This window comes from Geodermatophilus aquaeductus, from assembly GCF_900182545.1.
Lineage (GTDB): Bacteria > Actinomycetota > Actinomycetes > Mycobacteriales > Geodermatophilaceae > Geodermatophilus > Geodermatophilus aquaeductus.
In genome coordinates this window covers 56,907-112,950 of sequence record NZ_FXTJ01000003.1, presented here as the reverse complement: position 1 = coordinate 112,950, position 56,044 = coordinate 56,907, and the positions used below count along the sequence as shown (strand labels likewise).

The 56,044-nt window shown below is 75.7% G+C and carries 60 protein-coding genes (2 of these 60 only partly in view); 46 read left to right on the top strand and 14 right to left on the bottom strand.

The features are described 5' to 3' along the window. The 7 genes in view from aroC to nusB are tightly spaced (at most 16 nt apart) and all read left to right on the top strand, a layout consistent with a single transcriptional unit that may run on beyond the window. Positions 1-679, top strand: the 3' portion of a protein-coding gene (gene aroC / locus FN207_RS09420) for a chorismate synthase (RefSeq protein WP_142458264.1). It extends 500 nt beyond the left edge of the window; only the last 679 of its 1,179 coding nucleotides appear in the window; its start codon lies beyond the left edge, outside the window; the stop codon is at positions 677-679. Continuing rightward, positions 676-1,209: a shikimate kinase gene (locus FN207_RS09415; RefSeq protein ID WP_142458263.1), complete on the top strand. Its 534-nt coding sequence runs from the start codon at positions 676-678 to the stop codon at positions 1,207-1,209. Before aroC ends, FN207_RS09415 begins: the two co-directional genes overlap by 4 nt. Then, positions 1,206-2,261 carry a 3-dehydroquinate synthase gene (gene aroB, locus FN207_RS09410; protein WP_142458262.1) on the top strand — a complete coding sequence of 352 codons (1,056 nt, stop codon included), beginning with the start codon at positions 1,206-1,208 and terminating at the stop codon, positions 2,259-2,261. Before FN207_RS09415 ends, aroB begins: the two co-directional genes overlap by 4 nt. Further along, positions 2,258-2,692 (top strand): type II 3-dehydroquinate dehydratase, encoded by a 435-nt coding sequence (aroQ, locus tag FN207_RS09405; RefSeq protein WP_142458261.1) that lies wholly within the window; start codon positions 2,258-2,260, stop codon positions 2,690-2,692. Before aroB ends, aroQ begins: the two co-directional genes overlap by 4 nt. After that, complete coding sequence (locus FN207_RS09400; protein WP_142458260.1) at positions 2,689-3,789, top strand: M24 family metallopeptidase; 1,101 nt, start codon at positions 2,689-2,691, stop codon at positions 3,787-3,789. The genes aroQ and FN207_RS09400 overlap by 4 nt, the downstream gene beginning before the upstream one ends. Continuing rightward, positions 3,790-4,350 (top strand): elongation factor P, encoded by a 561-nt coding sequence (gene efp, locus FN207_RS09395; RefSeq protein ID WP_110908487.1) that lies wholly within the window; start codon positions 3,790-3,792, stop codon positions 4,348-4,350. It abuts the gene before it with no gap. Between the two features lie 16 nt (positions 4,351-4,366). Beyond that, a complete protein-coding gene (gene nusB, locus FN207_RS09390) occupies positions 4,367-4,777 on the top strand; it encodes a transcription antitermination factor NusB (protein WP_142458259.1) in 411 nt (136 codons plus the stop codon). Positions 4,778-4,799: 22 nt separating this feature from the next. On the opposite strand, the gene FN207_RS26225 is transcribed toward nusB, so the two are convergent. Further along, entirely contained in the window at positions 4,800-4,949 is a 150-nt protein-coding gene (locus FN207_RS26225; RefSeq protein WP_185938266.1) for a hypothetical protein, read from the bottom strand. 256 nt (positions 4,950-5,205) lie between these two features. Continuing rightward, complete coding sequence (bldD, locus tag FN207_RS09385; RefSeq protein ID WP_142458258.1) at positions 5,206-5,742, bottom strand: transcriptional regulator BldD; 537 nt, start codon at positions 5,740-5,742, stop codon at positions 5,206-5,208. Positions 5,743-5,974: 232 nt separating this feature from the next. Here bldD and pyrR point away from each other — a divergent pair, with 232 nt between their 5' ends. From pyrR to FN207_RS09300, 17 genes are all read left to right on the top strand, one after another. Continuing rightward, the gene (gene pyrR / locus FN207_RS09380; protein ID WP_142458257.1) at positions 5,975-6,541 is read left to right on the top strand and encodes a bifunctional pyr operon transcriptional regulator/uracil phosphoribosyltransferase PyrR; all 567 of its coding nucleotides are present in this window, start codon (positions 5,975-5,977) and stop codon (positions 6,539-6,541) included. Then, the gene (locus FN207_RS09375; RefSeq protein WP_142458256.1) at positions 6,538-7,458 is read left to right on the top strand and encodes an aspartate carbamoyltransferase catalytic subunit; all 921 of its coding nucleotides are present in this window, start codon (positions 6,538-6,540) and stop codon (positions 7,456-7,458) included. Before pyrR ends, FN207_RS09375 begins: the two co-directional genes overlap by 4 nt. Next, positions 7,455-8,741 carry a dihydroorotase gene (locus FN207_RS09370; RefSeq protein WP_142458255.1) on the top strand — a complete coding sequence of 429 codons (1,287 nt, stop codon included), beginning with the start codon at positions 7,455-7,457 and terminating at the stop codon, positions 8,739-8,741. Before FN207_RS09375 ends, FN207_RS09370 begins: the two co-directional genes overlap by 4 nt. A gap of 76 nt (positions 8,742-8,817) precedes the next feature. Then, positions 8,818-9,984, top strand: coding sequence for a glutamine-hydrolyzing carbamoyl-phosphate synthase small subunit (gene carA / locus FN207_RS09365; RefSeq protein WP_142458254.1), 1,167 nt, complete (start codon positions 8,818-8,820; stop codon positions 9,982-9,984). Next, positions 9,984-13,277, top strand: coding sequence for a carbamoyl-phosphate synthase large subunit (gene carB / locus FN207_RS09360; protein WP_142458253.1), 3,294 nt, complete (start codon positions 9,984-9,986; stop codon positions 13,275-13,277). The genes carA and carB overlap by 1 nt, the downstream gene beginning before the upstream one ends. Beyond that, the gene (locus tag FN207_RS09355) at positions 13,274-14,605 is read left to right on the top strand and encodes a beta/alpha barrel domain-containing protein (RefSeq protein ID WP_246065935.1); all 1,332 of its coding nucleotides are present in this window, start codon (positions 13,274-13,276) and stop codon (positions 14,603-14,605) included. The genes carB and FN207_RS09355 overlap by 4 nt, the downstream gene beginning before the upstream one ends. Then, entirely contained in the window at positions 14,602-15,495 is an 894-nt protein-coding gene (pyrF, locus tag FN207_RS09350; protein WP_142458252.1) for an orotidine-5'-phosphate decarboxylase, read from the top strand. The genes FN207_RS09355 and pyrF overlap by 4 nt, the downstream gene beginning before the upstream one ends. Continuing rightward, positions 15,492-15,785: a hypothetical protein gene (locus FN207_RS09345; RefSeq protein WP_142458251.1), complete on the top strand. Its 294-nt coding sequence runs from the start codon at positions 15,492-15,494 to the stop codon at positions 15,783-15,785. Before pyrF ends, FN207_RS09345 begins: the two co-directional genes overlap by 4 nt. A gap of 298 nt (positions 15,786-16,083) precedes the next feature. Then, the gene (gene mihF, locus FN207_RS09340) at positions 16,084-16,440 is read left to right on the top strand and encodes an integration host factor, actinobacterial type (protein WP_142458250.1); all 357 of its coding nucleotides are present in this window, start codon (positions 16,084-16,086) and stop codon (positions 16,438-16,440) included. Between the two features lie 50 nt (positions 16,441-16,490). Further along, complete coding sequence (gene gmk, locus FN207_RS09335) at positions 16,491-17,096, top strand: guanylate kinase (RefSeq protein WP_142458249.1); 606 nt, start codon at positions 16,491-16,493, stop codon at positions 17,094-17,096. Positions 17,097-17,150: 54 nt separating this feature from the next. Continuing rightward, positions 17,151-17,414, top strand: coding sequence for a DNA-directed RNA polymerase subunit omega (gene rpoZ, locus FN207_RS09330; protein ID WP_093579838.1), 264 nt, complete (start codon positions 17,151-17,153; stop codon positions 17,412-17,414). A 119-nt stretch (positions 17,415-17,533) separates the two neighbouring features. Further along, the gene (coaBC, locus tag FN207_RS09325) at positions 17,534-18,745 is read left to right on the top strand and encodes a bifunctional phosphopantothenoylcysteine decarboxylase/phosphopantothenate--cysteine ligase CoaBC (RefSeq protein WP_142458248.1); all 1,212 of its coding nucleotides are present in this window, start codon (positions 17,534-17,536) and stop codon (positions 18,743-18,745) included. 94 nt (positions 18,746-18,839) lie between these two features. Then, entirely contained in the window at positions 18,840-20,036 is a 1,197-nt protein-coding gene (gene metK, locus FN207_RS09320; RefSeq protein WP_142458247.1) for a methionine adenosyltransferase, read from the top strand. Positions 20,037-20,094: 58 nt separating this feature from the next. Further along, a complete protein-coding gene (locus FN207_RS09315; protein WP_185938287.1) occupies positions 20,095-22,098 on the top strand; it encodes a primosomal protein N' in 2,004 nt (667 codons plus the stop codon). 55 nt (positions 22,099-22,153) lie between these two features. Then, positions 22,154-22,687, top strand: a complete 534-nt coding sequence (gene def, locus FN207_RS09310; RefSeq protein ID WP_142458246.1) for a peptide deformylase — start codon at positions 22,154-22,156, stop codon at positions 22,685-22,687. Beyond that, positions 22,636-23,613 (top strand): methionyl-tRNA formyltransferase, encoded by a 978-nt coding sequence (fmt, locus tag FN207_RS09305; protein ID WP_246065933.1) that lies wholly within the window; start codon positions 22,636-22,638, stop codon positions 23,611-23,613. The genes def and fmt overlap by 52 nt, the downstream gene beginning before the upstream one ends. After that, positions 23,610-24,980, top strand: coding sequence for an RsmB/NOP family class I SAM-dependent RNA methyltransferase (locus FN207_RS09300; protein WP_142458245.1), 1,371 nt, complete (start codon positions 23,610-23,612; stop codon positions 24,978-24,980). Before fmt ends, FN207_RS09300 begins: the two co-directional genes overlap by 4 nt. Before the next feature lie 24 nt (positions 24,981-25,004). Here FN207_RS09300 and FN207_RS09295 read toward each other — a convergent pair whose 3' ends face one another. Then, entirely contained in the window at positions 25,005-25,646 is a 642-nt protein-coding gene (locus FN207_RS09295) for a hypothetical protein (protein WP_142458244.1), read from the bottom strand. Positions 25,647-25,886: 240 nt separating this feature from the next. Between FN207_RS09295 and FN207_RS09290 the strand changes: the two genes are divergently transcribed. Continuing rightward, positions 25,887-26,384 (top strand): GNAT family N-acetyltransferase, encoded by a 498-nt coding sequence (locus FN207_RS09290; RefSeq protein ID WP_142458243.1) that lies wholly within the window; start codon positions 25,887-25,889, stop codon positions 26,382-26,384. 4 nt (positions 26,385-26,388) lie between these two features. Here the strand turns inward: FN207_RS09290 and FN207_RS09285 are convergent, their stop codons facing one another. Then, positions 26,389-26,889 (bottom strand): type II toxin-antitoxin system RatA family toxin, encoded by a 501-nt coding sequence (locus FN207_RS09285; RefSeq protein ID WP_142458242.1) that lies wholly within the window; start codon positions 26,887-26,889, stop codon positions 26,389-26,391. A gap of 58 nt (positions 26,890-26,947) precedes the next feature. Between FN207_RS09285 and rpe the strand changes: the two genes are divergently transcribed. Genes rpe through hisG form a run of 7 tightly spaced genes read left to right on the top strand, consistent with a single transcriptional unit; the run spans position 26,948 to position 32,299 of the window. After that, positions 26,948-27,610: a ribulose-phosphate 3-epimerase gene (rpe, locus tag FN207_RS09280; protein WP_246065932.1), complete on the top strand. Its 663-nt coding sequence runs from the start codon at positions 26,948-26,950 to the stop codon at positions 27,608-27,610. Further along, positions 27,607-28,662, top strand: coding sequence for a bifunctional diaminohydroxyphosphoribosylaminopyrimidine deaminase/5-amino-6-(5-phosphoribosylamino)uracil reductase RibD (gene ribD / locus FN207_RS09275; protein ID WP_246065930.1), 1,056 nt, complete (start codon positions 27,607-27,609; stop codon positions 28,660-28,662). Before rpe ends, ribD begins: the two co-directional genes overlap by 4 nt. A 1-nt stretch (position 28,663) precedes the next feature. Beyond that, positions 28,664-29,299, top strand: coding sequence for a riboflavin synthase (locus FN207_RS09270; RefSeq protein ID WP_142458241.1), 636 nt, complete (start codon positions 28,664-28,666; stop codon positions 29,297-29,299). Next, positions 29,296-30,618 (top strand): bifunctional 3,4-dihydroxy-2-butanone-4-phosphate synthase/GTP cyclohydrolase II, encoded by a 1,323-nt coding sequence (locus tag FN207_RS09265; RefSeq protein WP_142458240.1) that lies wholly within the window; start codon positions 29,296-29,298, stop codon positions 30,616-30,618. Before FN207_RS09270 ends, FN207_RS09265 begins: the two co-directional genes overlap by 4 nt. Next, positions 30,615-31,142 carry a 6,7-dimethyl-8-ribityllumazine synthase gene (gene ribH, locus FN207_RS09260; protein WP_142458239.1) on the top strand — a complete coding sequence of 176 codons (528 nt, stop codon included), beginning with the start codon at positions 30,615-30,617 and terminating at the stop codon, positions 31,140-31,142. The genes FN207_RS09265 and ribH overlap by 4 nt, the downstream gene beginning before the upstream one ends. Next, the gene (locus FN207_RS09255) at positions 31,139-31,402 is read left to right on the top strand and encodes a phosphoribosyl-ATP diphosphatase (protein ID WP_110908509.1); all 264 of its coding nucleotides are present in this window, start codon (positions 31,139-31,141) and stop codon (positions 31,400-31,402) included. Before ribH ends, FN207_RS09255 begins: the two co-directional genes overlap by 4 nt. A 30-nt stretch (positions 31,403-31,432) precedes the next feature. Further along, the gene (gene hisG, locus FN207_RS09250; protein ID WP_142458238.1) at positions 31,433-32,299 is read left to right on the top strand and encodes an ATP phosphoribosyltransferase; all 867 of its coding nucleotides are present in this window, start codon (positions 31,433-31,435) and stop codon (positions 32,297-32,299) included. Positions 32,300-32,374: 75 nt separating this feature from the next. Here the strand turns inward: hisG and FN207_RS09245 are convergent, their stop codons facing one another. Together FN207_RS09245 and FN207_RS09240 are read right to left on the bottom strand one after the other, a co-directional pair. Then, complete coding sequence (locus FN207_RS09245) at positions 32,375-32,665, bottom strand: DUF4287 domain-containing protein (protein ID WP_142458237.1); 291 nt, start codon at positions 32,663-32,665, stop codon at positions 32,375-32,377. Positions 32,666-32,780: 115 nt separating this feature from the next. Further along, positions 32,781-33,770: an oxamate carbamoyltransferase subunit AllH family protein gene (locus tag FN207_RS09240; RefSeq protein WP_142458236.1), complete on the bottom strand. Its 990-nt coding sequence runs from the start codon at positions 33,768-33,770 to the stop codon at positions 32,781-32,783. A 261-nt stretch (positions 33,771-34,031) separates the two neighbouring features. On the opposite strand from FN207_RS09240, the gene FN207_RS09235 reads away from it, so the two are divergent. After that, the gene (locus tag FN207_RS09235) at positions 34,032-35,972 is read left to right on the top strand and encodes a PucR family transcriptional regulator (RefSeq protein WP_246065929.1); all 1,941 of its coding nucleotides are present in this window, start codon (positions 34,032-34,034) and stop codon (positions 35,970-35,972) included. Here FN207_RS09235 and FN207_RS09230 read toward each other — a convergent pair. Further along, the gene (locus tag FN207_RS09230) at positions 35,969-36,832 is read right to left on the bottom strand and encodes an SDR family NAD(P)-dependent oxidoreductase (RefSeq protein ID WP_142458235.1); all 864 of its coding nucleotides are present in this window, start codon (positions 36,830-36,832) and stop codon (positions 35,969-35,971) included. The genes FN207_RS09235 and FN207_RS09230 overlap by 4 nt on opposite strands. Positions 36,833-36,925: 93 nt before the next feature. On the opposite strand from FN207_RS09230, the gene FN207_RS09225 reads away from it, so the two are divergent. The 3 genes from FN207_RS09225 to FN207_RS09215 all read left to right on the top strand — a co-directional run bounded on the left by FN207_RS09225 (position 36,926) and on the right by FN207_RS09215 (position 39,132). Next, positions 36,926-37,501, top strand: a complete 576-nt coding sequence (locus FN207_RS09225; RefSeq protein ID WP_185938265.1) for a TetR/AcrR family transcriptional regulator — start codon at positions 36,926-36,928, stop codon at positions 37,499-37,501. A 37-nt stretch (positions 37,502-37,538) separates the two neighbouring features. Further along, the gene (locus FN207_RS09220; protein WP_142458233.1) at positions 37,539-38,282 is read left to right on the top strand and encodes a DUF5995 family protein; all 744 of its coding nucleotides are present in this window, start codon (positions 37,539-37,541) and stop codon (positions 38,280-38,282) included. Positions 38,283-38,373: 91 nt separating this feature from the next. Further along, positions 38,374-39,132: an SDR family NAD(P)-dependent oxidoreductase gene (locus FN207_RS09215; RefSeq protein WP_142458232.1), complete on the top strand. Its 759-nt coding sequence runs from the start codon at positions 38,374-38,376 to the stop codon at positions 39,130-39,132. A gap of 69 nt (positions 39,133-39,201) precedes the next feature. Here FN207_RS09215 and FN207_RS09210 read toward each other — a convergent pair whose 3' ends face one another. Continuing rightward, positions 39,202-40,782: a helix-turn-helix domain-containing protein gene (locus FN207_RS09210; RefSeq protein ID WP_142458231.1), complete on the bottom strand. Its 1,581-nt coding sequence runs from the start codon at positions 40,780-40,782 to the stop codon at positions 39,202-39,204. Positions 40,783-40,869: 87 nt separating this feature from the next. Here FN207_RS09210 and FN207_RS09205 point away from each other — a divergent pair, with 87 nt between their 5' ends. Beyond that, positions 40,870-41,625: an SDR family oxidoreductase gene (locus FN207_RS09205; RefSeq protein ID WP_142458230.1), complete on the top strand. Its 756-nt coding sequence runs from the start codon at positions 40,870-40,872 to the stop codon at positions 41,623-41,625. 89 nt (positions 41,626-41,714) lie between these two features. Then, the gene (locus tag FN207_RS09200; RefSeq protein ID WP_246065928.1) at positions 41,715-42,629 is read left to right on the top strand and encodes a DMT family transporter; all 915 of its coding nucleotides are present in this window, start codon (positions 41,715-41,717) and stop codon (positions 42,627-42,629) included. On the opposite strand, the gene FN207_RS09195 is transcribed toward FN207_RS09200, so the two are convergent. Genes FN207_RS09195 through FN207_RS09185 form a run of 3 tightly spaced genes read right to left on the bottom strand, consistent with a single transcriptional unit; the run spans position 42,620 to position 44,393 of the window. Then, positions 42,620-43,078: a pyridoxamine 5'-phosphate oxidase family protein gene (locus FN207_RS09195; RefSeq protein ID WP_142458229.1), complete on the bottom strand. Its 459-nt coding sequence runs from the start codon at positions 43,076-43,078 to the stop codon at positions 42,620-42,622. The genes FN207_RS09200 and FN207_RS09195 overlap by 10 nt on opposite strands. A gap of 40 nt (positions 43,079-43,118) precedes the next feature. Continuing rightward, entirely contained in the window at positions 43,119-43,967 is an 849-nt protein-coding gene (locus FN207_RS09190) for a DUF998 domain-containing protein (RefSeq protein WP_142458228.1), read from the bottom strand. 12 nt (positions 43,968-43,979) lie between these two features. Continuing rightward, the gene (locus tag FN207_RS09185) at positions 43,980-44,393 is read right to left on the bottom strand and encodes a hypothetical protein (RefSeq protein ID WP_142458227.1); all 414 of its coding nucleotides are present in this window, start codon (positions 44,391-44,393) and stop codon (positions 43,980-43,982) included. Between the two features lie 33 nt (positions 44,394-44,426). Between FN207_RS09185 and FN207_RS09180 the strand changes: the two genes are divergently transcribed. Together FN207_RS09180 and FN207_RS09175 are read left to right on the top strand one after the other, a co-directional pair. Then, positions 44,427-45,662, top strand: coding sequence for an MFS transporter (locus tag FN207_RS09180; RefSeq protein ID WP_246065924.1), 1,236 nt, complete (start codon positions 44,427-44,429; stop codon positions 45,660-45,662). Between the two features lie 66 nt (positions 45,663-45,728). Then, positions 45,729-46,646 (top strand): NAD-dependent epimerase/dehydratase family protein, encoded by a 918-nt coding sequence (locus tag FN207_RS09175; RefSeq protein ID WP_142458226.1) that lies wholly within the window; start codon positions 45,729-45,731, stop codon positions 46,644-46,646. 36 nt (positions 46,647-46,682) lie between these two features. On the opposite strand, the gene FN207_RS09170 is transcribed toward FN207_RS09175, so the two are convergent. Further along, on the bottom strand, positions 46,683-46,886 hold the full coding sequence (locus tag FN207_RS09170) for a hypothetical protein (RefSeq protein WP_142458225.1): 204 nt from the start codon (positions 46,884-46,886) through the stop codon (positions 46,683-46,685). Between the two features lie 75 nt (positions 46,887-46,961). Then, complete coding sequence (locus FN207_RS09165; protein ID WP_246065922.1) at positions 46,962-47,264, bottom strand: hypothetical protein; 303 nt, start codon at positions 47,262-47,264, stop codon at positions 46,962-46,964. 219 nt (positions 47,265-47,483) lie between these two features. Between FN207_RS09165 and FN207_RS09160 the strand changes: the two genes are divergently transcribed. After that, a complete protein-coding gene (locus FN207_RS09160; RefSeq protein ID WP_142458224.1) occupies positions 47,484-50,099 on the top strand; it encodes an ExeM/NucH family extracellular endonuclease in 2,616 nt (871 codons plus the stop codon). A 125-nt stretch (positions 50,100-50,224) separates the two neighbouring features. On the opposite strand, the gene malQ is transcribed toward FN207_RS09160, so the two are convergent. Beyond that, positions 50,225-52,117 carry a 4-alpha-glucanotransferase gene (gene malQ / locus FN207_RS09155; RefSeq protein WP_142458223.1) on the bottom strand — a complete coding sequence of 631 codons (1,893 nt, stop codon included), beginning with the start codon at positions 52,115-52,117 and terminating at the stop codon, positions 50,225-50,227. Between the two features lie 107 nt (positions 52,118-52,224). Here malQ and FN207_RS09150 point away from each other — a divergent pair, with 107 nt between their 5' ends. From FN207_RS09150 to FN207_RS09130, 5 genes are all read left to right on the top strand, one after another. Continuing rightward, positions 52,225-53,142, top strand: a complete 918-nt coding sequence (locus FN207_RS09150; RefSeq protein WP_142458222.1) for a helix-turn-helix domain-containing protein — start codon at positions 52,225-52,227, stop codon at positions 53,140-53,142. A gap of 5 nt (positions 53,143-53,147) precedes the next feature. Beyond that, entirely contained in the window at positions 53,148-53,810 is a 663-nt protein-coding gene (locus FN207_RS09145) for a hypothetical protein (protein ID WP_142458221.1), read from the top strand. 61 nt (positions 53,811-53,871) lie between these two features. Continuing rightward, positions 53,872-54,903 (top strand): TIGR03885 family FMN-dependent LLM class oxidoreductase, encoded by a 1,032-nt coding sequence (locus FN207_RS09140; RefSeq protein WP_142458220.1) that lies wholly within the window; start codon positions 53,872-53,874, stop codon positions 54,901-54,903. A gap of 159 nt (positions 54,904-55,062) precedes the next feature. Next, on the top strand, positions 55,063-55,248 hold the full coding sequence (locus FN207_RS09135; protein ID WP_142458219.1) for a hypothetical protein: 186 nt from the start codon (positions 55,063-55,065) through the stop codon (positions 55,246-55,248). A 108-nt stretch (positions 55,249-55,356) separates the two neighbouring features. Next, positions 55,357-56,044, top strand: the start of a protein-coding gene (locus FN207_RS09130; protein ID WP_142458218.1) for an alpha-amylase family protein. Its footprint extends 986 nt past the window's final position; 688 of the gene's 1,674 nt are visible here — the first part of the coding sequence; its start codon is at positions 55,357-55,359; the stop codon falls past the right edge of the window.

The window sequence follows — 56,044 nt, the reverse complement described above, 5'->3', positions numbered from 1 at the left end:
CGTCGCCATCGGCCCGGTCACCGTGCCCGACGGCGTGCTGCCCGGCCCGCAGGACAACCCCCGCATCGACGAGGACCCGGTGCGCTGCGCCGACCCCGCCACCAGCGAGGCGATGGTGGCCGAGGTCGACGACGCCCGGAAGAACGGCGACACCCTCGGCGGCGTCGTCGAGGTCGTCGTCCACGGGCTGCCGCCGGGCCTCGGCAGCCACGTGCACTGGGACCGCCGGCTGGACTCCCGCCTGGCCGCCGCGCTCATGGGCGTGCAGTCGGTCAAGGCCGTGGAGGTCGGCGACGGCCTGGAGACCGCCCGCCGCCGCGGCTCGGTCGCCCACGACGAGATCGTCAGCTCCGAGGGCCGGCTGCGCCGGGTCACCGACCGCGCCGGCGGCATCGAGGGCGGCATGACCAACGGCGAGGTGCTGCGCGTGCGCGCGGCGATGAAGCCGATCTCCACCGTGCCGCGCGCGCTGGCCACCGTCGACGTCGCCACCGGCGACGCCGCGGTCGCGATCAACCAGCGCAGCGACGCCTGCGCGGTGCCCCGCGGTGCCGTGGTGATGGAGGCGATGGTCGCCCTCGTGCTGGCCGACGCCGCGCTGGAGAAGTTCGGCGGCGACTCGGTGCCCGAGACCCGCCGCAACGTGCAGGGCTACCTCGACGCACTCCCGTACAAGTGAGCCGGCCCGTCCTCGTCCTGGTCGGCCCGCCGGCGTCGGGCAAGACCACCGTCGGCACGGCCGTGGCCGCTGCGCTCGGGCTGCCGTTCCGGGACACCGACGCCGACGTCGAGGCCGTCGCCGGCACCACGGTCGCCGACCTGTTCATCAGCTCCGGCGAGCCGCACTTCCGCGCGCTGGAGGAGCAGGCGGTCGCCCGCGCCCTCGCCGAGCACGACGGTGTCCTGGCCCTCGGCGGCGGCGCGGTCCTCAGCGCGGCGAGCCGGGCGCTGCTCGTCGCCTACGGACGCGGCGGCGGGACCGTCGTCCACCTCGACGTCGACCTGCCCTCGGCCGCCAAGCGCGCCGGGCTCTCCCGCGACCGCCCGCTGCTGGCGGTCAACCCGCGGGCGATGCTGCGGACCCTGCTCGAGCAGCGCGCGCCGCTGTACGCCGAGGTCGCCACCACCGTCGTCCCCACCGGCGGCCGCACGCCGCAGGACGTCGCGGCCGAGGTGCTCGCCGCCCTCCCCGCGGGGGCCGGGCGATGAGGCGCGTGACCGTCGGGGGCGAGGAGCCCTACGACGTCGTCATCGGCCCGGGCGCGCAGGTCGAGCTGGGCCTGGTGCTGGCCGGCACGCCGAAGGCCGCCGTCGTGCACGCCCCGCCGCTGGCCGCGCTCGCCGGGGCCGCTGTCGAGACGCTCCAGACCGCCGGGGTGGCCGCGGAGGCCGTCGTCGTGCCCGACGGGGAGGCCGCCAAGACCGCCGCGGTTGCCGCGGAGGCGTGGGAGGAGTTCGGCCGGCTCGGGCTGACCCGCTCCGACGCCGTCGTGGGCGTGGGCGGGGGCGCGGTCACCGACCTCGCCGGGTTCCTCGCCGCCACCTGGACCCGCGGCGTGCGGGTCGTGCACCTGCCCACCAGCGTGCTCGGCATGGTCGACGCCGCGGTGGGCGGCAAGACCGGCATCAACACCGGCGCCGGCAAGAACCTCGTCGGCGCGTTCCACCCGCCGGCCGGCGTGCTCGCCGACACCGACGTCCTCGCCGGGCTGCCCGAGGCGGAGTTCCGGGCCGGGATGGCCGAGGTGGTCAAGTGCGGCTTCATCGCCGACGGCGCCATCCTCGACCTGCTGGCCGCCGACCCGACCGGCCGCCGCGACACCGAGGAGCTCATCGAGCGCGCGGTGCGGGTGAAGGCCGACGCGGTGGGCCAGGACCTGTTCGACACCGGCGTCCGCGAGTACCTCAACTACGGGCACACGCTGGGCCACGCCATCGAGCGGGTCGAGGACTTCGGCTGGCGGCACGGCGAGGCGGTCGCCGTCGGGCTGGTCTTCGCCGCGGAGCTCGGTGTGCAGGCGGGGCGCCTCTCGCGGGCCGAGGCCGACCGGCACCGCGACCTGCTCACCGCGATGGGCCTGCCCACCCGGTACGCCGGCGACTGGGCGGCGCTGCAGGCGGTCATGCGCGTGGACAAGAAGGCCCGCGGGGCGACGCTGCGCTTCGTCGTCCTCGACGGGCTCGGCTACCCGGGGATCCTGACCGACCCCGAGCAGGCATGGCTGGACGCGGCGTGGGCCGCAGTATCGGAGGAACCGTGACCGTGCAGGTGCTCAACGGCGCCAACCTCGGCCGGCTCGGCACCCGCGAACCCGCGGTGTACGGGACGACGACGTACGCGCAGCTGGTCGCGCAGATCGAGGAGGTGGCCGCCGGGCTCGGGCTCACCGTGCAGGTGCGCCAGACCGACTCCGAGGGCGAGCTGCTCGGCTGGATCCACGACGCCACCGACGCCGGCGACGCCGTCGTCATCAACCCCGGCGGCTGGTCGCACACCTCGGTGGTGCTGCACGACGCGCTGGCCGCCGTCGAGGCGCCGGTGGTCGAGGTGCACATCTCCAACATCCACAGGCGCGAGGAGTTCCGGCACCACTCCTACGTCTCCCGCGTCGCGGACGGTGTGATCGCCGGGCTGGGCGTGCAGGGCTACGAGCTGGCGCTGCGCTACCTGGCCGCGCAGGGCGTGACGTGAGGACCGCCGAGCGGCGGGAGCGGCTGCGGGCGACGGCGGCCGAGCGCGGCCTGGACGCCGTCCTGGTGACCAACCTGCTCAACGTCCGCTACCTCACCGGGTTCACCGGCTCCAACGGCGCGCTGCTGCTGCGCACCGACGGGTCCGACCTGTTCGGCACCGACGGCCGCTACACCACCCAGGCCGCCACCCAGGTCCCCGACGTCGAGCTGCTCGTCGACCGCGCCACCGTTGCGGCGCTGGCGAGCGAGGCCGTGCGCGCCGGCGCCGGCCGTCTGGGCTACGAGAGCCACGAGGTGACCGTCGACGGGCTGGCCCAGCTCGAGCGGGTACTCGCCGACGCCGCGGCCGGCGGGACGGTGCCCGAGCTCACCTCGATCCACCGCGCGGTCGAGGCGCTACGTGCCGTCAAGGACGACGACGAGGTCGACGCGCTGCGCCGGGCGTGCGCGGTCGCCGACCAGGCGCTGGCCGAGCTCGCCGCCGAGGGCGCGCTGCGGCACGGGCGCACCGAACTCGAGGTGGGCCGCGAGCTCGACGCCCGCATGCTGGCGCTGGGTGCCGAGGCGCCGTCGTTCGAGACGATCGTGGCCACCGGCGCGAACTCGGCGATCCCGCACCACCGCCCCGACCGCACCGTGCTCGCCGGCGGCGACTTCCTCAAGCTCGACTTCGGCGCGACCGTCGACGGCTACCACTCCGACATGACCCGCACGCTGGTGCTCGGCCACGCCGCCGACTGGCAGCACGAGGTGTACGCGCTGGTCGCCGAGGCGCAGGCGGCCGGCCGGGCGGCCCTGGCGGTCGGTGCCGACGTCGTCGCGGTGGACACGGCCTCCCGCGACGTCATCGCCGCGGCCGGTCACGCCGAGCACTTCACCCACGGCCTCGGGCACGGCGTGGGCCTGGAGATCCACGAGGCGCCGGGCATCGGCCCGCTGGGCGCGGGTAGTCTGGCCGCCGGCATGGCCGTCACCGTGGAGCCCGGGGTCTACCTCCCCGGCCACGGCGGTGTCCGGATCGAGGACACGCTCGTCGTCACGGCGGACGCGCCCGAGTTGTTGACCCTCACGAGCAAGGAACTGCTGGTCCTCTAGATGGCTACCACCAACGACCTCAAGAACGGCATGGTCCTCAACCTCGACGGCCAGCTGTGGGCCGTCACCGAGTTCCAGCACGTCAAGCCCGGCAAGGGCGGCGCGTTCGTCCGGACGACGCTGAAGAACGTGCTCTCGGGCAAGGTCGTCGACCGCACCTTCAACGCCGGCACGAAGGTCGAGACGGCCACGGTCGACAAGCGGAACATGACCTACCTCTACCGCGAGGGCGACGACTTCGTCTTCATGGACGGCGACACCTTCGAGCAGATCTACGTCCCGGCGGCCACCGTCGGCACCGGTGCGGACTACCTGCTGGACAACACCGAGGCCGTCGTCGCGGTGCACGAGGGCACCCCGCTCTACGTCGAGCTCCCGGTGACCATGGAGCTCGTGGTGCAGCACACCGACCCGGGCCTGCAGGGCGACCGCTCGACCGGCGGCACCAAGCCCGCGACCCTGGAGACCGGCGCGCAGATCAACGTGCCGCTGTTCGTCAACACCGGCGACAAGCTCAAGGTCGACACCCGCGACGGCCGGTACCTCGGCCGCGCCAACTGACGTCCCCCGCGACGACATGGCTGCCCGCACCAAGGCGCGCAAGCGCGCCGTCGACGTCCTCTACGAGGCCGACCTGCGGGGTGCCGACGCGGTGGAGCTGCTGCGCGAGCGGATCGCCGACGTCTCCCCGCCCGTCCCCGAGCACGCCGTCCGGCTGGTCGAGGGCGTGGCGGCCAACAGCGCCCGCATCGACGAGCTGATCGACACCCACGCCCGCGGCTGGTCGATCGACCGGCTGCCCGACGTCGACCGCGCGATCCTGCGGATGGCGGTCTTCGAACTGCTCTGGGCCGACGACGTGCCCGACGCCGTCGTCATCGACGAGGCCGTGGAGCTCGCGCGGGCGCTGTCGACCGACGACTCGCCGGCCTACGTCAACGGCGTGCTCGGGGCCATCCTCGACGCCGAGGTGCCCACCTCGTCCTGAGCCCCGCCCGCACCCGGGAGGCTCAGCCCCGCAGGCCGGCCTCGGCGGCGGCCAGCATCGCGGCGGCCCGGACCCCGGCGTTGAGCCGCTGTGCCCGACGCAGGGCGGCCCGGCGGTCGGCCGCCAGCAGGGTGTCGCGGTCGGGCATCGGGACGGGCGGGACGGTGGTCACGGGTGCTCCTCGGGGTGCTCGTTCTCGGCGCCGCCGACGCTAGGTCCGCCCACTGACAGTTCCCGGTGCGCGACCTGCGAGGACGCCGGACGAGCGTGCGCCCACCGGGGTCACCCCCGGCCGCATGGCCCCGATCTGTGCACACCCGGCTGCCGGCGGCGGCCCGCGGCCGCGCTGCGTGCACAATCCGCGCCCACTGACGCAGCGAGGCCCGCGCCGGCGGGTGCCGGGGCGGGCCTCGTGGGGGAGCGGATGATCAGCGCGGGGCGCGGCGGCGGTCCCAGCCCTCGTCCTCGTCGTCGGCCTGGCTGCCGACGCCGTCCATGCCGGGGTTGAGCACGCCCCACTCGATGAGCCGGGTGGTCAGCTCGTCGGGGCTCATGTCGTAGATGATCGCCAGCGACTTGAGGTCCTCCGCGCGGATGGAGAGGACCTTGCCGTTGTAGTCGTGGCGCTGCGCCTGGATGGTCGAGGCGTAGCGGGCCAGCGGACCGGCCTCGTCGGCGGGCAGCGAGCCCAGCGACTCGAGGTTGAGCACGATCTTCGTCGTCGACGTGACCGCCGACGAGGGGCGCGGGTCGGGCAGCAGCTCGGAGACCGGCACGCCGTAGAAGACGGCCAGCTCGGAGAGCCGCTGCACGGTCACCGCGCGGTCGCCACGCTCGTAGGAGCCGACGACGACGGCCTTCCAGCGGCCGTGCGACTTGTCCTCCACGCCCTGGAGGGAGAGGCCCTGCTGGTTGCGGATGGCCCGCAGCCGGGCACCGAGGGCCCGCGAGTAGTCGGTGCTCATGCGTCTGTCGCTCACTGTCCGTCGTGGTGTCCGGGGCTCCGTCGTCACGCAGCGTACTCATTGATCCTGTGCAGCGACAGCGCATCCCTCGTCGGGATCATCCTCGGACACCGGTGCCCACCTGCGGTACCGCGACGCGCGACGACGGTCACACGGACGGGTGCAGTACGGTCGGGCCCGGTCCACCCCACTCCTTTAACGACCCGTCCCGTGAGGCGGGGAAGGAGGCCCGATGGCCGGCTCGCCCGCGCCCGTGCCCGAGAACCCGTCCACCGTCCTGCTCGGCGCCGCCGACGTCGCCCGCGTCGTCGACCGGATCGCCCACCAGGTGATCGAGAAGGCCGGGGACGCGCTCCCCGACGTCGTCCTCGTGGGCATCCCCACCCGCGGCGCTCCGCTCGCCCGTCGGCTGGCCGGCCGCATCGCCGCCTTCGCCGGGACCGCGGTCGACGTCGGCACCGTCGACATCACGCTCTACCGCGACGACCTGCGCATGCGCGGCGTCCGCGCGCTGGAGGACACCCTCCTCCCGGCCGAGGGCATCGACGGCCGGCTCGTGGTCCTCGTCGACGACGTCCTCTTCTCCGGCCGCTCGGTCCGCGCCGCGCTCGACGCCCTGCGCGACCTCGGCCGGCCCCGCGCGGTGCAGCTGGCGGTGCTCGTCGACCGCGGCCACCGCGAGCTGCCGATCCGCGCCGACTACGTGGGCAAGAACGTGCCGACGTCGCGGGCGCAGAAGGTCCGGGTGCACCTCGCCGAGACCGACGGCACGGACGAGGTCCTGGTGACCGGCGCGTGAAGCGGCACCTGCTGGAGGCGGCCGACCTCGACCGCGACGACGCCACGCTGGTCCTCGACACCGCCGCGCAGATCGACCAGGCGCTGGCCGGCCGCGAGGTCAAGAAGCTGCCCACGCTGCGGGGGCGCACGGTGGTCAACCTCTTCTACGAGGACTCCACCCGCACCCGGATCTCCTTCGAGCTGGCGGCCAAGCGGCTGTCCGCCGACGTCATCAACTTCAGCGCCAAGGGCAGCAGCGTGTCCAAGGGCGAGAGCCTCAAGGACACCGCGCTCACGCTCGAGGCGATGGGCAGCGACGCGATCGTCGTCCGCCACTCCGCCTCCGGCGCCCCGCACCGGCTGGCCGGCTGGGTGCGCGGCAGTGTCGTCAACGCCGGTGACGGCACGCACGAGCACCCCACCCAGGCGCTGCTCGACGCGTACACGATCCGGCGCCGGCTGGGCCGCCTCGACGGCGTCCGGGTGGCCATCGTCGGCGACGTCCTGCACAGCCGGGTGGCCCGCTCCAACGTCTGGCTGCTGTCGACGCTGGGCGCGGAGGTCACCCTCGTCGCCCCGCCGACGCTGCTGCCGGTCGGCGTCGGGTCCTGGCCGGTGCAGGTCTCCTACGACCTCGACGCCGTCCTGCCCAAGGCCGACGTGGTGATGATGCTGCGGGTCCAGCTCGAGCGGATGAACGCCTCGTTCTTCCCCAGCGCCCGCGAGTACAGCCGCCGCTACGGCCTCGACGCGCTGCGGCTGGCCGCGCTGGGCGACGAGGCGATCGTCATGCACCCCGGACCGATGAACCGCGGCATGGAGATCGCCGCCGACGTCGCCGACTCGGTCCGCTCGACGATCGTCGAGCAGGTCGCCAACGGCGTCAGCGTGCGCATGGCCGTCCTGTACCTGCTGCTCGGAGGCGCCTCCTCGTGACCACGCTCATCAAGGGGGCGCGCGTCCTCGGCGGCGACCCCGCCGACCTGCTGCTGGAGGACGGCCGGATCGCCGCGGTGGGCGGGCGGTTGTCGGTCACCGGCGCGACCGTCGTCGACGCCGACGGGCTCGTGGCGCTGCCCGGCCTGGTCGACCTGCACACCCACCTGCGCGAGCCCGGCCGCGAGGACGCCGAGACCGTCGAGACCGGCAGCCGCGCCGCCGCGCTGGGCGGGTTCACCGCGGTGCACGCCATGGCCAACACCGACCCGGTCGCCGACACCGCCGGCGTCGTCGAGCAGGTCTGGCGGCTGGGCCGGCAGGCCGGGCTGGTCGACGTCGTCCCGGTGGGCGCGGTGACCGTCGGGCTGCGCGGCGAGCGGCTGGCCGAGCTCGGCGCGATGGCCGACTCCGCCGCCCGCGTGCGGGTCTTCTCCGACGACGGGCACTGCGTCGCCGACCCCGCGCTGATGCGGCGCGCGCTGGAGTACGTGAAGGCCTTCGACGGCGTCGTCGCCCAGCACGCCGAGGAGCCGCGGCTGACCGCCGGCGCGCAGATGAACGAGGGCGACCTGTCGGCGCGGCTGGGGCTGACCGGCTGGCCGGCGGCCGCCGAGGAGGCGGTCATCGCCCGCGACGTGCTGCTCGCCGAGCACGTGGGCGCACGGCTGCACGTCTGCCACGTGTCCACCGCCGGGTCGGTGGAGATCCTGCGGTGGGCCAAGTCGCGCGGCGTGCAGGTGACCGCCGAGGTCACCCCGCACCACCTGCTGCTCACCGAGTCCTGCGCCGAGTCCTACGACCCGGTGTTCAAGGTCAACCCGCCGCTGCGCACCGACGCCGACGTGCAGGCGCTGCGCGCCGGGCTGGCCGACGGCACGATCGACGCCGTCGCCACCGACCACGCGCCGCACGCGGTGGAGGACAAGGAGAGCGAGTGGGCGCAGGCCCGGCCCGGGATGCTCGGGCTGGAGCAGGCGCTGTCGGTCGTGGTCCAGGCGCTGGTGGAGCCCGGCCTGCTCGACTGGGCCGGCGTCGCGGACCGCATGGCGGTGCGCCCCGCGGCCATCGGCCGCCTCGACGGTCACGGCCGCCCGCTGACGCCGGGTGAGCCGGCGAACCTGCTGCTGCTCGACCCCGCCGCCCGGTCCGTCGTCGACCCGGCCGCGCTGGCCAGCCGCAGCCGCAACAGCCCCTACGCGGGCCGGGAGCTGCCCGGCCGCGTCGTCGCCACGTTCCTGCGGGGCGAGGCGACGGTCCTGGACGGAAAGGCACTTCGGTGAGGCGACAGGGAGTGAGCATCGCAGCGAGGTCTGCGAGCGAGGAGCGGAGCGACCGCGGAGCCGAACGGAGTGCAGAGTGACCGAGGCGATCCTCGTGCTCGAGGACGGCAGGACGTTCCGCGGCGAGGCCTACGGCAAGGTCGGGACGACGGTCGGCGAGGCGGTGTTCGCCACCGGGATGACCGGCTACCAGGAGACGCTGACCGACCCGAGCTACGCCGGCCAGATCGTCACCATGACGGCGCCGCACGTGGGCAACACCGGCGTCAACGGCGAGGACGACGAGAGCGCCCGCATGTGGGTGGCCGGCTTCGTCGTCCGCGACCCCGCCCGCCGCCCGGCCAACTGGCGGGCCACCGGCAGCCTCGACGACGAGCTCTCCGCGCAGGGCGTCGTCGGGATCAGCGGCATCGACACCCGCGCGCTGACCCGCCACCTGCGCGAGCGCGGCGCGATGCGCGCGGGGATCAGCAGCGTCGACACCGACGCCGACGCCCTGCTCGCCCGCGTCCGCGCCGCCGAGGGCATGGTCGGCGCCGACCTCGCGCCGCAGGTGAGCACCCGCGAGCCCTACGTCGTCCCGGCGGTGGGGGAGAGGCGGTTCACCATCGCCGCGCTCGACCTCGGCATCAAGACCGCGACCCCGCGGCACCTCGCCGAGCTCGGCGTCGAGACGCACGTGCTGCCCTCGACGGCGACCGCCGCCGACCTGCTGGAGCACGGCCCTGACGGCGTCTTCCTGTCCAACGGTCCGGGCGACCCGGCCGCGGCCGACTACGCGGTGGCGGCCGTCCGGGGCGTGCTCGACGCCGGCCGGCCGCTGTTCGGCATCTGCTTCGGCAACCAGATCCTCGGCCGGGCGCTGGGCCTGGGCACCTACAAGCTGCGCTTCGGGCACCGCGGCCTCAACCAGCCGGTGCTCGACCGGGTCAGCGGCACCGTGCGGGTGACCAGCCACAACCACGGGTTCGCCGTCGACGCGCCGCTGGACCGCCCCACCGACACCCCGTACGGCCGGGTCGAGGTCAGCCACGTCGGCCTCAACGACGACGTCGTCGAGGGGCTGCGGCTGCTCGACGCCCCGGCGTTCAGCGTGCAGTTCCACCCGGAGTCCGCCGCCGGACCGCACGACGCGGCGCCTTTGTTCGGCCGCTTCGTCGACCTCATGGTGTCCGTCCGGTCGGGCGGCGACCGCGTCAGTCCGCCCACCACGGTGGAGAACAGCACGGGGGAGCAGGCCTGATGCCCAAGCGCACCGACATCTCGCACGTCCTGGTCATCGGCTCCGGGCCGATCCTCATCGGGCAGGCCGCCGAGTTCGACTACTCCGGCACGCAGGCCTGCCGCGTGCTGCGCGCCGAGGGGCTGCGGGTGAGCCTGGTCAACAGCAACCCGGCGACGATCATGACCGACCCCGAGGTCGCCGACGCCACCTACATCGAGCCGCTGACGCCGGAGTTCGTCGAGCGGGTCATCGCCAAGGAGCGCCCGGACGCGCTGCTGGCCACCCTCGGCGGGCAGACCGCGCTCAACATCGCGATCGGCCTGTACGAGAACGGCACGCTGGAGCGGTACGGGGTCCGGCTCATCGGGGCCGACGTCGACGCGATCAACCGCGGCGAGGACCGGCAGATGTTCAAGGACATCGTGCGGTCCATCGGCGCCGACGCCCCGCGCTCGCGGGTGTGCTCGACCGTCGAGGAGGCCCTGGAGACGGCCGAGGAGGTCGGCTACCCCGTCGTCATCCGGCCCAGCTTCACGATGGGCGGGCTGGGCTCGGGCTTCGCCACCGACGAGGCGATGCTGCGGCGGATGGCGTCGGCCGGCCTGGCCGACTCGCCCGTGCACACCGTCCTCATCGAGGAGTCGGTGCTCGGCTGGAAGGAGTACGAGCTCGAGCTCATGCGCGACCGCAGCGACAACGTGGTCGTCATCTGCTCGATCGAGAACGTCGACGCGATGGGCGTGCACACCGGCGACTCGGTCACCGTCGCCCCGGCGATGACGCTCACCGACCGCGAGTACCAGCGGATGCGCGACGTCGGCATCGCGGTGCTGCGAGAGGTCGGCGTCGACACCGGCGGGTGCAACATCCAGTTCGCCGTCAACCCGGCCGACGGGCGCCTGGTCGTCATCGAGATGAACCCGCGGGTGTCGCGGTCGTCGGCGCTGGCGTCGAAGGCCACCGGCTTCCCGATCGCCAAGATCGCCGCGAAGCTCGCCATCGGCTACACCCTCGACGAGATCACCAACGACATCACCGGAGTCACCCCGGCGAGCTTCGAGCCGGCGCTGGACTACGTCGTCGTCAAGATCCCGCGGTTCGCCTTCGAGAAGTTCCCCGGTGCCGACCCGCGGCTGACCACGACGATGAAGAGCGTCGGCGAGGTCATGGCGATGGGCCGCAACTTCCCCGAGGCGCTGGGCAAGGCGATGCGGTCCACGGAGACCAAGGTGGCGGGCTTCTGGACCGGCCCGGAGGACGGGTCGAGCGCCGAGGAGCTGCTCGAGGCGCTGCGCACGCCGGTCGACGGCCGGCTGTACGTGGCCGAGGCGGCGCTGCGGGCCGGCGCGACCGTCGAGCAGGTGGCCGAGGCCAGCGGCTTCGACCCGTGGTTCGTCGACCAGATCGCGCTCGTCGGCGAGGTCGGCGCGGAGGTCCGCGACGCCCCGGCGCTCACCGCCGCGGTGCTGCGGCGGGCCAAGCGGCACGGCCTGTCCGACCGGCAGATCGCGTCGCTGCGCCCGGAGCTGTCGGGGGAGGACGGCGTCCGGCTGCTGCGCCACCGGCTCGGCGTCCGCCCGGTGTTCAAGACGGTGGACACCTGCGCCGCGGAGTTCGCCGCCCGCACGCCGTACCACTACTCGTCCTACGACGAGGAGACCGAGGTGGAGCCGCGCGAGAAGCCGGCCGTGCTGATCCTCGGCTCGGGGCCCAACCGGATCGGGCAGGGCATCGAGTTCGACTACTCCTGCGTGCACGCGGTGATGGCGCTGCAGGACGCCGGCTACGAGGCCGTGATGGTCAACTGCAACCCCGAGACCGTCTCCACCGACTACGACACCGCCGACCGGCTGTACTTCGAGCCGCTGACCTTCGAGGACGTCCTCGAGGTGGTCGAGGCCGAGCGCGCCGCGGGGCCCGTGGCCGGGGTCATCTGCACCCTCGGCGGGCAGACGCCGCTGGGCCTGGCGCAGCGGCTCAAGGACGCCGGGGTGCCGGTGCTGGGCACCTCGCCGGAGGCCATCGACGACGCCGAGGACCGCGGGGCGTTCTCCCGGGTGCTCGCCGACGCCGGCCTGCTGGCCCCGAAGCACGGCACCGCGACGACGTTCGCCGAGGCCCGCGCGATCGCCGCGGAGATCGGCTACCCGGTGCTGGTGCGGCCGTCCTACGTGCTCGGCGGGCGCGGCATGGAGATCGTCTACGACGACGCCACGCTCGAGGCCTACATCGCCAAGGCCACCGACGTCAGCCCCGAGCACCCGGTGCTGGTCGACCGGTTCCTGGAGGACGCCGTCGAGATCGACGTCGACGCGCTCTACGACGGCACCGAGCTCTACCTCGGCGGCGTCATGGAGCACATCGAGGAGGCCGGCATCCACTCCGGCGACTCCGCGTGCGCGCTGCCGCCGATCACGCTGGGCTCCTCCGACCTCGCGCAGATCCGCACCGCCACCGAGGCGCTGGCCGCCCGCATCGGCGTCCGCGGCCTGATGAACGTGCAGTACGCGCTCAAGGACGACGTCCTGTACGTGCTCGAGGCCAACCCGCGGGCCAGCCGCACGGTGCCGTTCGTGTCCAAGGCGACGGCGGTGCAGCTGGCCAAGGCCGCGGCCCGGATCGCGGTGGGGGAGACGGTCGCCGACCTGCGCGCCGCCGGGGTGCTGCCGGCCACCGGCGACGGCACCGACCTGCCCGAGGACGCGCCGATCGCGGTCAAGGAGGCGGTGCTGCCCTTCCACCGGTTCCGCACCGTCGACGGCCACGGCGTGGACACCGTCCTGTCGCCGGAGATGAAGTCCACCGGCGAGGTCATGGGCCTCGACGACGGCTTCGGCACGGCGTTCGCGAAGTCGCAGGCCGCCGCCTACGGCTCGCTGCCCACCGACGGCACGGTGTTCGTGTCGCTGGCCAACCGGGACAAGCGGGCCGCGGTGTTCCCGGTCAAGCGGCTGGCCGACCTCGGCTTCCGCGTGCTGGCCACCGTCGGCACCGCGCAGGTGCTGCGCCGCAACGGCGTCGACTGCGAGGTCGTGGGCAAGTACAGCGAGGGTCCGGGCAACTGCGTCGAGCGGATCCTGGCCGGCGACGTCGACATCGTCGTCAACACGCCGTTCGGGTCGCCGGGCAACAGCGGGCCGCGGCTGGACGGCTACGAGATCCGCACCGCGGCGGTCAGCGCCGGCATCCCGTGCATCACCACGGTGCAGGGCATGGCCGCGGCGGTGCAGGGCATCGAGGCGCTGCGCCGCGGCGGGCTGGGCGTGCGCAGCCTGCAGGAGGTCCACGCGGTGCTCACCCCCCGTCCGTGAACGTGGTGGCGCGGGTCCGCGACGACCTGGCCGCCCGGGGGCTGCTCGACGGGCTGCCGGCGGCGTTCCTCGCCGGGGTCACCCGGTTCGCGACGCCGCCGGCCGCCGAGCTCGACGCCCTGCGGTCGGCGGCGCGGGACCTCACCGCCCGGCTGGCGGCCGGGGAGGCGGGGGAGCACGACCTGCCGCTGCTCACCCGGGTCGCCTACTTCGCCGGGCAGGGCGGCCTGCTCGCCGCGCACGGGGTGCGGACGCCGTCCTACGACGTGCTCGGCTCCTACCGGGACAACCTGACCACCCCGGTCGGGCCGCGGCTGGCCGAGCGGCCGCGGGCCGGGAACCGGCGCTGGCGGGTGCTCGGCCGCGACGTCGGCTTCCCGCTGGGCGTGCCGGCCTGCGTGTTGAACGGCGGCGAGGAGTGGGTGCGCTTCCACGCCCGCAACGGCTTCAGCGTGCTCACCTACAAGACCGTCCGCAGTCGCGCCCACGAGCCGAACGTGCAGCCGAACTGGACGTTCGCGCCCCGGCCGGCCGGTGAGGCGGTGGTGTCCGACCCGTGGGACTGGACCGTGCCCGGCGACCCCGGCGTCAGCACGGTGAACTCCTTCGGCGTCCCGTCGCCGGCGCCGGAGGAGTGGATGCCCGACCTCGAGCGGTCGCTGGCCGCCGTCGACGACGACCAGCTGCTGCTGGTCAGCGTGATGGGCTCCGGCGACGGGACCGCCCTGGTCGACGACTTCGCCCGGGTGGCGGGCATGGCGCAGGAGGCCGGCGCCGCCGTCGTGGAGCTCAACCTGTCCTGCCCGAACACGCTCAGCTCCTCCGCGGACGGCGTCAAGCCGCCGCTGTGCCTGGACGCCGACGCCACGCTCGCCGTCGTCGAGGGGGTGCGCCGCGCCCTCGACGACCGCACCGGCGTGGTCGCCAAGCTGTCCTGGCTCGACGGGCCGGCGCTGGCCGCCCTGGTGCCCCGGCTGGCGCCGCTGGTCGACGGGATCGCGGGCATCAACACCCTGCAGAGCCGGGTGGTGCGCAGCGACGGCGAGCCGACCTTCCCCGGGCGGGCGCTGGCCGGCCTGTCCGGCGCGGCGGCCCGGTCCGCGGCGCTCGACCTGACCCGCCGACTCGTCGCGCTGCGGGAGGCCGGCGGGCACCGCTTCGACGTGCTGGCGATGGGCGGGGTCACCGACGTCGCCTCGTTCGCGGCGCTGTACGAGGCCGGCGCCGACGCCGTGCAGTCGGCCTCGGGGGCCTTCGCCGACCCCTTCCTCGCCCGCGACTGCGTCGCCGCCCTCGGCGACACCCTGCCGCGGTCGGTGGCCCGGTGACCGCGTCGTTCGGGCCGGCTCCCTTCGGACACCGCCTGGCCGACGCCGTCGCAGCCCGCGGGCCGCTGTGCGTGGGCATCGACCCGCACGCGCCGCTGCTGGAGCGCTGGGGCCTGGCCGACGACGTCGACGGGCTGCGCCGGTTCACCGACACCGTGGTGGACGCCCTCGCCGGGGACGTCGCCGTCCTCAAGCCGCAGTCGGCGTTCTTCGAGCGGCACGGCTCGCGCGGGCTGGCCGTGTTGGAGGACGCCGTCGCCCGGGCCCGCGCGGCCGGGGCGCTGGTGCTGCTCGACGCCAAGCGCGGCGACATCGGCTCCACGATGGACGCCTACGCCGACGTGCTGCGCCCCGGCCACCCGTGCGCCGTCGACGCGCTGACGGTGAGCCCCTACCTCGGCCCGGGCTCGCTGCAGCCGGCCGTGGACACCGCGCGCCTGGCCGGCGGCGGGCTGTTCGTGCTCGCCCGCACGTCCAACCCCGACGCCGCCACGCTGCAGTCGGCCGCGGTGGGGGAGCGGTCGGTGGCGCAGGTCGTCGTGGACACCGTGCGCGGGTGGAACACGCCCGGCTGGGTGGTCGGTGACCCGCTGCCCGACCTCGGCGCGGTGCAGGACCTCGGCAGCCGCTGGGGCGCGACCACCGGCAGCTTCGGCGTGGTCGTGGGGGCCACGCTGCGCGACCTCGACGTCGACCTCGACGGGCTCGGCGGCCCCGTGCTGGCGCCGGGGCTGGGCGCGCAGGGCGGGACGCCGGCGGACCTGCGGCGGCTGTTCGGCGCCGGCCGCGCCGTCGTCCCGACCGTCTCCCGCGACGTGCTCGCCGCCGGCCCGGACCCGGCCGCGCTGCGCGCCGCGGCCGCCCGCTGGGCCGACGAGCTGGCGCGGTGAGGCGCGCGCTGCCGTGGGCGGTCGCGGTGCTGGGTACGGCCCTCGCGGCCGCCGGGGTCGCCGTCTTCTGGTGGACCAACACCCGTCCGCCCACGGTCACGTACGGGGGGAGCTACTCGCCGCTCACCGAGGCCTACGACAGCACGCTCACGCTCACCTCCGACGGCGTCGAGGTCCTGTGGGCCCGCGGTCACCTCGTGGGTGCCGGCCTGCTGGTGGCCGGTGCGCTCGTGCTGGCCGCCGTCGGCGGCTGGGCCCTGGGGTGCCGGTCGGGCCGCCGCGCCGCCTGAGCCTCCGGCCCCCGGTGACCCCGGCGTGTCGCGCCGATGTCGTCTGCCCTGGTCCAGCCGGAACGAATGCGTTTCGTATACTTCCTGACCTGCGGTGTTGACGGACGGTCACGCGGGGGCTCCACAGTGCGTCACCGGCGGGCGCCGGGAGATCGAATTGGTCGCGCGCACCGCGCGTGACCTGCGCATTCGGGGTTACTAGGTTGACCGCGGGGGCCCAGACCGCGGGCTCCGGCCGACGACACCGCACGCACCCGCCGGGTGCCAGATCCCCGGCAACGACACGATGGGACGCACCATGCCCCTCCCCGACCTCTCCCCGGAACAACGCGCGGCCGCCCTCGAGAAGGCCGCCGCCGCCCGCAAGGCGCGCGCCGAGCTCCGCGAGCGGCTCAAGAGCAAGGGCGCCACGGTCGGTGACGTCCTCAAGCAGGGCGAGACCGACGAGGTCATCGGCAAGATGCGCGTCTCCGCGGTCCTGGAGTCCCTGCCGGGCGTCGGCAAGGCGCGGGCTGCGAAGATCATGGAGCGGCTCGAGATCTCCCCGACCCGCCGGGTGCGCGGCCTCGGCGCCAACCAGCGCCGGGCGCTGGAGGCGGAGTTCGGCGGCGAGGCGGTGGTCGCCGACCAGGTGCCCGCCGACTCGACGGCCTGAGGTCCCCGCCGCACCACCCGTCCGACACGAGCACCACGAGGACCCACGCGTTGCCCACAGCCCAGCCGGCCCCCTCCCAGGCGCGCCTCACGGTGCTCTCCGGTCCCTCGGGGGTCGGCAAGGGCACCGTCGTCGCCGAGGTCCGCCGCCGCCACCCCGACGTGTGGGTGTCGGTGTCGGTGACCACCCGACGGCAGCGCCCGGGCGAGGTCGACGGGGTGCACTACCACTTCCTCACCGACGACGAGTTCGACCGGCTGGTCGCCGAGGACGGCCTGCTCGAGTGGGCCGAGTACGCGGGCAACCGCTACGGCACACCGGCGGCCCCGGTCCGCGAGCGCCTCGCGGCCGGGGCGCCGGCGCTGCTGGAGATCGAGCTGCAGGGCGCCCGCCAGGTGCGCGCCCGGGCCCCGGAGGCGCAGCTGGTGTTCCTCGCCCCGCCGTCCTGGGCCGAGCTGAAGAGCCGGCTGGCCGGCCGGGGGAGCGAGCCGCCGGCCGTGCAGGAGCGCCGGCTGCGGATCGCACAGGCCGAGCTGGACGCCTCCGGCGAGTTCGACGTCGTGGTGGTCAACGACGACGTCGCGAGGGCCGCCGACGAGTTGGTATCCTTGCTAGCTGCGCCGTCGTCCGAGAGGTCCGTCGGCGCCTCCGAGTGACCGGCCGTCGAGGCCCCTCACTCCCACCTGACCAGCCGAGGAGTACACGCGCCCGTGTCCGGAGTCGCACCCTCTCCCGAGGGCATCACCAACCCGCCGATCGACGAGCTGCTCGAGCGCACGAGCAGCAAGTACGGCCTGGTGATCTTCGCCGCCAAGCGCGCGCGGCAGATCAACGCCTACTACAGCCAGCTCTCCGAGGGCCTGCTGGAGTACGTCGGCCCGCTGGTCGACACCGCTCCGCAGGAGAAGCCCCTCTCGATCGCGCTGCGCGAGATCAACGAGGGTCTGCTGACCCACACCGCCGGCGAGAACTAGGCCCCGTCCCGGGTCCCGCCCTGAGCTTGCGAAGGGTGGGGAGGACGGGGTCCTTACAGAGTGACGCCCCCGGTACTCGGTACCGGGGGCGTCGTCGCGTCTGCGGGAGGATGGTCGGCATGAGCCGGATCGTGCTGGGCGTGGGCGGCGGCGTGGCCGCGTACAAGGCGGCGCTGCTGCTGCGGGCGCTGACCGAGGCGGGGCACGAGGTCCGCGTGGTGCCCACCGAGTCGGCGCTGCACTTCGTCGGCGCGGCCACCTTCGAGGCGCTGAGCGGCAACCCGGTGACCACCGACGTGTGGTCGCACGTCCCCGAGGTCGCCCACGTGCGGATCGGGCAGACCGCCGACCTCGTCGTCGTCGCCCCGGCCACCGCCGACCTGCTCGCCCGCGCCGCCGCCGGGCGGGCCGACGACCTGCTCACCGCCACGCTGCTCACCGCGCACTGCCCGGTCGTCTTCGTGCCGGCCATGCACACCGAGATGTGGCTGCACCCGGCCACCCAGGACAACGTCGCCACGCTCCGCCGCCGCGGCTCGCTGGTCCTGCCGCCGGCCGTCGGGCGGCTGACCGGCCCCGACTCCGGCCCCGGCCGGCTGCCGGAGCCCGCCGACGTCGCCGCGCTCGCCCGGGTGGTCCTCGCCGCGGGCGCCGACGTGCTGCGCGCCGACCTCGACGGCCGCCGCGTGGTGGTCAGCGCCGGCGGCACCCGCGAGCCGCTGGACCCGGTCCGCTACCTGGGCAACCGCTCCTCGGGCAAGCAGGGCTGGGCGCTCGCCCGCGTCGCCGCCGCCCGCGGCGCCGAGGTCACCCTCGTCGCGGCCAACGTCGACCAGCCGGCGCCCTTCGGCGTCCGGGTGGTCCCCGTGGGGACGGCGGAGGAGCTGCGCACCGCCATGCTGGCCGAGGCGCCGGACGCCGACGTCGTCGTCATGACCGCCGCGGTCGCCGACTTCCGGCCGGAGTCGGTCGCCACCACCAAGCTCAAGAAGGACAGCGCGAGCGAGCCCGACAGCGTGCCGCTGGTGCGCAACCCCGACGTGCTCGCCGAGCTGGTCACCAAGCGCCCGTCCGGCCAGCTCGTGGTCGGCTTCGCCGCCGAGACCGGTGACGCCGACGCCGACGTGCTGGCCCACGCCCGCGCCAAGCTGGCCCGCAAGGGCTGCGACCTGCTCGTCGTCAACGACGTCTCCGGCGGTGGCGTGTTCGGGCGCCCGGACAACGCCGCCGTCGTCCTCGCCGCCGACGGCACCGCCACCGAGGTGCCGCACGGCACCAAGGACGCCGTCGCCGCGGCCGTCTGGCAGGCCGTGCTCCCTCGCCTCGGGTGACCGACGGCGCATCCGCACCCGGGACGCCGGTACGGTGCTCAGGCGGCGCGGCCCCACCGCGCCCCGACCTCGTCACCGAAGCAGGGAGAACCGAGTGCCACGCCGCCTCTTCACGTCCGAGTCGGTGACCGAGGGCCACCCGGACAAGATCGCCGACCAGATCAGCGACGCGATCCTCGACGAGATGCTCCGCCAGGACCCGCGCAGCCGCGTCGCCGTCGAGACGCTCATCACCACCGGCCAGGTGCACATCGCCGGTGAGGTCACCACCGCCGGCTACGTCGACATCGCCGACATCGTCCGCAAGACCGTGCTGCGGATCGGCTACGACTCCTCCCGCAAGGGCTTCGACGGCGCCTCCTGCGGCGTCAGCGTCTCCATCGGCGCGCAGTCGCCCGACATCGCCCAGGGGGTCGACACCGCCTACGAGGCGCGCACCACCGGCACCGCCGACGACGAGATCGAGCGCCAGGGCGCCGGCGACCAGGGCCTGATGTTCGGCTACGCCACCGACGAGACCCCCGAGCTCATGCCGCTGCCCATCGCGCTGGCCCACCGGCTCTCGCGCCGGCTGTCGGCGGTGCGCAAGGACGGCTCGGTGCCCTACCTGCGGCCCGACGGCAAGACCCAGGTCACGGTCGTCTACGAGGACGACCGCCCGGTCGGCGTCGACACCGTCGTGGTCTCCTCGCAGCACGCCGAGGACATCTCGATCGAGCAGCTGCTCACGCCCGACGTGCAGGAGCTCGTCGTCGAGCCCGAGCTGCAGGCCCTCGGCCTGCCCACCGACGGCTACCGGCTGCTGGTCAACCCGACCGGCAAGTTCGTCATCGGCGGCCCCATGGGCGACGCCGGGCTGACCGGCCGCAAGATCATCGTCGACACCTACGGCGGCATGGCCCGCCACGGCGGCGGCGCGTTCTCCGGCAAGGACCCGTCGAAGGTCGACCGCTCGGGCGCCTACGCGATGCGCTGGGTGGCCAAGAACGTGGTGGCCGCGGGCCTGGCCCGCCGCTGCGAGGTGCAGGTGGCCTATGCCATCGGCGCCGCGCACCCGGTCGGCCTGTTCGTCGACACCCACGGCACCGGCACGGTCGCCGACGACGTCCTGGAGAAGGCGGTCACCACGGTGTTCGACCTGCGCCCGGGAGCCATCGTGCGCGACCTGGACCTGCTGCGGCCGATCTACGGGCCGACCGCCGCCTACGGCCACTTCGGCCGCACCGACGTCGAGCTGCCGTGGGAGCGCACCGACCGCGTCGAGGCGCTGCGCTCGGCCGTGGGGGCCTGAGGACGTCGTACCCCGCGACGAGACTGACGGGCGGACCCACGCCCGATCGGAGACCCCGCTGACCTCGGCCGCCGAGACCGACGCACCCGCCGACCCGGGCACCCGCACCCCGCGGGTCGCCCGGGTCGTCGTCGACGTGCCCCTGGCGCACCTCGACCGTCCCTTCGACTACGCGGTCCCCGACGACATGGCCGGTGAGGTCCGCGCCGGCTGCCGGGTGCGGGTGCGCTTCGCCGGGCAGCTCGTCGACGGCTTCGTCCTCGAGCTGGCCGACACCAGCGAGACCGACCGCAAGCTCGCGCCGCTGGCCAAGCTGGTCTCCGGCGAGCCGGTGCTCACCCCGGAGGTCGCCGCGCTGGCCCGCTCGGTGGCCCAGCGCTGGGGCGGCACGCTCACCGACGTGCTGCGGCTGGCCGTCCCGCCCCGGCGCGCGGCCGCGGAGAAGCGCCCGGCCCCCGAGCCGCCCCCGCCGCCCGCGGCGCCGGACCCGGCCGGCTTCGCCCGGTACCCGACCGGCCCGGCGCTGCTGGCCGCCGTCGCCGAGGGCCGGCCGGCCCGTGCGGTGTGGACGGCGCTGCCGGGGGAGGACTGGCCCGCGCGGCTGGCCGAGCTGTGCCAGGCGGCGCTGTCGGGCGGCCGCGGCGCGCTCGTCGTCGTGCCCGACGGCCGTGACCTCGACCGGCTGGAGGCCGCGGCCACCGCCCGCCTGCCGAAGGGCTCCTTCGTCGTGCTGCGCGCCGACGCCGCTCCTGACGCCCGCTACCGCCGCTTCCTCGACGCCGCCCGCGGGAGCGCGAGGGTCGTGCTCGGCACGCGCGCCGCGGCGTTCGCGCCGGTCGCCGACCTCGGCCTGGTGGCCGTCTGGGACGACGGTGACGACCTGCACGCCGAGCCGCGCGCCCCGTACGCGCACGCCCGCGACGTGCTCGTGCACCGCGCGCACCTGGTCTCCTGCGCCGCCGTCGTCGCGGCCACCGCGCGGACGGCGGAGGCCGAACTGCTGGTGCAGAGCGGCTGGGCGCACGAGCTGGCCGCCGAGCGCGCCACCCTCCGCGCGGTCGCGCCGCGGGTGCAGGCCCTCGGTGAGGACCACGAGCTCGCCCGCGACCCGGCCGCCCGCACCGCGCGACTGCCCAGCCTCGCCCACCGCGTGGCCCGGGCGGCCCTGGCGGAGGGGGCGCCGGTGCTGGTTCAGGTGCCGCGCGCCGGCTACGCGCCGGGGCTGTCCTGCGACCGCTGCCGCGCACCGGCCCGCTGCGCCGTCTGCTCGGGACCGCTGGGCATCGCGCCGGCTCCCGGTCCGGGCGGCTCGCGGGTGCCGGCCTGCCGCTGGTGTGCCCGGCCGGCGGCCACCTTCGACTGCCCGCACTGCCACGGCACGAAGCTGCGCGCCTCCGTGGTCGGTGCCTCGCGGACCGCCGAGGAGCTGGGCCGGGCCTTCCCCGGCGCGGCGGTGCGGGTGTCGGGCCGTGGCTCGGGCGTGCTGCCGTCGGTGCCGGGCGGGCCGTCGCTGGTCGTGGCCACCCCGGGCGCGGAGCCGGTGGCCGAGGGCGGCTACGGCGCGGCGCTGCTGCTCGACTCGTGGGCGCTGCTCGGGCGCGCCGACCTGCGGGCGGGGGAGGAGACCCTGCGCCGCTGGATGAACGCCGCCACGCTGGTGCGTCCGCACGGTTCGGTCGTCGTCGCCGCCGACGCCGCGCACCCCGTCGTCCAGGCGCTGGTCCGCTGGGACCCGGGCTGGCTGGCCGAGCGCGAGCTCGCCGACCGCCGCGAGCTCGGCTTCCCGCCGGCCACCCGGATGGCGTCGCTGTCGGGGTCGCCGGCGGCGCTGGCGGACTTCCTCGCCGCCGCCCGGTTCCCCGCCACGGCAGACCTGCTCGGCCCCGTGCCCGAGCCGCCGCGGCCGGGGCAGGAGGGGGAGCGCGAGCGCTTCCTCGTGCGGGTGCCGCGCGGCGAGGGCCTGGCGCTGGCCACCGCGCTCGCCGAGGTGCAGGGAGTGCGCAGCGCGCGGAAGGTCCCCGAGCACGTGCGGGTGCAGCTCGACCCCCTCGACCTCGTCTGAGCCGCGCGGCGGGCGGCAGAGATGGCCATTTCTGCCGCTCACCTACGATCGACCGGTGAGCGTCACCCCGATCCGGCTGCTGGGCGATCCCGTCCTGCACCGGCCCGCGGCGCCCGTCGTCGACTTCGACGCCGAGCTGCGCGGCCTGGTCGCCGACCTGACCGAGACGATGCACGCCGCCGGCGGCGCCGGGCTGGCCGCGCCCCAGATCGGCGTCGGGCTGCGGGTGTTCACCTGGTACGTCGACGGCGAGGTGGGCCACCTGGTCAACCCGTCGGTGGACCTGGTCGGCGAGGAGACCGAGGAGGCGCCCGAGGGCTGCCTGTCCATCCCCGGCTACCGCTTCGACTGCCGCCGCCACCTGCACGTGGTCGCCACCGGCTGGAACCAGCACGGCGACCCCGTCCGGGTGGAGGGCTCGCACCTGCTCGCCCGCGCGGTGCAGCACGAGGTCGACCACCTCGACGGCGTGGTGTTCGTCGACCGGCTCGACCCCGAGGCGCGCGCCGCCGCGCTGGCCGAACTCGCCGAGGCCGAGTGGAGGGGCATGCAGGCCTGGGTCCCGCGCGTGGAGGTGAGCCCCCACTGAGGCTCCTGTTCGCCGGCACCCCCGAGGCCGCCGTCCCCTCGCTGGAGGCGCTGCTGGCCTCCGACCACGAGGTCGTCGCCGTCCTCACCCGGCCCGACGCCCGCTCCGGCCGCGGCCGGAAGACGAGCCGCTCCCCGGTGGCCGAGCGCGCCGACGCCGCCGGCCTGTCGGTGCTGCAGCCCCGCTCGCCGCGCGAGCCGGAGTTCCTGGCGCAGCTCGCCGACCTCGCCGTCGACTGCGCGCCCGTGGTGGCCTACGGCGCGCTGGTCCCGCCGGCCGCGCTCGACCTGCCCGTGCACGGCTGGGTCAACCTGCACTTCTCGCTGCTGCCGGCCTGGCGCGGCGCCGCTCCGGTGCAGCACGCCCTCATGGCCGGTGACGAGGTCACCGGCGCCTGCACCTTCAGGCTCGAGCAGGGCCTGGACACCGGGCCGGTCTTCGGCGTGGTGACCGAGCCGATCGGCCCGCGCGACACCGCCGGCGACCTGCTGGGCCGCCTCGCCGTCAGCGGCGCCCGGCTGCTGGTGGCCACCCTCGACGGCATCGCCGCCGGCACGCTCGACCCCCGGCCGCAGCCGGCCGAGGGCGTGAGCCTCGCGCCGCGCATCGAGACCGCCGACGCGCGGGTCGACTGGGCGCTGCCGTCGCACGTCGTCGACCGGCGGGTGCGCGGCGTGACCCCGGCGCCGGGCGCGTGGACCACCTGGCGCGGCGACCGGCTGCGCGTCGGCCCGGTCGAGCCGCTGCCGACGGCGTCGGCGCTGGAGCCCGGCGAGGTGTCGGTGGGCCCGAGCGGGGTCGTCGTCGGCACCGGGCGGGGCTCGGTCCGGCTGGGCGAGGTGCAGCCGGCCGGCAAGCGGATGCTGCCGGCCGCCGACTGGGCCCGCGGCGCCCGCCCGGCGCACGGCGAGCGGTTCGGCACGTGACCCGGCCCCCCAAGAGGCCGCCCCAGCGGCGGCCGAAGCGGGCGCCGCTGGACGGCGCCCGGCTGACCGCCTACGACGTCCTCGACGGCGTCTCCGCGCGCGAGGCCTACGCCAACCTCCTGCTGCCGCAGCTGCTGCGCGAGCGCCACCTCGACCCCCGCGACGCCGCCTTCGCCACCCAGCTGGCCTACGGGGCGCTGCGCGCGCAGGGCACGCTCGACGCGGTGCTCAGTCGGCTGGTCGACCGCCCCCTGGCCGACCTCGACCGACGCGTCCTCGACCTGCTGCGCCTGGGCGCCTACCAGGTGCTCGACCTGCGGGTGCCCGCGCACGCCGCCGTCGCCACCACCGTCGACCTCACCCGCGCGATCGTCGGCACCGGCGCCTCGGGGCTCGTCAACGCCGTCCTGCGCAAGGTGGCCACGGGCGGGGACCGGGCCGCCTGGCTCGAGCAGCTCGGCGCCGACGGCGACCGCCGGCTGGCGCTGGCCACCGACCACCCCGAGTGGATCGTGTCGGCCTGGCGGGACGCGCTCGGCGCCGAGGAGGAGCTGGAGCCCGCCCTGCTGGCCGACGACGCCGCACCCGAGGTGCACCTGGTCGCCCGGCACGTGGACCGCGCGGCGCTGGCCGAGGAGTCCGGCGGGACCCCGGGGCCGTGGTCGCCGTATGCCGTGCGCCTGGGCGGGGGAGACCCCGGCCGGCTGCCGTCCGTGCGCGCCGGCACGGCCGCGGTGCAGGACGAGGGCAGCCAGCTCGCCGCACTGCTGCTCGCCCGCGCGCCGCTCGAGGGCCCCGACCAGCGCTGGCTCGACGTCTGCGCCGGTCCCGGCGGCAAGGCCGGGCTGCTGGCCGCCGTCCGCCCGGCCGGGGTGCACCTGACCGCCGCCGACCGGGCGCCGCACCGCGCCGAGCTCGTCCGCGGCGCGCTGTCCGGGGAGGACGACGTCGAGGTGCTCGTCGCCGACGGTCGCGAGCCGCCGTGGGCGCCGGGCTCCTTCGACCGGGTGCTGCTCGACGCGCCGTGCACCGGGCTGGGCGCGCTCCGCCGCCGGCCGGAGGTGCGGTGGCGGCGCACGCCCGAGGACGTCGGCCCCCTGGTGGAGCTGCAGACGGCGCTGCTCGACAGCGCGCTGTCCTCGGTGCGCCCCGGAGGCGTCGTCGCCTACGTGACCTGCTCGCCGCACGCCGCCGAGACCGTCGCCGTCGCCGACGCCGCGGCCGCGCGGGACGACGTCGAGGTGCTGCCGGTGGCGCCGCTGTTCGGCGAGGTGCCCGGGATCGAGCGCGGGCCGTACGGGCAGCTGTGGCCGCACCGCCACGGCACCGACGCGATGTTCATGGCCCTGCTGCGCCGCACCCGCTGAACCCCGGGCGGGCCTGCAGCGGGGTCAGCCGCTGGTCGCGAGCACGACCACGACGACGGTGACCGTGTACAGCCCGGCCAGCGCGAGCATGCGGCGCCCGCCCAGCCACGGCTCCCACCACGGCGTCGGCGGGGCGTCCCGCCACGGTCCGGCCGGGTCGGCCACCCAGCGGGCCGCGGCCAGCGTCTGCCGACGGTGCCAGGACTGCAGCGCGGCGTAGCCGGCGACCACCACGACGGCGGCCGGCGTCGCGCCCGGCCGGTCCCAGTCGGCCTGCACCAGCAGCACGATCGGGAGCACCGGCATGAGCCGGCCCACCCAGTGCAGCCGGACGAGCCGCCGGGCCGCGAGGTCGGCCCGCTCCCGCAGCCACGGTCCCGGGTCGGTGTGCGCGTGCAGCGCGACGTGCACGCGGGCGGCGTCGGCGGCGCGGCGCTCCAGCGCGGGTACCAGCGGCGCGAGCAGCGGGACGACGGCGGTGAGCACGGCGACGGTGACCAGGACGGTCCACGCCAGGTCGCCGTGCAGGCCCGCGTACTCGCCGGTGAGCACCATCCGCGGCACGCCCAGACCGAGCACCACGGCCGGCAGGAGGAACGCCGAGCGGCGGGCCCGCCGCACGACGTCGACGTCGGGCCGGACGAGGGAGCCGTGACCGACCGTCACCGGATCACCCGACGGCCACGTCGGACGTCGGGAGTCGGGCGACGCTGCGGTGCGCACGATCACGGACCGTAGGCGCGAACCGGCCAGACCGCCCCGTCGGGCACCCGCCCAGGTGACCCCCGTCCGGATGCCGGTCACCCGCTCCCGCGACGTGTGCACGGGGCGCGGTCGACGGGCCCGCGGAACAGCCGTGCGTGCACCTGCCCACAGACGGCCGGCAGTCGCCTAGCCTGCCCGCCCGTGCCGTGGCTCCCCGACGATTTCGTCCACCCCACCCGCGCCGACCTGCCCACCGGGCAGCACCTGCGCCCCATCCGCGCGGCCGACACCGCCATCGACCACCCCGCCGTCATGGGCTCCCGCGAGCGGCTGTGGAGCATCTACGGCGAGGCGTGGGGCTGGCCGCCGGCCACCATGACCGAGGAGCAGGACCGCGAGGACCTCGCCCGCCACGAGCGCGAGATCGAGGCGCACGAGAGCTTCAACTACGCGCTGCTCGACGAGGACGAGACCGAGTTGCTCGGCTGCGTGTACGTGGACCCGCCGGAGAAGGCCGGGGACGCCGACGCCGAGGTGTCCTGGTGGGTGGTCGACCGCCTGGTCGGCACCGACGTCGAGGCCGCCCTCGACGCCTTCGTGCCGCGCTGGCTGGCCGAGGACTGGCCGCTGCGCGCACCCCGCTACGTGGGCCGCGACCTGTCCTGGGCCGAGTGGACGGCCCTGCCCGACCGCGACTGACCGCTCACCGGCCGGCGGCGTCCTCCTCCAGCTCCCGGCGGGCGACCGCCAGCACGGCCGGGTCGGCGCACCCGCGGGCGAAGCCGGCGATCCGCCGCCGGATGTCTCGGCCGAGCAGCGCCGTGCCGATCCGCTCGGCGGCCGGCGCAAGCCACGCCGGCCGGCAGCGGAAGACGTAGCGCCACACCGCGCGCGTGCCGCCGTCGGGCAGCGGGGTGAACCGCCAGCTGCCGGCGAAGACGGCGAAGAACCACGGGCCGGTCACCATCCGCATGCCCACGTGCGACGGCGGCACGTAGGACACGTACTCGCTGACCATCGCCAGCCCGTGCCGCGACCGGGTCGCCGTCCGGACGCCCCTGCCCGGCCGGGTGCGGCCGTCGAGCAGGGACTGCTCGCGCACGAACGGGTCCCACCGGTAGCGGGTCACCCCGGTGGTCTGCGAGACGGCGAACGCCAGCGCGGGCTCCACCGGGACGTCGACCGTCGCCTCGACCTGTGCCATGCGGTCGCCCTACCCGGCCGGACCGGGGGTGATCACCCCGCACCTAGACTCGGACGCCGTGGCCCGGACCCCGATGATCGCCCCCAGCCTGCTCTCGGCGGACTTCGCCCGGCTGGCCGACGAGGTGGCCCGCGTCGCCGACGCCGACTGGCTGCACGTCGACGTCATGGACGCCCACTTCGTGCCCAACCTGACCCTGGGCCGGCCGGTGGTCGAGGCCATCCAGGCGGTGAGCCCGATCCCGCTGGACTGCCACCTGATGATCGAGGCGCCCGAGCGCTGGGCGCCCGGCTACGCCGAGGTGGGCGCCCGCAACGTCACGGTGCACGCCGAGGCCTGCACCGGCGACCCCCGCGACGTCGCCCGCGACATCCGCGCCGCCGGGGCGCTGGCCGGGCTGGCGATCAAGCCGGGCACCCCGCTGGAGCGCTACGAGGACGTCCTGCGCGACTTCGACACCCTGCTCGTCATGACCGTCGAGCCCGGGTTCGGCGGCCAGGCGTTCATGGCGGAGGTCCTGCCCAAGGTCCGCCGGGCCCGCGAGCTGGTCGACACCGGGCACCTGCGGCTGCTGGTCGAGGTCGACGGCGGCATCAACGCCGACACGATCGAGCAGGCCGCCGAGGCCGGCGCCGACGTCTTCGTGGCCGGCTCCGCGGTCTACGGCGCCGACGACCCCGCCCGCGCCATCGCCGCCCTGCGCGCGCAGGCCGCCGGGTGACGCCGCAGGAACAGGCCGCCATGGCCCGGGCGCGCGAGCTCGGGCTCTCCGTCCTCGGCACCACCAGCCCCAACCCCGCCGTCGGGGCGGTGGTCCTCGACGCCGACGGCGCGGTCGTGGGGGAGGGCGCCACCTCCCCGCCCGGCGGCCCGCACGCCGAGGTGCACGCGCTGCGCCGGGCCGGCGAGCGGGCCCGCGGCGGCACCGCCGTCGTCACCCTCGAGCCGTGCGCGCACACCGGCCGCACCGGCCCGTGCGCCGACGCGCTGCTGGCCGCCGGGGTGGCGCGGGTCGTCGTCGCGGTGCCCGAGCCCACCCAGCTGGCCGTCGGCGGGGCCGAGCGGCTGCGCGCCGCCGGGGTCGACGTCGAGGTGGGCGTGGAGCAGGAGGCCGCCGAGGAGGGCGCGCTGGCCGCGTGGCTCACCGGCGTCCGCGAGCACCGGCCGTTCGTCGTCTGGAAGGTCGGCGCCACCCTCGACGGGCGGGTCGCCGCCGCCGACGGCACCAGCCGCTGGATCACCGGCCCGGTCGCCCGCGCCGCCGTGCACGCGCTGCGCGCCACCTGCGACGCCGTCGTCGTCGGCTCGGGCACCGCGCTGGCCGACGACCCCCAGCTCACCGTCCGCGACGCCGACGGCCGCGACGCCGCGCGCCAGCCGCTGCGGGTGGTGCACGACCGGCGCGGCCGGCTGCCGGCCACCGCCCGCGTCCTCGACGGCGCCGCGCCCACCCACGTCAGCCGCGCCGCCGGCCCCGCCGAGCTGCTGGCCGAGCTGTTCGACCGCGACGTCCGCCGGGTGCTGCTCGAGGGCGGCCCGACGCTGGCCGCGGCGTTCCTCCGGGCCGGGCTGGTCGACGAGGCCGTCGTCCACCTCGCGCCGAAGCTGCTGGGCGCGGGTCCCTCCCTGGTGGGGGACCTGGGAATCAGCACGATCGGCGCGGCGCTGTCCCTGGAACCGCGGGAGGTGACCCCGCTGGGCGGGGACGTGCAGATCCGCCTGCGGCCCACCCGTCACACTGGAGACCGACCGCACGCCGACGAGAGGGGCTGACGTGTTCACCGGCATCGTCGAGGAGGTCGGCTCCCTCGCCGCCCGCGAGGACGTGGGGGGACCGGGAGGCGACGCGGCCGTGCTGCGCATCCGCGCCCGCCGCGTCCTGGAGGACGTCTCGCTCGGCGACTCGATCTCGGTCAACGGCGTGTGCCTCACCGTCACCGGCGTCGAGCCCGACGGCGACGGCGCCTCGGTGTGGTCCACCGACGTCATGGCCGAGACGCTGCGCCGCAGCAGCCTCGGCGCCCTCGCCGGCGGCGACCCGGTCAACCTCGAGCGCGCGGTCGCGCCGCACACCCGTCTCGGCGGGCACATCGTGCAGGGCCACGTCGACGGCGTCGGCACGGTCGTGAGCCGGACGCCGAGCGAGCACTGGGACGTCGTCCGCGTCGCCCTGCCGCCGGAGCTCGCGCGCTACGTCGTCGAGAAGGGCTCCATCACCGTCGACGGCGTCTCGCTCACCGTCAGCGCGCTGAGCGCCGTCGACGACCCCGAGCCCTGGTTCGAGGTCAGTCTCATCCCCGCCACCCTCCGCGAGACCACGCTGGGCGGCCGCGCCCCGGGGGACCCGGTCAACCTGGAGGTCGACGTGATCGCCAAGTACGTGGAACGCCTGCTGGGAGCACGCGCATGAGCGGCACCGTCCGCCTGGACTCCGTCGAGACGGCCATCGCCGCGATCAAGGACGGCCGCCCGGTCGTCGTGATCGACGACGAGGACCGCGAGAACGAGGGCGACCTGATCTTCGCCTCGGAGCTCGCGACGCCGGAGCTCGTGGCCTTCATGGTCCGCTACACCTCGGGCTACATCTGCGTGTCGGTCACCGAGGCCGACGCCGACCGGCTGGACCTGCCGCCGATGTTCCGGGTGAACCAGGACCGCCGCGGCACCGCCTACACCGTCACCGTCGACGCCCGCGAGGGCGTGAGCACCGGCATCTCCGCCCACGACCGGGCGCACACGATCCGCCTGCTGGCCGGTGCCGACACCTCCTCGGCCGACCTCGCCCGCCCCGGCCACATCGTGCCGCTGCGCGCCAAGGACGGCGGCGTCCTGCGCCGGCCCGGGCACACCGAGGCCGCCGTCGACCTCGCCGTCCTCGCCGGCCTGCGCCCCTCGGGCACGCTGTGCGAGCTGGTCAGCGAGAAGGACCCGACCGGCATGGCCCGCGCCGAGGAGCTGCGCGTCTTCGCCGACGAGCACGACCTCTGCCTGATCTCGATCGCCGACCTCATCGCCTACCGCAAGCGCTTCGACAAGCTGGTCGAGCGGGTCGCCGAGGCCACGGTGCCGCTGGCGCCGGGCACCTTCACCGCGGTCGGCTACCGCAGCTCCTACGACGAGCGCGAGCACGTCGCCTTCGTCTACGGCGACATCGGCGACGGCGAGGACGTGCTGGTGCGCGTGCACTCCGAGTGCCTGACCGGCGACGTCTTCGGCTCGCTGCGCTGCGACTGCGGCCCGCAGCTGCAGGCCGCCCTGGCCGCCGTCGCCCACGAGGGCCGCGGGATCGTGCTCTACATCCGCGGGCACGAGGGCCGGGGGATCGGCCTGCTGCACAAGCTGCAGGCCTACCAGCTGCAGGACGCCGGCGTGGACACCGTCGACGCCAACCTCGACCTCGGCCTGCCCGCCGACGCCCGCGACTACGGCACCGGCGCGCAGATCCTCGTCGACCTCGGCGTGCACACCATGCGGCTGCTCACCAACAACCCGGCCAAGCGCGCGGGCCTGGAGGGCTACGGCCTCAAGGTCACCGGCCGGGTGCCGCTGCCCAGCACCGTCACCGCGGAGAACCTGGCCTACCTGCGCACCAAGCGCGACCGGATGGGCCACCTGCTCGACATCATCGAGCCCGAGACCGAGTCCGGCCCGGCCGACGTCCCCGCCGGCGAGCCCGCCACCGTCCCCGGGACCGACGTCCCCCTGCGCCAGCACGAGCAGCAGCTGTGAGCGGGGAGGGACGTCCGGTCGCCGCCGCGGTCGACGCCGCGGGCCTGTCGCTGGGCATCGTGGCCACCACCTGGCACGCCGAGATCACCGACGCGCTGCTCGCCCGCGCGGTCGAGGCCGCCCGCGCCAGCGGGATCCCCTCGCCGACGGTCGTGCGCGCGCCCGGCGCGGTGGAGCTGCCGGTGGTCGCGCAGGCGCTGGCCGAGCGGCACGACGCCGTCGTCGCCCTCGGTGTGGTCATCCGCGGCGGCACGCCGCACTTCGAGTACGTCTGCGACGCCGTCACCGCGGGCCTGACCCGGGTGGCGCTCGACGCCGGCAAGCCCGTGGGCAACGGCGTGCTCACCTGCGACACCGAGCAGCAGGCGCGCGACCGCGCCGGCCTGCCCGGTTCGGTCGAGGACAAGGGCTGGGAGGCTGCGGTCGCCGCGCTCGCCACCGCCCTCACCCTCCGCGGGCTGCGCCCCGCGCCGCGCGCCACCGGCTTCCAGGCCACCCCCGTCGTCGGGCAGGGGCTGGCGTGAAGACCTTCGACGCCCTGTTCGCCGAGCTCTCGGCCAAGGTCGCCGCGGGCGACCCCGCCTCGGGCACCGTGACCGCCGTCGCCGACGGCGTGCACGCGGCGGGCAAGAAGGTGGTCGAGGAGGCCGCCGAGTCGTGGATGGCCGCCGAGCACGAGGGCCCCGAGCGCACCGCCGAGGAGATCAGCCAACTCCTCTACCGGGTGCAGGTCCTCATGCTCGCTCGCGGGCTGACCCTCGACGACGTCTACACCCACCTCTGATCCAGCCCCCCAACTCCAGGAGATCGACCAGTGCTGCGCATCGCCGTGCCCAACAAGGGCGTCCTCAGCGAGCCCGCGGCCGAGATGCTGTCCGAGAGCGGCTACCGGCAGCGGCGCAGCACCAAGGACCTCGCGGTGTACGACCCCGAGAGCGACACCGAGTTCTTCTACCTGCGGCCGCGTGACATCGCCGTCTACGTCGCCGCCGGCACCCTGGACGTCGGCATCACCGGCCGCGACATGCTGCTGGAGACCGCGCCGGCCGACGGCGAGGGCCCGACCGCCGTCGAGGTCATGCCGCTGGGCTTCGGCCGCTCGTCGTTCCGCTTCGCCAGCCCGGTCGAGTCCGTCATCGACTCCGTCGAGCAGCTGGCCGGCAAGCGGATCGCCACCGCCTACCCGGTGCTGCTGCAGCGGTACCTGGAGGAGTCCGGCATCAAGGCCGGCGTGGTCAAGCTCGACGGCGCCGTGGAGACCGCCTGCCGCCTCGGGGTGGCCGACGCCGTGTGCGACGTCGTCGAGACCGGGACGACGCTGCGCGCGGCGGGGCTGCGGATCATCGGCGAGCCGGTCCTGACCAGCGAGGCGGTGCTCGTCCGCCGGGAGGGCGCCGAGGAGATCCCCGCCGTTGCCCAGCTGCGGCGCCGGCTGCGCGGCGTCCTCGTGGCCCGGCAGTACGTGATGCTCGACTACGACTGCCCCAACGAGCTGCTCGCGCGGGCCACCGCGCTGACCCCCGGCCTCGAGGGCCCGACGGTCAGCCCGCTGCAGACCGAGGGGTGGTCGGCGGTGCGCGCGATGGTGCGCCAGAACGACACCAACCGGGTCATGGACGAGCTGTGGGAGCTCGGCGCCCGCGCGATCCTGGTCACGAGCATCCACGCCTGCCGCATCTGACGAAGGACCCCGCCGCCCCCCGCCACTCGCAGGCTCGCGGCGGGACCCTGCGGCGGGGCCACCGCAGGTGAATCCTCAGGCCGGCCTGGTGGCGACGCCGTCGAGCCAGAGGGTGTCGGACTCGTCGCGGTGCGAGCCGGTGCTGCCCACGTGCTTCGTGCTGATGGTGGCGCCGCACTTCAGCACGTGGACCAGGGCCATGGCGTGACCGCGGCCGACGCCGTATTCGTCGGCCAGCCAGGTCACCACCTCGCCGGCCTTGGTGCCCGGGGCGTCGAGGCCGCGCTCGTGGGCCTGCGCGACCAGCTCGCGCGGGGTGTGTCCGGTCTTCTGCTCGAGCGCGTCGAGGTAGGCCTGGAAGGACATCGGGGACTCCTGGGGTCGGGGCGGTCGCAGGACGGACGCCTCGCGGCGGCGGAACTCATCGGGCCCACGGGAGCGGCCCCCTCCCCGGATGGGGAGGGGGCCGCCGGTCGTGCGGTCAGCGCCGGGTGGTGCGGTCCACCAGGTCGATCGCGGTGCACAGGCCCAGCGCCATGGCCCGGCCGCTGGTGGAGCCGGTGGCGAGCAGGCCCTCGATGGCCGGGCCGAGCGGACGCTCGCCGACCAGGCCCTGCAGCACCGCGGCGTACTCGCCGCTGACCCGGCCGGCCGCGGCGTGCCGCAGCAACGCCCGGGACAGCTCGGTGGTGCGGCCGGCGGCCAGCGAGTAGACGCCGGCGGCGAACCGCTCGGCGGCCGGGTGCCGCAGGAGCACCAGCCCGGCCATCGTGCCGGCCATGACGTCGTCACCGGCGGGGGTGAGGCCGGGGCCGAGGCCGATCAGCCGGGCGGCGGTGCGCAGCGCGGCGTCGAGGTCGGCCCGGCGGACGGCGCCGCGGAGCGCGGCCAGCGGGCCACCGGGGCCGGCCGGCAGGCCGGGGAGGGTGAACGCGCTGTGCGGGACACCCTCGCCGTAGAGGGTGGTGCGCAGCTGGCGCACGCCCTCGGGCAGCAGGGCCGGGTGCGGGCTGGGCAGCCGCGGCTGCGGGTCCCACCAGGCCGCGGCCCGCACGATCAGGTCGCCGACGACGATGCGGCCACCGCCGACCTCCGCGGGCGCGCCGCTGGGCAGCGCGACCAGCGGGCGGCCGTTGCTCGGCCGGAAGAGGACGCAGCCCAGCGGCAGCCGGGCGGCGTCGCTGGTGAGCACCCCGACGACGTCGCTGCCCCGGTCGGTGGACACCTGCAGGTACACGGCGGCGGGGCCGCTCATGAGCACCCGTGCCGGGCGGACCGGGCCGCGCAGCAGGTCGGCGATCCCGGTGCTGGCCGAGGAGGGCACGGCGGACGGGACCCGCGTGGGCGCCGCCGTCCGGACCGTCTCCTGCGCCGAGGCGCGGGGCAGCGGGATCGTCGGGACGCCGGCCCGGGCGGCCTGGCCCGGGACTGCGGTGCTGGAGCCGGTCGTGGTGTGGTCGATGGTGCGCATCTGCTCAGCCCTTCCCCGTCGGACAGCGGGAGCGACCTTCCACTCGGCTCCTGCCGAGCCGGACCGCCCTCCGGAAGGGGGCGGAACACCGCGTGTGGTGAGCGCCTACCATCCAGCGGACGGGCCGACTGGCTCGAAGCTAGGCGGCGCGTCGCACGTCCTCGTATGGCGAATGTGGCCAAGAATGGGGGTGCCCGTCCAGGCACACCTGCCAGGTTGCTGCAACCCGACATGGACACCGGGCGACGAGGAGGGCGAGCCGTGACCTACAGTGAGGCCCCGATGACCTCTGGCTCCTACCCCACGGCGCCCCTGCAGCTGCCGCAGGGGTGGCAGGACTTCGCCCGCTCCACGTCGGCCCGTGACGACCGCGGCGAGTGGCGCGACCGGGTGGGCCTGCGCGTGGACGAGGCCCTGCGGCTGCCCCGCCTGGCCGGCGCCGAGGTGGTCGCCGGCCGCGCGGGCGCGGACCGCACCGTACGGCACATGGTCGTCGACGACCCGTCGGCCCCCCTCCGGAGTGCGGGGCCCGACGTCCTCGTCGTCCTCGGGGCCCGGCTGCCCCCGGCCGACCCGGCCGCGTGCCGGGCGCTGGTCGAGCGGCTGGTGCAGGCCGGCGCCGCCGCCCTGGCCTTCCGCCGCGGCGAGGGCCCGCCGCCGGTGCCCTCCGAGGTGCTGGCCGAGGCCGATCGGCACGGCTTCCCCGTGGTGGCGCTGCCGCCCACCGTCCGCATGGACGAGGCGGTCTCCGAGGTCCTCGGCGCCGTGGTGCGCAAGCAGAGCGAGGCGCTCGCCCTCTCGGCGCGCATGCACGACCAGTTCATCGACGTCGCGCTCAGCGGCGGCGGCCTGGCCGAGGTCACCGAGCAGCTGGCCACCTTCCTCGAGGGCGCCGCCGTCCTCGGCCTGGGCTCCGACCGCGAGATCATCACCAGCGCCGGCCCCGCCGACGACGTCGCCGAGATCAGCGACTGGCTCTGGCTGCTCGACGCCGAGGCCGAGGACGAGCTGGCGATGATGGCGCCCTCGAGCCGGCTCTCCGGCGTGCGCGCCGACCAGACCGTGGTCACCCCGGCCGACGTCCTCGCCGACGCCGACCTCTCGCCGGCCGACGGCATCCTGCTCGTCCCCGGGCACCACGAGCTGCCCGGCGGGGTGGGGGAGTACGCCGTCGCGCCGATCATGGCCGGCGACCAGCGGCACGGCTGGCTGGTGGCGGTCCACCGCAGCGGGCAGATGGTGGTCGGCGCCGGCGGTGTCCTCGAGCGGGCCGCCGTCGTCTCGGCGCTGTCGGTCATCCGCCAGCAGGCGGTGCACTCCGTCGAGCTGCGCTTCCAGGGTGACCTGGTGCGCCGACTGGTGGGCGGCTCGCTGCGGCACACCGAGCGGGCGCTGGCCCAGACCCGCTCCTTCGGCTGGCGGCTCGACGGCCCCGTCGTCGTGCTGGTGACCGCCACCGAGACCGCCGCCGACCCGCAGGCCGACCCCACCCGCGCCCTCGACGTCCTCGACCGGCTGGCCGACGGCTGGCGGGCCGCGCTGGAGACCGAGGTGAGCGGCGCGGCCGTCGCGGGGCTGTCCACCGAGATCGTCACCGTGCTGCCGCTGGACGGGCGGACGCCGGAGGAGATCACCTCGCTGGTCACCGCGGTCACCTCGCGGGTCAACGCCCGCGTGCGCCGGGTCGGCCGCGTGCTCGGCACCGGCATCGGCCGCCCCGCCGAGTCGATCTCGGCGCTGGGGGAGGCCCACCAGCAGGCGCAGCGGGCGCTCGGCGTCGGCCAGGAGATCCACGGGACCGCTGCCGTCACCCACTTCGACCAGCTCGGGGTGTTCCGGCTGCTGTCGCTGATCCCCGACAGCACGGAGCTGCGCTCCTATGTCGACGAGGTGCTCGGGTCGCTGGCCGACGCCGCCGACCCCGACTCCGCCGACCTGCGCGAGACGCTGCGGGTGCTGCTGGAGACCAACCTCAACGTCGCGGAGTCCGCCCGCCGGCTGCACTTCCACTACAACACGATGCGCTACCGCATCGGCAAGCTCGAGCGGCTGCTCGGGCCCTTCACCACCGACCCGACGCTGCGGCTGAACCTGCTGCTGGCGCTGCACGCCGCCCGCATGCGCGGGCTGGACCAGCCGCACCGCCCGCCGGTGGACGCGGGCCTGCTCCCGCCCGACGACGGCTACGACGCGCTCGTCTAGGGACGGGTGAGTTCCAGGCTCGCCTCCCACAGCTCGCGGGCGCGGGCGGGATCGCGGCTCTCCGGCGACGACGGCGTCTCGACGCCGCGCTCGAGGTAGCGCCCGCTGGTGCCCGGTGGATCGGTCACCGCGGCGGCGAGCCCGGCGGCCGCCTGCTCGACGCCCGACGCGAACGGCAGACGGGCCAGCAGCGGCGCCAGCACGGTGTAGACCGCGCGCGCCGGGGCGGGGTAGCCGCGGTGCAGCCCGGTGCCGGGCACCAGGCCGGGGTCGAAGACGGCGACGTCGACCTCCGGGTGCCGGCGGGCGAGCTCGGCGCCGAAGAGGACGTTGGCCAGCTTCGACGTCGCGTAGGCGCGCTGCCCGGACTCCCGGCGCGGGCGGGCCAGCTCGCGTGGGTCGGCCCAGCGCGGCGCGGGGAAGGGCCCGGACCGGCGCCACGTGCCCCAGTGCGTGCCGCTGCTGACCACGACCACCCGCGCACCCGGCGCCAGGTGCGGCAGGAGCTCGACGGTGAGCAGGAAGTGCGCGAGGTGGTTGACCGCGAAGGTCAGCTCGTACCCGTCGGCGCTCGCCCGGTCTGCGCGGGGGAGCTGGACGCCGGCGTTGAGCACCAGCGCGTCCAGGCGCCCTCGGGCGGCGACGCGGGCGGCGGCGGCCCGGACGTCGTCGAGGGAGGCCAGGTCGAGCGCGACGACGTGGGCGGGCGGCCCCAGCCCGGCGGCCACCTCGGCGCCGCGGTGGTGGTCGCGGGCGCCGACCAGCACCTGCCACCCGCCGGTGGCCGCGAGGACACCGGCGGCGGCCCGCCCGAGCCCCGACGTCGCCCCGGTGACCAGTGCCGTCCGCCTGCCGTCCATCGCGTCCTCCGCGTCCTCGCCGGGGTCTTCGGGGACGTCGTCCCGATGTGGGACTCTGTGTCGGACGAGGACGACGTGTCAACTGGAGGACGGGTGGAGGAGACCGCCGCGCAGCGGCGCCGCCGTCGGCTGCGTGCCGAGGTGAGCCGCCGCGCCGTCGTGCTGTTCGCCGAGCAGGGCTACGCGGCCACGAGCACCGAGCAGGTGGCCGCGGCCGCCGACGTCTCGCGCAGCACCCTCTTCCGGCTGTTCGCCGACAAGGAGGACCTGCTCTTCGGCCTCGAGGACGACCTGCTCGCCTCGGCCCGGGAGGCCGTGGCACAGGCGCCGGCCGACCTCCCGCCGTGGGCGGCGGTGCGCTCGGCCGCCGTCGCGGTCGCCGGGCAGGTCGCCGCGCTGCGCGACCTGCTCCTCACCCGGGAGCACGTGGTGGCCGGCGTGCCCGCGCTGCAGTCGCGGGCGGCGGCCAAGCTGCGCCGCTGGGAGGGGGCCCTGGCCGAGGGCCTCGGAGCCCGAGGCGTCCCGGCGCAGGACGCGCAGCTGCTCGCCAAGCTGGTGGTCGCCTGCTTCGAGGTGGCGCTGGCCGGCTGGCTGGCGGGCGAGCCCGGCGACCTGCCCGACCTGCTGACGGCGGCGCTGGACCGGCTGCCGGAGCTCCTGCGCGCCTGAACGGCGGAACCGGGGGGTCCGGGGGCACGATCGCGGCGTGACCGCACCGGTGGACGCGCTCGTCGCCCGCATGCAGGAGCTGCTCGACGACGTGACCGCCGCCGGCGACCCGGCGCGCCACTTCCTCGGCACCTACCTGCGGACCACGCAGGCGGTGAACGCGGCCATCGACGCCGGCCGGTTCGAGGACCCGGACTGGGTGACCGCCTGGGACGTCGACTTCGCCGGTCTCTACCTCGACGCCCTCGACGCCCACCGCCGCGACCCGGCCACCCCGCCGGCGCCGTGGCGGGCCGCCTTCCGCACCGACCCCGCCGCCCGGCCCGAGGCGCACGTGCTGCTGGGGATGAACGCGCACATCAACTTCGACCTGCCGCAGTCGCTGGTGCGGGTGATCAGCGTGGCCGACTTCGCCGACCCGCCGCTGCTGGACTCCCGCCGTCGCGACCACGAGGCGATCGACGAGGTGCTGGCCGCCCGGGTGCAGGCGGAGGACCGGGAGCTGCAGGCCGCCGGCAGCCCGCGGACGCCGCTGGACCGGCTCACCGGCGGGCTCAACCGGACGGCGACCCGGGTGCTGCTGCGGGAGTCGCGGCGCCGGGTGTGGGCCAACACGACGGTCCTGCACGCCGCCCGGCTGCGCGGGCCGGAGGAGCTCGCCCGCCGCACGGCGCAGCTCGAGGCGGCCGCCGCCGCCCGGGTGGCCGACCTGCAGCGCAGCGGGCCGGTGCTGCTGCGGCTGGCCGTCCGCGGCTTCGGCGTCAGCCTGCCGCCGGACTGAAGCACACTGCCGGATCGCCGGGCTGCCGGATGGCGGAGCCGGGCGCAGGCTGTCCGGGGTGCCGCACCGGGCGGCACGGGAGGAGGACCGCATGACCGACGCCGGCCGACCACTGTCCGGGAGGGTCGCCCTCGTCACCGGGGCGTCGTCGGGGATCGGCGAGGCCACCGCCGTCGCGCTGGCCCGGGCCGGGGCCGCCGTCGCCATCGGCGCCCGCCGCGCCGACCGGCTCGCCGCGCTGGCCGGGGAGCTGGAGGGCGCGGGCGCCCGCGTGCTGACCCTCGACCTGGACGTGACCGACGAGGCCTCCTGCCGCGCCGCCGTCGCCCGCACCCGCGCCGAGCTCGGCGGCCTCGACGTCCTCGTGAACAACGCCGGGGTGATGCTGCTCGGCACGATCGTCGGTGCCGACGTCGAGGACTGGCGCCGGATGCTGTCGACCAACGTGCTCGGCCTCATGTACCTGACCCACGCGGCGATCGACGGCATGCTCGAGCAGGGCTCGGGCGACGTCGTCAACGTCTCCAGCGTCGCGGGGCGCACCGCGCGCAAGGGCGCCGGCGTCTACAACGCGAGCAAGTGGGCGGTGAACGCCTTCAGCGAGTCGCTGCGCCAGGAGGTGACGACGCGGGGTGTGCGGATCTCGCTGGTCGAGCCGGGCGCGGTGGCCACCGAGCTCACCGACCACATCACCCAGCCCGACGCGAGGGCCGCGTCGAAGCGGATGGCCACCGAGATGACGCCGCTGCAGGCCGAGGACGTCGCCCGGGCGATCGTCTACGTCGTGAGCCAGCCCCCGCACGTGGCGGTCAACGAGGTCCTCGTCCGCCCCACCGACCAGGAGAGGTGACGCGCTGGAACGGCCCCTCGCAGGGGCCCGCCGCGAGCATGCGAGCGGTGGGGGGCGAGGGGTCCTTCCTCAGTCGGAGAAGACCTCGATCGAGGCGCCCATCTCGACCAGGCGCTCGTAGAGGTGCTCGTAGCCGCGGGCGATGATGTCGACGTTGCGCAGCACCGACGTGCCGCGCGAGGCGAGCATCGCCAGCAGGATGCACACGGCCGGGCGCAGCGCCGGCGGGCAGACCACCTCGGCGCTGCGCCAGCGGGTCGGGCCGGTGACCAGCACGCGGTGCGGGTCCATGAGCCGGACGTCGGCGCCCAGGCGGGTCAGGTCCGACAGGTGGATGGCGCGGTTGTCGTAGACCCAGTCGTGGATGAGCGTCGAGCCGGTGGCCGAGGCGGCGATGACCGCGAAGAACGGCAGGTTGTCGATGTTGAGCCCCGGGAACGGCATCGGGTGGATCTTGTCGATCGGGGCCTTGAGCGACGACGGGTGGATGGTGACGTCGGCCAGCCGGGTGTGGCCGTTGTCGGCCACGTACTCCGGGGACAGGTCGTAGCGCAGCCCCATCTCGGCCAGCACCGCCAGCTCGATCTCCAGGAACTCCACCGGCGCGCGGCGCACGGTCAGCTCCGAGCAGGTGACGATGCCCGCGGTCAGCAGGCTCATCGCCTCGACCGGGTCCTCGCTGATCGTGTAGTCGACGTCGGCGTCGAGAACCGCCCGGCCGGTCACGGTGAGCGTCGTCGTCCCGAGGCCCTCGACGCCGACGCCGAGCAGCTGCAGGTACAGGCACAGGTCCTGGACCATGTAGTTGGAGCTGGCGTTGCGGATGACCGTGGTGCCCTCGGCGCGGGCGGCGGCCAGCAGCGCGTTCTCAGTGACGGTGTCGCCGCGCTCGGTGAGCACGATGGTGCGCCGCTCGCCGGCCCGTGGCCCGACGGTGGCGTGGTACTCGCCGGCGTGCGCCTCGATGTCCAGGCCGAAGGGGCGCAGCGCGATCATGTGCGGCTCCACCGTGCGGGTGCCGAGGTCACAGCCGCCCGCGTAGGGGAGCCGGAACTCGCGGGCCCGGTGCAGCAGCGGGCCGAGGAACATGATGATGCTGCGGGTGCGGCGGGCGGCGTCGGCGTCGATGCCGGCCAGGTCGAGCTCGTCGGGCACCTGCAGCGTCAGGTCGCGGCCGGCGGCGTCCCAGGTGGCCGAGACGCCGATCGAGCGCAGCACGTCGAGGATCCGGTCCACCTCGACGATGCGGGCCACGTTGCGCAGCGTGGTCCGGCCGCGGTTGAGCAGCGAGGCGCACAGCAGGGCGACGGCGGCGTTCTTCGACGACTTCACCGTCACGCTGCCGCGCAGCGGCGTGCCGCCGGTGACCCGCAGGTGGGTGGGGCCGGCCGGGCCGACGCTGATCAGCTCGCTCTCCAGCGCCTCGGACAGCCGCCCGAGCAGCTCGAGGGTGAGGTTCTGCCCGCCCTGCTCGATGCGGGCGATCGCGCTCTGGCTGGTGCCCAGGCGTTCGGCGAGCTGCTGCTGGGTCAGCCCGCGGTGCCGGCGGGCGTCGCGGACGAGCAGTCCGATGCGCTCGGTGGCACTGGTCGCGCCGGTCGCGGGGAGGGAGGTGGTCGTGGTCTCGGCCGGGAGCTCGGTCGCCGTCACGGATCGAGACGGTATCTCGCAGATGAGATACGGAGGGTGCGGCACGCCGCTGGAACGGGAAGGACCGGTCCGGCCAGACTGCACCCCATGGACGTGGTGGTCACCGGAGGCAGTGGTCCGCTCGGCCGGTCCCTGGTCCCGTCGCTGCAGGCGGCCGGGCACCAGGTGCGGCAGATGTCGCGGCGGGGGGCGGGGCCCGGTGGCGTCCGCGGTGACCTGGCCACCGGCCGGGACCTGGCGACGGCGGTCCGCGGTGCCGAGGTCGTCGTGCACGCGGCCAGCGACCCGCGCGGCAACCCCTGGGAGGTCGACGTCGCCGGCACCCGGCGGCTGGTGCAGGCCCTCGACCGCGACCGGCTGCGGCACCTGGTCTACGTCTCGATCGTCGGCGTCGACCGGGTGCCGTGGAACTACTACCGGGCCAAGTACGCCGCCGAGCAGGTGCTGCTGGCCTCCGGGCTGCCGGTGACGCTGGTGCGGATCACCCAGTTCCACCACTTCGTCGACGGGATGATGGCGACCGCCAAGCGCGGGCCGGTGCTCGTCGTGCCGATGGGCTGGAGCGCCGCGCCGGTCGACGTGGCCGAGGCGGCGGGCTTCCTCACCGAGGTCGCCGCGCGTCCGGCCGCCACCGACGTCGTCGAGTTCGGCGGGCCGGAGGACCTGGCCGCGGCCGACCTCGCCCGCACCTGGGTGGCGGCGCGCGAGCCGAACGTGCGGGTGGTGGCCACCCCGCTGCCGGGCAAGCTGTCGGCGGCGTTCCGGGAGGGCGGCGTGCTGCCCGGGCCGCGGGCCGCCCGGGGCCGGGTGACCTACGCCGAGCACCTCCGCGGCCGGCCCTGAGGGCAAGCGGCCTGCCGTTCTCCGCAAGCCGAGCGCCAGGTCCGGAAAGCGCCGGTACCGCTACCCGCCGGCGACCTAGGGTCCGGGTCGTGCCCGCCCGCCCGATGTCCCCGCCGGTCCTCGCCGCCGTCGCCGTCACGGTCCTCGCGTGGGCCTCGGCCTTCATCGGGATCCGGGCGGTCGGCGCCGACCTCTCGCCCGGCGCGCTGGCGCTCGGCCGGCTGCTGGTCGGCACGGTCGTGCTGGCGCTGCTGTCGCTCGGCCGCGGCTGGGTGGCCCCGACCCGGCGGGAGTGGCGGCTGCTGGCGCTGTGCGGGATCGGCTGGTTCGCCGTCTACAACGTGGCGCTCAACGCCGCCGAGCAGCACCTCGACGCCGGGACGACGGCGATGCTGGTCAACGCCGCCCCGATCCTCATCGCCGTCCTGGCGGGGGTGTGGCTGGGCGAGGGCTTCCCGCGCTGGCTGGTGGCCGGGCTCGCCGTCGCCTTCGCGGGCGTGCTGCTCATCGGGCTGGCCGGCCGGGGGAGCGGCGGCGACCTGCTCGGGGTGCTGCTGTGCCTCGTCGCCGCCGTCACCTACGCCGTCGGCGTCGTGGCGCAGAAGCCGGTGCTGCGCCGGCTGCCGCCGCTGCAGGTGACCGCGACCGCCTGCGCGATCGGCACGGTGTGCTGCCTGCCGTGGGCCGGGGCGCTGGTCTCGGACCTGGCGACGGCGCCGGCCTCCTCGGTGCTCGGGATGGCCTACCTCGGCGCGGTGCCGACGGCGCTGGCGTTCAGCACCTGGGCCTACGCGCTGGCGCGCACCGAGGCAGGCCGGCTCGGCGTCACCACCTACCTGGTGCCGCCGCTGGTGGTGCTCCTGTCGTGGCTGCTGCTCGACGAGGTGCCGCCGGCACTGGCGGTGGTGGGCGGCGGGGTCTGCCTGGTCGGGGTCGCCGTCTCGCGGCGGCGCAGCCCGGCCCGGCCGGTCGGACCCGTCGCGGAGGCGGCGGCTCAGAGGTAGGCGCGCGGGTCCACGGCGGGCGGCAGCTCGCCGGGCACGATCCGCCGGCCGGTGACCGACGTCGGGATCAGTCGCAGCCACCGCCCGTGCTCACCCGGCGCCCAGGGCGTGACGCCGGTGGCCTCGGTGCGCGCGACGAGGTCGGCGCGGTGCCCGGGCCCGACCTCCTCGGCGACGGCGCGCACCAGCACGCTCCACCCGCTGCGGGTGCGCCGGTCGATCTCGTCGACCTCGAAGGTGACGTTGGCGTGGTCGGCGGCGGCCAGCTTGGTGCCGGGGGCGGTGCGGATGACGACCGTCGTCCCGTCCATCGCGTAGTTCACCGGGAACACCAGCGGGTGGTGCTCGGCGTTGACCGCCAGCCGGCCGATCTCCTGGGTGGCCAGCAGCCGGTGGCACTCCTCGACGGGGATCTCCTGCAGCGTCGGCGCGCTCTCCTCGGCGGTCATGCCCCCATCGTGGCCGCGACCCGGAACGGCCGCGACCGGTTCAGCGCTCGCGGCGCCGGCGGGGGCCGGCCCAGGGGTCGTCGGGGTCCAGGTCGTCGTCGTGCAGGTCCTCGTCGTGCAGGTCGTGTGAGGGGTCGTCGGTGGCGGCGGGCGCGGTCCGGGCGCGGCGGGCGGCGGCCTCCAGCGCGTCGTCCCGCTCGGCGGCGCGCCGGGCCCGCTCGAGCCGCTCCCGCTCGCGCTCGGCGGCCTTCCTCTGGCGCCGGGTCGGGCGGTCGGCGTCCGGCTCGGCGCGGGTGCGGCTGAGCCACCACAGCGACGGCCCGGCCAGCGCCAGCGCCACGGGCAGCACGTAGGCCGCCGCGCGCTCGGTGCCGCCCTCGCCGAGGAACCCGACCACGCCGGCGCCGTAGAAGACGGTCATCGCGGTGGCGAGCAGGCCCAGCAGCGCCAGCGTCGTGCCCAGCGCCTCCGACCAGGGCCGCACGGCGTAGGCCAGCGCCATCACCCCGAGCCCGCTGCCGGCCAGGTAGAGGACGGCGCCGGTGGTGTGCAGCGCCGGCGAGGTGAGGCGGGGAAAGACGCCGACCATCAGCACCCCCAGCGCCGCGACGCCGAGCAGCCCCACCGCGGGCCGCGCCGCCTGCCCGCGCAGGACCGGCAGCAGCGCCACCGCGCCCGCGCCGATCAGGCCGGCCTGCACCACGAAGGAGGCGTTCATCAGCGCGTGCGCCGGCTGGACGGCGTCGCCGAGGGCGCTGATGACGTCGGCCGACCGCGAGTACGGCAGCGGCGACCGCAGTTGGGCGATCGTCTCGACGACGAAGAACTGCAGGGTCAGCAGCCAGGCGACCGCGCCCCAGGGGATCCGCTTGCTCGGCACGACGCCCATGGTCCCAGCCGGTCAGCGCAGCGAGCCGAGGACGGCGGCGTACTGGCCGGGCGTGAGGTACGAGGGGTTGCTGCCGGCCGGCATCCGCAGCACCTCGGCGTCGCGGGCGACGGGATCGGCCAGCAGCTCGGCGCGCGGCACGGGCGCGGCCAGCAGGGTGAGCCGGACGGCGACGACCGGGCCGCCGGCGTCCTCGCCGACCTCCCCGGCCAGCTCCCCGACGGCGTGCACGCCGGGCCGGTCGGGGCCGCTGCGCCACAGCAGGCACGGCGCGCCGGGCGCCATCAGCCCCAGCCGGTAGGAGCGGCGCAGGCACCGGGAGAACGTCGCCGCCTGCCCGGCCTGCCACCCGGGGACGGTCTCCTGCGGCGGCCGCGCGGTCTTGAGCACCCAGCAGGCGACGTCGGCGGGCTGGAGGCGGGCCACGGGCCCATCCCAGCAGCCCGGCACGATGGGCGCGTGCCGTCCCCGTCCGATCCCGGGAACGGGCCGCTGCCCCGCGGCCACCGGGCGGGGGACCCGGCGCTGCGCCGGGCGTCGCTGGCGGTGTTCCTCGCCGGGCTCGCGGTGTTCGCCGTCCTCTACGCGCCGCAGGCGCTGCTGCCGGAGCTGGCGCGCGCCTTCGCCGTCTCGCCGGCCGCGGCGACGCTGTCGGTCTCCGCGGCGACGGCGGGGCTGGCGCTGGGGCTGCTCGTCCTCGGGCCGCTGTCGGACCGGATCGGCCGCACGCCGGTGCTGCGCGTGGCGCTGGCCGGCGCCGGCGTCCTGGCCGTCCTCACCGCCGTCGCGCCGGCGTGGGAGGTGTTGCTCGGGCTGCGCGGCCTGCAGGGGTTCGCGCTGGCCGGGCTGCCCGCCGTCGGCGTGGCCTACCTGCGGGAGGAGCTCGACGCCCCGGTGAGCTCGCGGGCGATCGGGCTGTTCGTCGGCGGGACGGCGATCGGCGGGCTGGCCGGCCGCGTCGTCGCAGGCGCGCTGGCCGACCTCGGCGGCTGGCGGACCGCCCTCGGCGGCATCGCGGCGCTCGCCGTCGGGTGCACGGTCGCCGTCTGGCTGCTGCTGCCCGCCTCCCGCCGCTTCGTGCCGGTGCCGCGGCACACGCCGGTGCTGCGCCAGCTCGCGCGCGGTCTCGGCGACCCGGTGCTGCTCGGCCTGTACGCGCTGGCCGCGCTGCTCATGGGCGGGTTCGTGGCCGTCTACAACGCCGGCACCTTCCGGCTGGAGAGCGAGCCCTACGGCCTGTCGCCCACGCTGACGGGACTGGTCTTCCTCACCTACCTGTTCGGCTCCGTGGCCGCGCCGGTGGCCGGGGGTCTGGCCGAGCGGATCGGACGGCGGGTGGTCGTCCCGGTGGCCCTGGTGGTCACCGCGGCCGGGCTGGCGCTCACGCTGGCCGCGCCGCTGGTGCTGTTCGTCGCCGGCCTGGCGGTGCTCACGATCGGGTTCTTCGCCGCACACGGTGTCGCCAGCGGGTGGGTGGCCGCGCGCGCCGCGCTGGGGGAGCGGCCGGTCGGGCAGGCCGCCTCGCTGTACTCGTTCTGGTACTACGTCGGCTCCTCGGTGGGCGGCACGCTGGCCGGACGGGCCTGGGCGGCCGCCGGGTGGCCGGGCGCGGTCGCGGTGGCGGGCACCGGCATCGGCGGCGCGCTGCTGCTGGCGCTCCTGCTCGGCCGCAGCGCCAGCCTCGGCCGCCGCTGACGGGGGCTGTCCGCGGTGGCCGGCAGCCGCTGGCGTCGCCCGATCCGACGGGCACCGGGAGTCGCCATGCACGTGTTCGTCACCGGTGCCACGGGCTTCGTCGGCGGCGCCGTCGCCCGCGCGCTGCTGTCCGCGGGGCACGAGGTCACCGGGCTGGTGCGCGACCCCGCCCGGGCCGGCTCGCTGGAGCGCGCCGGGGCGACCCTGCAGCGCGGCGACATGCTCGACCCCGCGGCGTACGTGCCGTCCGCCGAGCGCGCCGACGCGGTGGTGCACGCCGCGCAGCTCGCGGTCCCGGCCCGGCTCACCCGCCGGCGGTCGCGGGCGGTGTTCGACGCCGACGCGCAGATGACCGCGGCGCTGGCCGACGCCTGCACCCGCACCGGCGCGCGGCTGGTCTACACCGGCGGCTGCTTCGACTGGGGTGACCACGGGGACGACGTCGTCGACGAGGGCACGCCGCTGTCGCCGTCGCCGATGGGGGAGGGGCACGCGCGGCAGGCCGCCGAGCTCGACCGCCGGCACCGCGCCGACGGTCTCGACGTCGTCCGGCTGTCCCCGGGCTTCGTGTACGGCCCCGGCGGCCTGTTCGCGTCGGCGTTCGTGGACCAGGCCCGCAGGGGCCGGCTGCGCTGCATCGGCGCGGGGACCAACTGGTGGAGCTGCGTGCACGTGGACGACCTCGCGGCCGCCTACGTCGCCGCGCTCACCGGCGCGCGGCCGGGAGCGGCCTACGCGGTGGTCCACGACGAGCCGCTGCGGCTGCGCGAGCTCACCGACCTGGTCACCGACGCGCTCGGCCGCTCGCGGACGGGGAGCGTCCCGCCGGGGCTGATCTCGCTGCTGCTCGGCTCGACGCTGGTGGCCAGCCTGGTCACCAGCTTCCGCATCAGCGGCGCTCTCGTCCGCGACGAGCTGGGCTGGACGCCGGCCCGCTCGCGGTTCCGGGACGCCGTCGCGGAGGTCGTGGCCGCCACCCCCTGACCGCCGCGCGGCGACGGTCAGGGAGGCGGCCGGCGGTCAGTCGGTGGCGGAGTGGAACTCCGCGCCGGCGGGGTCGGCGTCGTCGGAGCCGACGGCCTGCCGCTCCTGCTCGGTGCGGTGCTGCAGGGCGTCGTCGTTCGGCCGGGGATCGGTCTTGCCGTGCGCCTGGCGGTCGCGCGGCGCCGACTCCTCGGTGTCCATGACGTCGTCGAGGGTGGGGCGGTCGGGTGGGGTGGTCATCGCGGTACCTCCGCTGCGTCGTCGTCGATCGGTCTCGACGGGAGGCCATAGCCGCCGGGCGGGCGGGGAAACACCTCAGCGCTGCTGGAGCGACCCCGCCGGCAGCCAGGCCTCGACGAGGACCGCGCCGTGCGGGCCGGGGACGGCGTAGGCCACCCGCCCCTGCCAGCCGCCGGAGTGCTGGCGCCACTCCACGAGCAGCCCGGGGACCGTCCCCTCGGCGCCCGGCGGGGCGTGCACCCAGCAGTGGCGGCCGGCGCCGGCCTCCCGCGGACCGGGCCGCGGCACGTCAGGTGCGGGCGGGGGCACGACGCCGGAGTCGGCGGCGCGCTCGCCGAGCGACGGCCGTGAGCTGCCCCGGTGCATCCCGCCTGCCACCCGCGCAGTCTGGCACGGCGGTCGAACACGCGTTCGACGAGTGGCGTCGGGCCGTCGAAGCGGCATGGCGGCGTGTCGACAGGGCGACACGCCGACTCGGCTGTGATCTGGATAACAGACCACGCGTGCAGTCACACCGTCGTCACTTCCCGTTGTTGGTATGTGCACGGAGCGTCCTTAGCCTCGCTCACGTCCCCGCACCTGCCTGAAGGGTCCTCCGTGCCTTCATCCCCCCGTCCCCGGCGCGTCCTCGCGCGCCGGGCGGCACTCGGCACCGCTGCCGCGTCGCTCGCCGTCGTGGGCCTGCCGACCATCGCGTCGGCCGCGCCCACCACGCCGTACATCTCCGAGATCCTCTACGACAGCGTCGGTGCCGACGCCGGCGAGTTCGTCGAGGTCACCCTCCCGCCCGGGACCAGCACGGCCGGTCTGTCGGTCGTCCTCTACAACGGCAACGGTGGTGCGACGTACACGCCCGTGCTGTCGTTCGCCCCCACCACCGCGCCGGCGAACGCGTCGGTGGCGGTAGCGGCAGCCGCTCCAGGACTGCAGAACGGCAGCCCGGACGGTCTCGCACTCCTCCAGAACGGCACGGTCCTCGAGTTCCTGTCGTACGAGGGCTCCTTCACGGCCACCGGGGGCCCTGCGTCCGGCAGGACCAGCACGGACATCGGCGTCACCCAGACCGAGGCCCCGACCGGACAGTCGCTGTCGCGGCTGGACGCCCCTGCCGGCGACACGTTCTCCTGGGTGGCCGGGGCGGCGACCCGCGGGGCGGTGAACCCGCCACTGGCCACGGAGCCGCCGCCGGTCGGGACCGACGTGTGCGACACGGAGCCCACGCACGAGATCGGCGCCGTGCAGGGCACCGGCGCTGCCACCCCGCTCGCGGGGCAGACGGTCACCGTGCGCGGTGTCGTCGTGGGCGACGTCGAGGGCTTCTCCGGCTTCTACCTGCAGGACCCCGACGGTGACGGCGACGCCGCGACCTCCGACGGCGTGTTCGTGTTCAGCCCGGTCGCGGTCGACCTCGGCGACACCGTCGCCGTCACTGGTCAGGCGCAGGAGTTCGGCGGTCAGACCCAGATCACCTCGCGCACCGACGTCGCCGTCTGCGCCGACGGCACCGCCGCGGACCTGCCGGCACCCGCTCCGCTCGACCTGCCCGCCGACGACGCCACCCGCGAGCGGCTCGAGGGCATGCGCGTGGCGCCCGCCGACACGCTCACCGTCAGCGAGGTCTTCGACCTCACCAGCTTCGGCGAGCTGACCCTCTCCGAGGGCGGGCTGCTCGTGCAGCCCACCGAGCTCGCCCGCCCGGGTACCCCGGAGGCCGCCGAGGTCGCGGCGGACAACGCGCTGCGCAGCATCGTCCTCGACGACGGCCTGAGCGCACGGGTCGGCACCACGACCCGCCCCTACCTGTCGCCGACCACGCCGGTCCGCGTCGGTGACGCGCTGTCCTTCGCCGAGCCGCTGGTCCTCGGCTACGGCTTCACCGCCTGGCGGCTGCAGCCGGCCGACGGCACCGCAGCCGGCGTCTTCGCGCCGCAGAACACCCGGACGGCGGCCCCGGAGCCGGTCGGCGGGGACGTGCAGATCGGCGCGTTCAACGTCCTCAACTACTTCCTCACCATCGGCGGCGAGGGCCGCGGTGCCACGAGCCCGGCGGAGTTCGAGGAGCAGGCCGGCAAGATCGTCCCGGCCATCCGGGCCCTGGGCGCCGACGTCGTGAGCCTGCTCGAGATCGAGGACACCGACTCCACCGGCTACTCGCCGGGCAACGCCGACAGCGCGCTGGCCGACCTGGTCCGCCGGCTGAACACCGCCGAGGGCGCGCCGGTCTGGAGCTACGTCCCGCTGCCGCAGGAGCTCTACGCCGTCGACCGGGACGTGATCCGCAACGGGATCATCTACCGCAACGACGTCGTGCAGCCCGTCGGCGCTCCCGTCGGGCTGGTCGACGAGGCCGTCTGGTCCAACGCCCGCGAGCCGCAGGCGCAGACCTTCGTCAAGGACGGCGACGCGTTCACCGTCATCGCCAACCACTTCAAGTCCAAGAGCACGGGCGCTGCCACCGGCGACAACGTCGACGACGGCGACGGCCAGGGCCAGTGGAACGGCGACCGCGTCCGCCAGGCGCGTTCGGTGGCGGCCTTCGCGGCGCAGATCGAGCAGCGCACCGGCGACGCCGACGTGGTGCTCATGGGCGACCTGAACGCCTACACCCAGGAGGACCCGATCGAGGAGCTGCGGCAGGCCGGCTTCGTCGACCTCGGCACGGAGTTCGACGAGGGCCGCTACAGCTACGTGTTCGACAACCTGTCGGGCTCGCTGGACCACGCGCTGGCCACGCCGGAGCTGACGGCCAAGGTCACCGACCTGGTGCACTGGAACATCAACTCGGTCGAGTCGTTCGCCTACCAGTACACGGGTGACCCGGCGCTGTACGCCGCGAACCCCTACCGGTCGAGCGACCACGACCCGCTGGTGTTCGGGATCGACCTGGAGGAGCGCTGCAACGGCCTCCTCCCGACGGTCCGCGGCACCGCCGGGAACGACACGCTCCGTGGCACCAACGGCGTCGACGTGATCATGGGCCTCGGCGGCAACGACACGATCGCCGGCGGCAACGCCGACGACGTGGTCTGCGGCGGTGCGGGCAACGACACGCTCGCCGGTGACAACGGCAACGACCGGCTGCTCGGCGGCTTCGGCGACGACGCGCTCACCGGTGGCAACGGCGACGACACCCTGATCGGGGGCCCGGGCACCGACGGCCTCGACCAGGGCCGCGGCGCGGGCAGCGGCGAGCAGGACGGTCGCGAGTCCTGATCCGCGGCTGAACACGAGTCCGGCGCGGCACCCCGAGCGGGTGCCGCGCCGGACGTGTGTTCGGCCCCCTGCAGGGTCCCGGCGCGAGCTCGCGAGCGTCGGGGAGGGGGGCAGGGGGTCCTTACTCAGGCGCCCTGCCGGGCCTCCCCGCCGGCCTGCTCGCCGATCGCGTCCTCCTCCGGGTCGGTCGTCGCCGCGACGCCCTCGGCCAGGGTCCGCGCGACCTCCCGCAGCAGCGGGTGCGACGGCAGGTCCTCGACGGGCACCGGCAGCGGCAGGGACCAGTTGGGCCGGTCGGTGGTGCCGGGCATGTTGGGCCGGCGCCGCTCGGCCAGCGCGTCGTCGAGGGTCGCCGACAGCAGCAGCGACGGCGCCCGCGCCAGCAGCTCGTGCGCCCGCTTCACCGCCGTCTCCGGCCGGGCGTTCCTCCGCAGCCCCGGCAGCCGCTCCAGCAGCGACGAGCGGCCGCGCTCGAGGTCCTCGTCGGAGCCGGTGCCGCGCTCGCGCTGCTCCTCGAGGTCGGCGCCGCTCCAGAGCCCGGCCACCGTCGGCAGGTCGTGCGTGGTGATGGCGGCCATCGCCTCCTCGGGCCACTCGGCGGGGTCGTCGTCCTCGAACCAGAGCAGGCGGTAGGACAGGACGCCGTGCTCGGCCATGGCCTCCCGGACGCCGTCCTCCACCGTGCCGAGGTCCTCCCCGACGACGACGGCCTGCGCGCGGTGGCTCTCCAGCGCGACGATGTCGAGCAGGTCCTCGGCCGGATAGCGGACGTAGGCGCCGTCGGCGGCACTGCCCCCGGAGGGCACCCACCACAGCCGGAACAGGCCCATCACGTGGTCGATGCGCAGGCCCCCGGCGCCGGCCATGGTGGCGCGGATCGACTCGACGAACGGCTCGTAGTCCCACTCCTGCAGCCGCCAGGGCACCAGCGGTGGGGAGCCCCAGTCCTGGCCCTGCGCGTTGAACTCGTCCGGCGGCGCGCCCACCGTGGCGCCCTGCGCCAGCACGCCCTGCCAGGTCCACGCGTCGGCGCCGCCGCCGGCCACGCCGATCGGCAGGTCCTGGACGACGGTCATGCCCTCGGTGGCGCGGTCGAGCTGCAGCGACAGGCACCACTGCAGCCAGGCGTGGAAGGCGACGTCGCGCTCGTGCTCGGCGACGAAGGAGCCCACGGCACCGCTGCGCGGGTCGCGCAGCTCCTCGGGCCAGGTGTGCCAGTCCGGGCCGTGGACGTCGGCCAGCGCGCACCAGGTGGCCCAGTCCTGCAGCTTCTGCCCCTGGTGCCACCACCAGTCGGGGAAGGCGGGGTCGTCGCGGCCGGTGGCGTCGAAGACCCGGCGCAGCACCTCGCGCTTGCGCGCCCAGATCGCGTCGCGGTCGATGAGCTCACCGTCGGACAGCGCCCGGCCGGCGTCGCCGTCGAGGTCGACCCGGTCGGCGCCGGGTACCTCCTCGACCCGCAGGTAGACCGGGTTGCGGAAGCGGCGGGTGGCCGGCAGGTAGGGGCTGGCCTCCTGCTGCGGCGTCGGCGCGACGGCGTGCAGCGGGTTGATGAGCACGAAGCCGGCGCCCTGCTCCGCGGCCATCTCGCGGACGGCGCGCAGGTCGGCGAGGTCGCCGATGCCCCAGCTGCCGCGGCTGCGGGTGGCGTAGAGCTGCACCGCCCAGCCCCAGGCGCGGTCCTCGGGCAGCCAGCAGCGGCCGGGGGACACGATCAGCCGGCGCCGCGGCCCGCCGGGCTCCTGCAGCCAGTGGTAGCCGAGGGGGAAGTCGGCCGGCAGCTCGCCGTCGACGTGCCGGGCGGACCCGTCCTCGAGGGTCACCTCGGCCTCGTCGACCTCCAGGACGTCGCCGGGACGCGCCACGATGGGCGCCCGGTGCTCGAGGTCCTCGGGCGGCTCGCCGATCACCTCCCGCAGGCGCTCGATGGTGGCCTGCGCGACCTCGTGTTCCTCGTCGAGGGCGTCGAGCCAGGTGGCGTCGATGCCCCACCGGTCGGTGCTGCTGGTGCGTGTCACCCCCCGATCCTCACGGTGGTCCGGGGTGATCGCAGCGCAGGACGGGCGTGGTGCCGGTCTCTGCCGCGGTTGACCCTCCACCCGCTGGAGGGTGCAGGGTCGCGGGCGTGGACGACGGCGTGCGGCTGACCATCGGCGCGGTGGCCGCGCGGCTGGGCGTGCCGGTGCGCACCGTCCGGTTCTGGACCGACGAGGGGCTGGTCGACCCCCCGGTCCGCTCGGCGGGCGGCTACCGGCTCTACGACGCGCGCGCCGTCGCCCGCGTGGACCTGGTCCGCACGCTGCGCGGGCTGGGGCTCGGGCTGCCCGCCGTCCGCGAACTGCTCACCGCCCGCCGGAGCGTCGCCGAGGTCGCCGCCGAGCACGTGCACGCGCTCGACGCGGAGATCCGGCTGCTGCGGCTGCGCCGCGCCCTGCTGCAGGCCGTGGCCCGCGCCGGCACCACCCCCGAGGAGATGAGGATCGTGTCCGACCTCGCCGCGCTGTCCGCCCGCGAGCGGCAGCAGGTCATCGACGAGTTCGTCGACCGCGCGTTCGCGGGGCTGCCCGCCGACGCCCCGGGAGCCGGGCTGGCCGCACCCATGCGGTCGCTGCCCGCCGAGCTGCCCGACGAGCCCACCGCCGAGCAGGTCGCCGCCTGGCTGGAGCTGGCGCGGCTGGTCGCCGACGACTCCTTCGCCGCCCGCGTCCGCGAGATGGCGGTGGCGGGTGCCGGTGCCACACCGGAGGACCCCGACCCGGGGCTGGACACCGGGCGCATGCAGACCCTCGGCCGGCAGGCGCTGGCCGACGGCGTCGCGCCGGGCAGCCCCGCCGCGGAGGCGCTGGTGGCCGAGCTGCTCGACGACGGCCGGGAGGCCGCCCCGGGCCGGCGCGCCGCGCTGGCCGACCGGCTGGCCACCTTCACCGACGCCCGCGTCGAGCGGTACCGGCAGCTGCTGGGCGTCCTCAACGGCTGGCCGCCGTTCGAGCCCGCGGTCCCGGCCGTCGCGTGGTGGATCGCGGCGCTGCGGGCGGCAGACTGACCGCCGTGGCCGACCGCTGGGTGCTGGTGCACCCGCCGCTGCTGGGTCCCGCCGTCCTCGGGCCGCTGGCCGGAGAGCTGCGCCGACGTGGCGCGGAGGTCGCCGTCCCCGACCTGCGCGGGCTGGTGCAGGACCCGGCGTCCGCGGGCCCGTCCGCGGCCGGCTGGGACCGGCGGTGGGCGGCGGCTGCCGACCCGGCCGACGTCGTCGTCGCGTTCTCCGGGGCCGGCATCGTGCTGCCCGCCGTGGCGGCGGCCTGTGGAGCGCGGCGGGCGGTGTGGCTCGACGCCGTCCTGCCGCCCGGGTCCGGGACGGCGGAGTGGCCGGAGACGGTCCGCGGGCTCGTGGCGCCGCTGGTCGCCGACGACGGCCGGGTGGCCGACTGGACGACGTGGTGGGGCCTCGACGCGATGACCGGTCTGCTGCCCGACGAGCGGGTGCGGGCCGCGGTCCTCGCCGAGGGGCACCGGCTGCCGGCGGACCTGTGGTCGGTGGGGGTGGCCGTGCCCCCGCTGACCGCGGCGCCCCGCTACGTGCACCTCTCGCCGGCCTACGACGCCGACGCGGCGGCGGCCCGGGAGCGGGGGTGGGCGGTCGCCGGCGACGGGCGGGGCGCCCACCTCGACGTCGCCATCGACCCCGCGGGCGTGGCCGCCCTGCTGACCTGAGCGGTTGCGGCACCTGCCGGTCCGCCCGGCGCCGGGCCTCCCGCTGCGGTAGGCACGACCGGTGACCGTGATCGGCTTCCACAACTCCCACGAGCAGATCCACCCCGCGGACCTGCTCACCGCCGTCCACCACGCGGAGGAGGTGGGCTTCACCGCGGCGATGTGCTCCGACCACCTGGAGCCCTGGAACCCGCGGCAGGGGCAGTCCGGCTTCGCCTGGTCGTGGCTGGGCGCGGCGCTGGCCACCACCTCGCTGCCCTTCGGCGTGGTCAACGCGCCCGGCCAGCGCTACCACCCGGTGATCGTGGCGCAGGCGATCGCCACCCTCGGCGCGATGTTCCCCGGGCGCTTCTGGGCCGCGCTCGGCTCCGGTGAGGCGATGAACGAGCACGTCACCGGGCACGTGTGGCCGAACAAGGACATCCGCGACGCCCGGCTGCGCGAGTGCATCGACGTCATCCGTGCGCTGCTGGCCGGCGAGGAGGTCAGCCACGACGGGCTGGTCGTCGTCGACCGGGCGCGGATCTGGACGCTGCCCGAGCAGCAGCCGGCGCTCATCGCCCCCGCCGTCACCGCGCGCACCGCAGCCCGGCACGCCGACTGGGCCGACGGCCTGGTCACCATCAACCAGCCGCACGACGTCCTGCGCGAGGTGATCGGCGCCTACCGCGACGCCGGCGGCCAGGGCACGCTGACCATCCAGGTGCACGTGTCGTGGGACCCCGACGAGGACCGGGCGCTCGACGTGGCGTTCGTCCAGTGGCGCAGCAACGTCTTCCCACCGCCGCTGTGCTGGGACCTCGACACGACCACCGCCTTCGACCTGGCCAGCGCGCACGTGCGGCCCGACGACGTCCGGTCCGCCGTCCGGATCTCCTCCGACCTGGCGCAGCACGCGCAGTGGATCGCCGAGTACGTCGACCTCGGGTTCGACCAGGTCTACCTGCACCACGTGGGGAAGGAGCAGCGGCCGTTCCTCGACGCCTTCGGCGAGCACGTGCTGCCGCAGCTCGGCGTCACCCGCCCGGCCCCCGCGGTGGCGACCCGGCCGCTGCGCCCGGAGCAGGAGCCGCAGCCCGCCCTCCTGAAGTAGGCCGCCGCGCTGTTGATCATCGGCTGCGTGCCACCCGCGCCGGCGTGTCCGCGCGTGTCGCGTGCATGCAGCCGATGATCAACTCACCGGGTCACCCGACCGTGTGGCCGCCGACCCGTCGCGTTGTCCGGGGTCGCCTTCCCCGGAGAGCGTGGATCGATGGTGCACTCACCCCTCGCGTCGGCGGTGGTCGGATGCCTCGTGGGGCTGGTCTTCTACCTGGCGATGCCGGCGATCGTGCCGGAACGGATGCCGCAGCGACTGCGGCTCGGTGCAGCCGTGGTCGTGGCGGTCCTGATCGGCCTCGTGTACCTCTTCGTGCGGGGCGGTCTGGACCAGGGGTGAGGGGCCGATGATCAACTCGCGCGGGCCGGCCACGACGACACGCGGGCGGGACCTACGAGCCCGCGTCGTCCTGTTGCTCCGGCGCGCCGGGGTCGACAGTCTCGGCCGGTGAAGATCACCGACACGGCCGACGTCTGGTGGAAGACGGCGGTCGTCTACTGCCTCGACGTCGAGACGTACATGGACTGGAACGGCGACGGCTGCGGTGACTTCGCCGGCCTCGCCCAGCGCATCGAGCACCTCGCCGACCTCGGCGTCACCTGCCTGTGGCTGATGCCCTTCTATCCCACCGCCGAGCGCGACGACGGCTACGACATCACCGACTTCTACGGCGTCGACCCGCGGCTGGGCACCCACGGCGACCTCGTGGAGTTCATCCGCACCGCCAACGACCGCGGCATGCGCGTGATCGCCGACCTCGTCGTCAACCACACCTCGATCGAGCACCCCTGGTTCCAGCGGGCCCGGCAGAGCAGGGACGACCCGTTCCACGACTTCTACGTGTGGCGCGACGACGAGCCGCCGGACACCAGCGACCAGGTGGTCTTCCCCGACCAGGAGAGCTCGACCTGGACGTTCAACGAGCCGACGGGGGAGTGGTACCTGCACCGCTTCTACAAGGAGCAGCCCGACCTCGACGTGACCAACCCGCAGGTGCGGGACGAGGTCGCCAAGATCATGGGCTTCTGGCTGCAGCTGGGCCTGTCGGGCTTCCGCGTCGACGCCGTCCCGTTCTTCCTCGAGACCGAGGGCGGCGCCGAGAGCGACCGCTTCGCCGACCCGCACGAGTACCTGC

Coding starts and splice junctions, on each gene's coding strand:
- pyrR (WP_142458257.1), top strand. CDS start 5,975: ATGGCCGGCTCGCCCGCGCCCGTGCCCGAGAACCCGTCCACCGTCCTG.
- FN207_RS09245 (WP_142458237.1), bottom strand. CDS start 32,665: ATGTCCTTCCAGGCCTACCTCGACGCGCTCGAGCAGAAGACCGGACAC.
- FN207_RS09195 (WP_142458229.1), bottom strand. CDS start 43,078: ATGACCGCCGAGGAGAGCGCGCCGACGCTGCAGGAGATCCCCGTCGAG.
- carB (WP_142458253.1), top strand. CDS start 9,984: ATGCCCAAGCGCACCGACATCTCGCACGTCCTGGTCATCGGCTCCGGG.
- FN207_RS09240 (WP_142458236.1), bottom strand. CDS start 33,770: ATGCGCACCATCGACCACACCACGACCGGCTCCAGCACCGCAGTCCCG.
- FN207_RS09215 (WP_142458232.1), top strand. CDS start 38,374: ATGACCGACGCCGGCCGACCACTGTCCGGGAGGGTCGCCCTCGTCACC.
- aroB (WP_142458262.1), top strand. CDS start 1,206: ATGAGGCGCGTGACCGTCGGGGGCGAGGAGCCCTACGACGTCGTCATC.
- FN207_RS09265 (WP_142458240.1), top strand. CDS start 29,296: ATGAGCGGCACCGTCCGCCTGGACTCCGTCGAGACGGCCATCGCCGCG.
- FN207_RS09205 (WP_142458230.1), top strand. CDS start 40,870: ATGGACGTGGTGGTCACCGGAGGCAGTGGTCCGCTCGGCCGGTCCCTG.
- coaBC (WP_142458248.1), top strand. CDS start 17,534: ATGAGCCGGATCGTGCTGGGCGTGGGCGGCGGCGTGGCCGCGTACAAG.
- bldD (WP_142458258.1), bottom strand. CDS start 5,742: ATGAGCACCGACTACTCGCGGGCCCTCGGTGCCCGGCTGCGGGCCATC.
- nusB (WP_142458259.1), top strand. CDS start 4,367: ATGGCTGCCCGCACCAAGGCGCGCAAGCGCGCCGTCGACGTCCTCTAC.
- FN207_RS09285 (WP_142458242.1), bottom strand. CDS start 26,889: ATGGCACAGGTCGAGGCGACGGTCGACGTCCCGGTGGAGCCCGCGCTG.
- FN207_RS09170 (WP_142458225.1), bottom strand. CDS start 46,886: ATGACCACCCCACCCGACCGCCCCACCCTCGACGACGTCATGGACACC.
- FN207_RS09190 (WP_142458228.1), bottom strand. CDS start 43,967: ATGGGCGTCGTGCCGAGCAAGCGGATCCCCTGGGGCGCGGTCGCCTGG.
- FN207_RS09135 (WP_142458219.1), top strand. CDS start 55,063: ATGGTGCACTCACCCCTCGCGTCGGCGGTGGTCGGATGCCTCGTGGGG.
- FN207_RS09230 (WP_142458235.1), bottom strand. CDS start 36,832: ATGGACGGCAGGCGGACGGCACTGGTCACCGGGGCGACGTCGGGGCTC.
- mihF (WP_142458250.1), top strand. CDS start 16,084: ATGCCCCTCCCCGACCTCTCCCCGGAACAACGCGCGGCCGCCCTCGAG.
- FN207_RS09175 (WP_142458226.1), top strand. CDS start 45,729: ATGCACGTGTTCGTCACCGGTGCCACGGGCTTCGTCGGCGGCGCCGTC.
- efp (WP_110908487.1), top strand. CDS start 3,790: ATGGCTACCACCAACGACCTCAAGAACGGCATGGTCCTCAACCTCGAC.